52 protein-coding genes and 1 tRNA gene (1 of these 53 running past the window's edge) are annotated in these 57,671 nt (G+C 47.7%); 33 read left to right on the top strand and 20 right to left on the bottom strand.

Annotated features, from left to right (window positions below; all coding sequences use genetic code 11):
- The 3 genes from cdaA to EII32_RS06645 all read left to right on the top strand — a co-directional run.
- A protein-coding gene (gene cdaA / locus EII32_RS06655; protein ID WP_125234660.1) for a diadenylate cyclase CdaA crosses the window boundary here: on the top strand, positions 1 to 272 show its end. It extends 493 nt beyond the left edge of the window; the window shows 272 of its 765 coding nt (coding positions 494-765); its start codon lies beyond the left edge, outside the window; the stop codon is at positions 270 to 272.
- A gap of 164 nt (positions 273 to 436) precedes the next feature.
- Entirely contained in the window at positions 437 to 1,444 is a 1,008-nt protein-coding gene (pta, locus tag EII32_RS06650; RefSeq protein WP_125234659.1) for a phosphate acetyltransferase, read from the top strand.
- An 84-nt stretch (positions 1,445 to 1,528) separates the two neighbouring features.
- The gene (locus EII32_RS06645; RefSeq protein WP_125234658.1) at positions 1,529 to 2,722 is read left to right on the top strand and encodes an acetate/propionate family kinase; all 1,194 of its coding nucleotides are present in this window, start codon (positions 1,529 to 1,531) and stop codon (positions 2,720 to 2,722) included.
- A 40-nt stretch (positions 2,723 to 2,762) separates the two neighbouring features.
- On the opposite strand, the gene EII32_RS06640 is transcribed toward EII32_RS06645, so the two are convergent.
- The 5 genes from EII32_RS06640 to efp form a co-directional block, all read right to left on the bottom strand.
- The gene (locus tag EII32_RS06640; protein WP_125234657.1) at positions 2,763 to 3,530 is read right to left on the bottom strand and encodes a UDP-2,3-diacylglucosamine diphosphatase; all 768 of its coding nucleotides are present in this window, start codon (positions 3,528 to 3,530) and stop codon (positions 2,763 to 2,765) included.
- A gap of 5 nt (positions 3,531 to 3,535) precedes the next feature.
- Positions 3,536 to 3,856 (bottom strand): metal-sulfur cluster assembly factor, encoded by a 321-nt coding sequence (locus tag EII32_RS06635; RefSeq protein ID WP_125234656.1) that lies wholly within the window; start codon positions 3,854 to 3,856, stop codon positions 3,536 to 3,538.
- Between the two features lie 448 nt (positions 3,857 to 4,304).
- Positions 4,305 to 5,009 carry a RadC family protein gene (gene radC / locus EII32_RS06630; RefSeq protein WP_125234655.1) on the bottom strand — a complete coding sequence of 235 codons (705 nt, stop codon included), beginning with the start codon at positions 5,007 to 5,009 and terminating at the stop codon, positions 4,305 to 4,307.
- Between the two features lie 6 nt (positions 5,010 to 5,015).
- Complete coding sequence (locus tag EII32_RS06625) at positions 5,016 to 6,059, bottom strand: glycosyltransferase (protein WP_125234654.1); 1,044 nt, start codon at positions 6,057 to 6,059, stop codon at positions 5,016 to 5,018.
- Between the two features lie 129 nt (positions 6,060 to 6,188).
- Positions 6,189 to 6,755 (bottom strand): elongation factor P, encoded by a 567-nt coding sequence (gene efp, locus EII32_RS06620; RefSeq protein ID WP_125234653.1) that lies wholly within the window; start codon positions 6,753 to 6,755, stop codon positions 6,189 to 6,191.
- Between the two features lie 180 nt (positions 6,756 to 6,935).
- On the opposite strand from efp, the gene rpmH reads away from it, so the two are divergent.
- The 6 genes from rpmH (at position 6,936) to EII32_RS06590 (ending at position 12,053) form a co-directional block, all read left to right on the top strand.
- The gene (rpmH, locus tag EII32_RS06615; protein ID WP_125234652.1) at positions 6,936 to 7,091 is read left to right on the top strand and encodes a 50S ribosomal protein L34; all 156 of its coding nucleotides are present in this window, start codon (positions 6,936 to 6,938) and stop codon (positions 7,089 to 7,091) included.
- A gap of 133 nt (positions 7,092 to 7,224) precedes the next feature.
- Positions 7,225 to 7,950 (top strand): PASTA domain-containing protein, encoded by a 726-nt coding sequence (locus EII32_RS06610; RefSeq protein ID WP_125234651.1) that lies wholly within the window; start codon positions 7,225 to 7,227, stop codon positions 7,948 to 7,950.
- A gap of 28 nt (positions 7,951 to 7,978) precedes the next feature.
- Positions 7,979 to 9,052: an RluA family pseudouridine synthase gene (locus tag EII32_RS06605; protein WP_125234650.1), complete on the top strand. Its 1,074-nt coding sequence runs from the start codon at positions 7,979 to 7,981 to the stop codon at positions 9,050 to 9,052.
- Positions 9,053 to 9,083: 31 nt separating this feature from the next.
- Positions 9,084 to 10,076, top strand: coding sequence for a D-alanine--D-alanine ligase (locus EII32_RS06600; protein WP_125234649.1), 993 nt, complete (start codon positions 9,084 to 9,086; stop codon positions 10,074 to 10,076).
- Positions 10,077 to 10,125: 49 nt separating this feature from the next.
- Positions 10,126 to 11,343: a 1-acyl-sn-glycerol-3-phosphate acyltransferase gene (locus EII32_RS06595; protein ID WP_125234648.1), complete on the top strand. Its 1,218-nt coding sequence runs from the start codon at positions 10,126 to 10,128 to the stop codon at positions 11,341 to 11,343.
- Positions 11,344 to 11,378: 35 nt separating this feature from the next.
- Positions 11,379 to 12,053, top strand: coding sequence for a hypothetical protein (locus EII32_RS06590; protein ID WP_158611142.1), 675 nt, complete (start codon positions 11,379 to 11,381; stop codon positions 12,051 to 12,053).
- Between the two features lie 606 nt (positions 12,054 to 12,659).
- On the opposite strand, the gene EII32_RS06585 is transcribed toward EII32_RS06590, so the two are convergent.
- Positions 12,660 to 13,544: a ComEA family DNA-binding protein gene (locus EII32_RS06585; protein WP_125234646.1), complete on the bottom strand. Its 885-nt coding sequence runs from the start codon at positions 13,542 to 13,544 to the stop codon at positions 12,660 to 12,662.
- Positions 13,545 to 13,759: 215 nt separating this feature from the next.
- Between EII32_RS06585 and EII32_RS06580 the strand changes: the two genes are divergently transcribed.
- The gene (locus EII32_RS06580) at positions 13,760 to 14,158 is read left to right on the top strand and encodes a VanZ family protein (protein WP_233582331.1); all 399 of its coding nucleotides are present in this window, start codon (positions 13,760 to 13,762) and stop codon (positions 14,156 to 14,158) included.
- On the opposite strand, the gene EII32_RS06575 is transcribed toward EII32_RS06580, so the two are convergent.
- The 4 genes from EII32_RS06575 to EII32_RS06565 all read right to left on the bottom strand — a co-directional run bounded on the left by EII32_RS06575 (position 14,088) and on the right by EII32_RS06565 (position 17,827).
- Complete coding sequence (locus EII32_RS06575; protein ID WP_125234644.1) at positions 14,088 to 14,603, bottom strand: CYTH domain-containing protein; 516 nt, start codon at positions 14,601 to 14,603, stop codon at positions 14,088 to 14,090. The genes EII32_RS06580 and EII32_RS06575 overlap by 71 nt on opposite strands.
- An 11-nt stretch (positions 14,604 to 14,614) precedes the next feature.
- Positions 14,615 to 14,752 carry a hypothetical protein gene (locus tag EII32_RS12390; protein ID WP_199741408.1) on the bottom strand — a complete coding sequence of 46 codons (138 nt, stop codon included), beginning with the start codon at positions 14,750 to 14,752 and terminating at the stop codon, positions 14,615 to 14,617.
- Positions 14,753 to 14,821: 69 nt separating this feature from the next.
- Entirely contained in the window at positions 14,822 to 15,943 is a 1,122-nt protein-coding gene (gene prfB, locus EII32_RS06570) for a peptide chain release factor 2 (RefSeq protein WP_125234643.1), read from the bottom strand.
- 75 nt (positions 15,944 to 16,018) lie between these two features.
- Complete coding sequence (locus tag EII32_RS06565) at positions 16,019 to 17,827, bottom strand: AMP-dependent synthetase/ligase (protein WP_125234642.1); 1,809 nt, start codon at positions 17,825 to 17,827, stop codon at positions 16,019 to 16,021.
- Between the two features lie 253 nt (positions 17,828 to 18,080).
- Between EII32_RS06565 and EII32_RS06560 the strand changes: the two genes are divergently transcribed.
- Positions 18,081 to 18,920 (top strand): GLPGLI family protein, encoded by an 840-nt coding sequence (locus tag EII32_RS06560; protein WP_125234641.1) that lies wholly within the window; start codon positions 18,081 to 18,083, stop codon positions 18,918 to 18,920.
- Entirely contained in the window at positions 18,917 to 21,436 is a 2,520-nt protein-coding gene (locus EII32_RS06555) for a hypothetical protein (RefSeq protein WP_125234640.1), read from the top strand. The genes EII32_RS06560 and EII32_RS06555 overlap by 4 nt, the downstream gene beginning before the upstream one ends.
- Before the next feature lie 50 nt (positions 21,437 to 21,486).
- On the opposite strand, the gene EII32_RS06550 is transcribed toward EII32_RS06555, so the two are convergent.
- Genes EII32_RS06550 through dut form a run of 4 tightly spaced genes read right to left on the bottom strand, consistent with a single transcriptional unit; the run spans position 21,487 to position 26,260 of the window.
- Positions 21,487 to 23,136: a murein hydrolase activator EnvC family protein gene (locus tag EII32_RS06550; protein WP_125234639.1), complete on the bottom strand. Its 1,650-nt coding sequence runs from the start codon at positions 23,134 to 23,136 to the stop codon at positions 21,487 to 21,489.
- The gene (locus tag EII32_RS06545) at positions 23,133 to 24,020 is read right to left on the bottom strand and encodes a DUF4292 domain-containing protein (protein ID WP_125234638.1); all 888 of its coding nucleotides are present in this window, start codon (positions 24,018 to 24,020) and stop codon (positions 23,133 to 23,135) included. Before EII32_RS06545 ends, EII32_RS06550 begins: the two co-directional genes overlap by 4 nt.
- Positions 24,017 to 25,789, bottom strand: a complete 1,773-nt coding sequence (locus EII32_RS06540; RefSeq protein ID WP_233582330.1) for a tetratricopeptide repeat protein — start codon at positions 25,787 to 25,789, stop codon at positions 24,017 to 24,019. The genes EII32_RS06545 and EII32_RS06540 overlap by 4 nt, the downstream gene beginning before the upstream one ends.
- A 33-nt stretch (positions 25,790 to 25,822) precedes the next feature.
- Complete coding sequence (dut, locus tag EII32_RS06535) at positions 25,823 to 26,260, bottom strand: dUTP diphosphatase (RefSeq protein WP_125234637.1); 438 nt, start codon at positions 26,258 to 26,260, stop codon at positions 25,823 to 25,825.
- Between the two features lie 239 nt (positions 26,261 to 26,499).
- On the opposite strand from dut, the gene dgt reads away from it, so the two are divergent.
- Positions 26,500 to 27,867 carry a dGTP triphosphohydrolase gene (gene dgt, locus EII32_RS06530; RefSeq protein ID WP_125234636.1) on the top strand — a complete coding sequence of 456 codons (1,368 nt, stop codon included), beginning with the start codon at positions 26,500 to 26,502 and terminating at the stop codon, positions 27,865 to 27,867.
- Between the two features lie 127 nt (positions 27,868 to 27,994).
- On the opposite strand, the gene EII32_RS06525 is transcribed toward dgt, so the two are convergent.
- Together EII32_RS06525 and EII32_RS06520 are read right to left on the bottom strand one after the other, a co-directional pair.
- On the bottom strand, positions 27,995 to 28,990 hold the full coding sequence (locus EII32_RS06525) for a GNAT family N-acetyltransferase (RefSeq protein ID WP_125234635.1): 996 nt from the start codon (positions 28,988 to 28,990) through the stop codon (positions 27,995 to 27,997).
- Between the two features lie 21 nt (positions 28,991 to 29,011).
- A complete protein-coding gene (locus EII32_RS06520) occupies positions 29,012 to 29,839 on the bottom strand; it encodes a 1-acyl-sn-glycerol-3-phosphate acyltransferase (protein WP_125234634.1) in 828 nt (275 codons plus the stop codon).
- A 551-nt stretch (positions 29,840 to 30,390) separates the two neighbouring features.
- Between EII32_RS06520 and EII32_RS06515 the strand changes: the two genes are divergently transcribed.
- The 15 genes from EII32_RS06515 (at position 30,391) to EII32_RS06445 (ending at position 47,584) form a co-directional block, all read left to right on the top strand.
- Positions 30,391 to 30,855, top strand: coding sequence for a division/cell wall cluster transcriptional repressor MraZ (locus EII32_RS06515; RefSeq protein ID WP_125234633.1), 465 nt, complete (start codon positions 30,391 to 30,393; stop codon positions 30,853 to 30,855).
- Between the two features lie 99 nt (positions 30,856 to 30,954).
- On the top strand, positions 30,955 to 31,926 hold the full coding sequence (gene rsmH, locus EII32_RS06510) for a 16S rRNA (cytosine(1402)-N(4))-methyltransferase RsmH (RefSeq protein ID WP_125234632.1): 972 nt from the start codon (positions 30,955 to 30,957) through the stop codon (positions 31,924 to 31,926).
- Positions 31,923 to 32,522, top strand: a complete 600-nt coding sequence (locus tag EII32_RS06505; protein WP_233582329.1) for an FtsL-like putative cell division protein — start codon at positions 31,923 to 31,925, stop codon at positions 32,520 to 32,522. The genes rsmH and EII32_RS06505 overlap by 4 nt, the downstream gene beginning before the upstream one ends.
- Entirely contained in the window at positions 32,519 to 34,666 is a 2,148-nt protein-coding gene (locus EII32_RS06500) for a penicillin-binding protein (protein WP_125234631.1), read from the top strand. The genes EII32_RS06505 and EII32_RS06500 overlap by 4 nt, the downstream gene beginning before the upstream one ends.
- 66 nt (positions 34,667 to 34,732) lie before the next feature.
- On the top strand, positions 34,733 to 36,184 hold the full coding sequence (locus EII32_RS06495; RefSeq protein WP_125234630.1) for a UDP-N-acetylmuramoyl-L-alanyl-D-glutamate--2,6-diaminopimelate ligase: 1,452 nt from the start codon (positions 34,733 to 34,735) through the stop codon (positions 36,182 to 36,184).
- Positions 36,185 to 36,199: 15 nt separating this feature from the next.
- Entirely contained in the window at positions 36,200 to 37,471 is a 1,272-nt protein-coding gene (locus tag EII32_RS06490) for a phospho-N-acetylmuramoyl-pentapeptide-transferase (protein WP_125234629.1), read from the top strand.
- Positions 37,472 to 37,478: 7 nt separating this feature from the next.
- Entirely contained in the window at positions 37,479 to 38,822 is a 1,344-nt protein-coding gene (murD, locus tag EII32_RS06485; RefSeq protein WP_125234628.1) for a UDP-N-acetylmuramoyl-L-alanine--D-glutamate ligase, read from the top strand.
- Positions 38,823 to 38,888: 66 nt separating this feature from the next.
- Positions 38,889 to 40,148 carry an FtsW/RodA/SpoVE family cell cycle protein gene (locus EII32_RS06480; RefSeq protein WP_125234627.1) on the top strand — a complete coding sequence of 420 codons (1,260 nt, stop codon included), beginning with the start codon at positions 38,889 to 38,891 and terminating at the stop codon, positions 40,146 to 40,148.
- A gap of 41 nt (positions 40,149 to 40,189) precedes the next feature.
- Positions 40,190 to 41,305 carry an undecaprenyldiphospho-muramoylpentapeptide beta-N-acetylglucosaminyltransferase gene (gene murG / locus EII32_RS06475; protein WP_125234626.1) on the top strand — a complete coding sequence of 372 codons (1,116 nt, stop codon included), beginning with the start codon at positions 40,190 to 40,192 and terminating at the stop codon, positions 41,303 to 41,305.
- A 3-nt stretch (positions 41,306 to 41,308) separates the two neighbouring features.
- Positions 41,309 to 42,709 carry a UDP-N-acetylmuramate--L-alanine ligase gene (locus EII32_RS06470; protein WP_125234625.1) on the top strand — a complete coding sequence of 467 codons (1,401 nt, stop codon included), beginning with the start codon at positions 41,309 to 41,311 and terminating at the stop codon, positions 42,707 to 42,709.
- Positions 42,710 to 42,769: 60 nt separating this feature from the next.
- Positions 42,770 to 43,741, top strand: coding sequence for a cell division protein FtsQ (locus tag EII32_RS06465; RefSeq protein WP_199741407.1), 972 nt, complete (start codon positions 42,770 to 42,772; stop codon positions 43,739 to 43,741).
- An 85-nt stretch (positions 43,742 to 43,826) separates the two neighbouring features.
- Positions 43,827 to 45,287: a cell division protein FtsA gene (gene ftsA / locus EII32_RS06460; protein ID WP_125234624.1), complete on the top strand. Its 1,461-nt coding sequence runs from the start codon at positions 43,827 to 43,829 to the stop codon at positions 45,285 to 45,287.
- Positions 45,288 to 45,350: 63 nt separating this feature from the next.
- Positions 45,351 to 46,676 (top strand): cell division protein FtsZ, encoded by a 1,326-nt coding sequence (ftsZ, locus tag EII32_RS06455; protein ID WP_125234623.1) that lies wholly within the window; start codon positions 45,351 to 45,353, stop codon positions 46,674 to 46,676.
- Positions 46,676 to 47,131 carry a GatB/YqeY domain-containing protein gene (locus EII32_RS06450; protein ID WP_233582328.1) on the top strand — a complete coding sequence of 152 codons (456 nt, stop codon included), beginning with the start codon at positions 46,676 to 46,678 and terminating at the stop codon, positions 47,129 to 47,131. The genes ftsZ and EII32_RS06450 overlap by 1 nt, the downstream gene beginning before the upstream one ends.
- 162 nt (positions 47,132 to 47,293) lie before the next feature.
- Positions 47,294 to 47,584, top strand: a complete 291-nt coding sequence (locus EII32_RS06445; RefSeq protein WP_125234622.1) for a hypothetical protein — start codon at positions 47,294 to 47,296, stop codon at positions 47,582 to 47,584.
- On the opposite strand, the gene recO is transcribed toward EII32_RS06445, so the two are convergent.
- Positions 47,524 to 48,249, bottom strand: coding sequence for a DNA repair protein RecO (gene recO, locus EII32_RS06440; protein ID WP_125234621.1), 726 nt, complete (start codon positions 48,247 to 48,249; stop codon positions 47,524 to 47,526). The genes EII32_RS06445 and recO overlap by 61 nt on opposite strands.
- 119 nt (positions 48,250 to 48,368) lie before the next feature.
- Between recO and EII32_RS06435 the strand changes: the two genes are divergently transcribed.
- The 4 genes from EII32_RS06435 to EII32_RS06420 all read left to right on the top strand — a co-directional run bounded on the left by EII32_RS06435 (position 48,369) and on the right by EII32_RS06420 (position 51,910).
- Positions 48,369 to 48,443, top strand: a tRNA-Glu gene (locus EII32_RS06435).
- 182 nt (positions 48,444 to 48,625) lie between these two features.
- Entirely contained in the window at positions 48,626 to 48,880 is a 255-nt protein-coding gene (gene rpsT / locus EII32_RS06430; RefSeq protein WP_125234620.1) for a 30S ribosomal protein S20, read from the top strand.
- Positions 48,881 to 49,035: 155 nt separating this feature from the next.
- Positions 49,036 to 51,006 carry a DNA topoisomerase (ATP-hydrolyzing) subunit B gene (gene gyrB, locus EII32_RS06425; RefSeq protein WP_125234619.1) on the top strand — a complete coding sequence of 657 codons (1,971 nt, stop codon included), beginning with the start codon at positions 49,036 to 49,038 and terminating at the stop codon, positions 51,004 to 51,006.
- 31 nt (positions 51,007 to 51,037) lie between these two features.
- Positions 51,038 to 51,910 (top strand): helix-turn-helix domain-containing protein, encoded by an 873-nt coding sequence (locus EII32_RS06420; RefSeq protein ID WP_125234618.1) that lies wholly within the window; start codon positions 51,038 to 51,040, stop codon positions 51,908 to 51,910.
- A gap of 9 nt (positions 51,911 to 51,919) precedes the next feature.
- On the opposite strand, the gene EII32_RS06415 is transcribed toward EII32_RS06420, so the two are convergent.
- The 3 genes from EII32_RS06415 to gpmI form a co-directional block, all read right to left on the bottom strand.
- A complete protein-coding gene (locus tag EII32_RS06415) occupies positions 51,920 to 52,546 on the bottom strand; it encodes a DUF3109 family protein (protein ID WP_125234617.1) in 627 nt (208 codons plus the stop codon).
- 84 nt (positions 52,547 to 52,630) lie between these two features.
- Positions 52,631 to 53,296, bottom strand: coding sequence for a uracil-DNA glycosylase (gene ung, locus EII32_RS06410; protein WP_125234616.1), 666 nt, complete (start codon positions 53,294 to 53,296; stop codon positions 52,631 to 52,633).
- Positions 53,297 to 53,401: 105 nt separating this feature from the next.
- The gene (gpmI, locus tag EII32_RS06405; protein WP_125234615.1) at positions 53,402 to 54,919 is read right to left on the bottom strand and encodes a 2,3-bisphosphoglycerate-independent phosphoglycerate mutase; all 1,518 of its coding nucleotides are present in this window, start codon (positions 54,917 to 54,919) and stop codon (positions 53,402 to 53,404) included.
- A 252-nt stretch (positions 54,920 to 55,171) separates the two neighbouring features.
- On the opposite strand from gpmI, the gene EII32_RS06400 reads away from it, so the two are divergent.
- Positions 55,172 to 57,373: a M6 family metalloprotease domain-containing protein gene (locus EII32_RS06400; RefSeq protein WP_125234614.1), complete on the top strand. Its 2,202-nt coding sequence runs from the start codon at positions 55,172 to 55,174 to the stop codon at positions 57,371 to 57,373.
- Positions 57,374 to 57,671: the final 298 nt, after the last annotated feature.

The following is a 57,671-nucleotide window of genomic DNA, read 5'->3' as shown; positions in this document are numbered from 1 at the left end:
TCAAGAACTCTCCGCTGCACGATGGTGCAATGGTGGTGTCTAAGCACCGCATAAAGGCCGCGGGATGCATTCTTCCCGTAAGCCACAACGACAGCATACCAAAGGAACTTGGACTGCGCCACCGCGCTGCGATGGGAATATCGGAGGAAAGTGACGCACTTGCCGTTGTCGTCTCTGAAGAAACGGGACGCATAAGCATGGCCATGGAAGGAAAATTCAACCTGCGTCTGTCGGCAGAAGATCTCGAAAGCATCCTCACACAGGAAATGTAAGGCAATGCACAAACGGCCTGTGGGGGTAAGGAGGAAAAAACAGAATGGAATGTAAAAACATTAACTCATTATATAAAATGTACCCGGAACAGGCTTCACAACGATGCCCCCCGGAAACGGGAGACCGGAAGGGAAGAAAGCGAAGGGCTTAAAATTTATCTACTATGGATTTAGTACAACAAATCATTGCGCGTGCAAAAAGCAACAAACAGCGCATCGTGCTCCCCGAAGCAGAAGAGGAACGCACACTGACGGCTGCAGACAGGGTTCTGGCAGACGACATCGCAAACCTTATCCTTATCGGCAATCCTGATAAGGTAAACGCACTTGCAAAACGACTCGGACTAAAAAACATCGGCAAGGCAACACTCATCGACCCGGAAAACTGCGAGAAAAGCGAGGAATATGCAAGTTTGCTCGCCGAACTGCGAAAGAAAAAGGGCATGACGATTGAGGAGGCACGCAAACTGATAAAGAACCCACTCTATCTCGGTTGCATGATTATCAAAACAGGAGATGCAGACGGACAGATAAGCGGAGCACTCTCAACAACCGGCGATACGCTGCGCCCGGCACTGCAAATAATCAAAACGCAGCCCGGCATAAGTTGTGTCAGCGGTGCGATGCTGTTGCTGACAAAAGCCGAACAACATGGAGATAACGGCATGTTGATTATCGGTGACGTGGCAGTGACTCCGATGCCGGACGCACATCAACTGGCAGAGATTGCCGTTTGTACGGCACAGACAGCAAAATCGGTTGCAGGCATTGCAGAACCGCGCGTGGCAATGCTCAGTTTCTCGACCAAAGGCTCGGCAAAACACGAAGTGGTTGACAAAGTGGTGGAGGCTACAAAAATAGCAAAGGAAATGGCACCCGAACTGAGGATTGACGGCGAATTGCAGGCAGATGCCGCACTCGTACCCGCCATCGGACGACACAAGGCTCCGGGATCGGACATCGCCGGACATGCCAACGTCCTCGTGACACCATGCCTCGAAGTGGGAAACATTGCATACAAACTCGTCGAACGGCTCGGAGGAGCAGAGGCTCTCGGACCGATTCTGCAAGGTATTGCACGACCGGTGAACGACCTGAGCCGCGGATGCAGCATTGACGACATCTACAAGATGGTTGCCATCACCGCATGTCAGGCAATGGATGCAAAATAGAATTGGTTAACTTATAACAACCGATGTTTTAAAAAAGACAAACAACAATCAAGAGAAATCATTTTGAGATAGGAATAAACTGATATGAAGATTTTAGTATTGAATTGCGGCTCGTCCTCCATAAAATACGCACTTTACAACATGGACGACAAGAGTGTGATGACGAGTGGAGGCGCGGAACGCGTTGGACAAAAAGGTTCTTTCGTGAAAGTAAAACTTTCCAACGGCGAAAAGAGGGAGATAATGCACGACATTCCCGAACACACCGAGGGCGTGAAATTTATATTCTCGCTGCTTACAGACCCCGAAATAGGCGTAATAAAGGATCTGAATGAAATCGATGCCGTGGGACACCGCATGGTGCATGGTGGCGAGAAATTCAACAAGAGCGTGGTTCTAAACGCAGAAGTGATGAAAACTTTCGAAGCATGCATCGACCTCGCACCGCTCCACAACCCGGCAAACCTGAAGGGAGTGAACGCCGTGAGCGAACTGATGCCGGGACTGCCACAGGTCGGCGTGTTCGACACAGCATTCCACCAGACGATGCCCAAAGAGGCCTTCCTATACGCAATACCTTACAAACTCTACGAGCAATACGGCGTTCGCCGATACGGTTTCCACGGAACAAGTCATCGTTATGTAAGCCGGCGCGTTTGCGAGTTCCTCGGCTGCGACCCCGCAGACAAGAAAATCATTACCTGCCACATTGGAAACGGCGCCAGCATAGCCGCCGTGACCGACGGCAAGTGTATAGACACCACAATGGGTCTAACTCCGCTTGAAGGATTGATGATGGGAACACGTTCGGGCGACATTGATGCCGGCGCGATTACTTTCCTCGAAAAGAAACTAAACCTTGATGCCGACGGCATGTCTAAATTGCTGAACAAAGAGAGCGGTGTATTAGGTATAACGGAGAAGAGTTCCGACATGCGCGACATAGAAAAAGCCGCTGAAGAAGGCGACCCGCGTGCACAACTTGCCCTCGACATGTATTTCTACCGCATAAAGAAATATATCGGTGCCTACGCGGCAGCCATGGGAGGCGTTGACATCATAGTATTCACGGCGGGCGTGGGCGAGAATCAGACAGGACTGCGCGAGGAAGTATGCAAAGGACTGGAATTCCTCGGCGTAAAGTTCGATGCATCGAAGAACAACGTTCGCGGCAAAGAGACTGTCGTATCTGCCGATGACTCGCGCGTTAAGGTGTGCATCATTCCAACCGACGAGGAACTTATGATTGCCACCGACACTATGGAACTTCTGAAATAATTATATATATAAAAAATGTAAGGCATGTGAAAGACATGCCTTACATTTTGCTTTCGCCCTCCTCGTATTCTTCAAGGAACAGATGTTCGCCGTCGAACACAACGTATGTGAACTGCCAAACCCAGTCGCCAATAATCATCATTCGCGTCTTGTGGCTAAGCATAAGATCAAGTTCTATGTGACGGTGTCCGTATATAAAATAATCTATGTTCGTGTGTTCCCGCATATACTGCTTGGTGTAGCGAACAAGATACTCCTTGTCCTCGCCCATGTACGGTGGTTCTTTATCTCCTCCACGCTTCATTCTCGAGTGCTTTGCCCATGTCATTCCGAACCACACAGACCACCGCGGGTGCAGCATTGAGAACATTTTCTGGCACATGCGGTTATGAAACAGTCTGCGTATTATCTTGAATTTCTTGTCAGGGTCGCCCAGTCCGTCGCCGTGTGAAAGATAGAAAACCTTGTTATACAGTTCCACCGTCTCGGCTTTTCTATGAAGTACCACTCCGCACTCATCCTCCAAGTATCCGTACATCCATACATCGTGATTTCCCGTAAAGTAATGAACTTCGACCCCCATGTCGGTAAGTTCGGATAATTTACCGAGGAAACGCGTGTAACCTTTCGGCACGCAGTATTTCCACTCGTACCAGAAATCGAACATGTCTCCGAGCAAATAAACGGCTCGCGCTTTCTCCTTTATCTCGTCAAGAAAGCGTATAAGTCGCCTTTCCTGCATTCTTCCGTGGTCTATCGCCCACGAACCGAGGTGTGCATCGCTAAGTATATATATGTTCTGTCTCATTTCCATCAGTCGAGTCCGAGTTCAAGCCTTGCCTCTTCGCTCAACATGCTCTGATCCCATGCCGGCTCGAATACGAGGTTCACGTTAGCCGTTTTAATCCCTTCCACGCTCTCTATCTTCGTCCTCACGTCTTCAAGAATAAAATCTGCCGCAGGACAGTTAGGCGCAGTGAATGTCATGTCAACGTCAAGCGTGCCATCATCCTTAACGTCAATCTTGTAAATCATTCCGAGGTCGTATATGTTTACCGGTATCTCGGGGTCATATACAGTCTTAAGCACATCGACTATGCGTTCCTCCGTCTTTGTTTTTTCTTCCTGTGTCATTCGTCGTATATGTTTGTCTGCAAAGATAATGTAAAACGGTATTATTTCAAAACAAATCCATTGATTTTATCATCAACCGCAATTACAAAACCGCATTTAAGTCTTTTTTTCATGATGTCAAAAACAAGTTGCAGGAAAAAAACAAAAAAGGTTTGGCGATACCGAATATCATTCTTTCACGGTTAAAATAGGGAATATGAGCTATTGACGAAAGACAAATGCCTTGCTTGAAAAACAACTTGAAGTCATCGATGTTGTATTGATTGAAACTCCGAAACGGTATGGTTCGGCTGCCAATCCCGAATCCGGCATATAAATGATTGCAAGTATATAAAGAGACATTTCCATTACAGATACCTCAATTTATGATGACATACAAACATCATTATAAAAAAAGGAAACATTGACAACCGTAAATAACAATCGGATGCCCTGTTTTCGTCGTGGTTCACGCGAGCCTGCCTTCTTCCCTGTAACTATAGTATCCACCATCGGTAACGATTATGTGGTCAAGCAGATATAATCGCATTGTTTCGCATGCCGTTCTCGTACATTCCGTAAGTCTGTCGTCTTCTCCGCTTGGGTGCGTATTGTTGCTCGGGTGGTTGTGAACCAAAACCACTATTGTGGCGTTGTTGAGTATCGCCGTCTTCACCATCAGTCGCACATCTACCGCCGTCTGGGTTATACCTCCGTGAGAAAGTCTCTCTGCCTTGATGAGTTTGTAGTTTTGATTGAGCAGTATTACCCATGCTTCCTCCACATCGAGATCCTCCATTTTGGGTCTCATGAAATTATATATTGCCGTTGCCGAACTCAGGTCTTTACGCTCTGCCACCTCCTCGCTCTGTCTTCTCTTCCCAAGTTCGCAGGCTGCAAGTATAGATATGGCCTTTGCTTCGCCGATACCCTTGTATTCCATCAGTTCGGCGATGCTCATCTTTCCGAGAATGTTAAGTCGGTTGTCACAGTCGGCAAGTATCTTTTTCATCAGGTCAACGGCACTCTCCTCGGTGTTTCCGCTGCCTATGAGTATTGCAAGCAGTTCGGCGTTTGTCAGCGATTGTGCCCCCGTTGCCGCCAGTTTCTCCCTCGGTCTGTCCTCCTCCGACCATCTGTTTATCGACAGTCGTGCGGTTTTATCGTTCCCCATCTCCGTCTATTTGTAGAATGTTTTCTCGAAAGCCCGGAACTCGTCTCGTTTAATCACGCAGCGTTTCCACCACGCCTCAATGAAGCCGAAGCCATAACCCATAAGTTGAGTAAACGCCGCCGGTACGGAAATAAGTCCCACCCTTAGCGAACGGTTTTTAACGGCAGAGTCTGCAAGTATTATGGCACAGTATGCCGAAACAGGCACCCACGGCAGCAATGCCACCCAACACCATGCTTTCCGGTTAGGCACATCGCAGCATGTCATTGCAGAGCCGGCCGCCGACAACAGCACAAGCACAATGACACCCACGGTGAATACCATCGGCAAAAGATGTACCATTTTGAGCGACTCGGGATATTTCTTATATAAGTTGATGCGCGCAATGCCGCTGTTATACACCTGTCGGAAGAATTTCTTCAAGTCGGTGCGCCTCTTGTGCCACACCCATGCCCCGGGAAAGAGCCTGCATCGCAGTCCTGCCTTGAATATCCTTATGGAGAAATCAATATCCTCGCCGAAACGCATATTAGAGAAACCTCCCAGTCGCAGGTATTCTGTACGGCTAACGCCCATGTTGAACGAGCGCGGATAGAACTTGTCCAATTTCTTCTTTCCGCCACGTATTCCTCCCGTGGTGAAGAACGATGTCATGGAGTATGATATTGCTTTCTGTGTCGGTGTGAACGAGTCGTGCGCCGCATCAGGACCTCCGAAAGCATCGGCAGGCTCGCGTCCGAGTTCCCTTTCCACCTCTTCAAGGTATCCTTCCGGTACCACCACGTCGCTGTCCAATATTATGAGATATTCCCCCACGGCACGTTCCGCACCGTAGTTTCTACTCTGCCCGGGACCGCTGTTTGTCTTTTGGAAATAGCGAAGATTGAGACATTTCTCGTACTTCCGACACACATCCTCGCATGTCACGCTGCTCCCGTCCTCGACAATCAGCACTTCAAAATCGGCTGTGTGCAGCCTCGTAAGGCTCTCCAACAGTTCGTCAACCTCGTCCGGACGGTTGAACACGGGTATTATGAATGAATATTTCATGGGTATTGGTAATGAAACACCCTCAATCCTTTCCCGAAATGCGGGGCATGGTCATCGCTTGCGTTCATCACTGACCGGTTCCGTCACTCGGAGAGAGGGTTGAGGGTGTATTGTCGAATTACGTTTCTTCTACTCCTTCACGCGGTTCAGGTAAGAACCGTCGCGTGTATCAATCTGCAGCAGGTCGCCCTCATTGATGAACAGCGGCACGCGTATCTCCACGCCGGTCTCCAACGTTGCAGGCTTTGTGGCATTTGTGGCAGTGTCGCCTTTCACTCCCGGTTCGGAGTGTGTCACTCGCAGATTGGTCTTTATCGGCATCTCAGCGAAGAGTATTGTTTCAGTGTCTGCATCCGAAACCACCTCCACCACATCGCTCTCTTTCATAAAGTCAACTCCCGTAACGAGGTCGCGGGCTATGGGTACTTGCTCATACGTCTCTTGGTTCATGAAAATGTAATCCTCCCCTTCCTTGTAAAGATACTGATAGGGGCGACGCTCTATGCGGACATCCTCAAGTTTGAAACCGACTTGGAACGTGCGGTCGAGTACACGGCCGTCGGTAACATTCTTCAATTTGGTGTTCATTACGGTGTTCCCCTTGCCCGGCTTGCGGTGCTGGAACTCGATACATACCCAGATACCACCGTCCATGCGTATGGCAGTACCTTTTTTAATATCCTGTGAGTTTATCATAACTAAAATATAAATGTATTATTTCTGATTTATGGGTGCAAAGTTACGGAAAAATTAGAAAAAAACATATAAGACAACACTAAATTTCCATTATTTCTTTGGTAATTAAAAAGAAATGAGTAATTTTGCAGCCTCAAATGGGCAATTCGTAAGAAATAACAACAATAAAATACAAACAAGATGAAAAGAACATTCCAGCCTCACAACAGAAGAAGAGTGAACAAACACGGCTTCCGCGAGCGTATGGCAACTAAGAACGGCCGCCGCGTATTGGCTGCCCGTCGCGCCAAAGGTCGCAAAAAATTGTCGGTGTCAGACGAACACCACGGCAAATAAGCAGTTACGACTTACACAAAAAGTCGAAAGCAGGGAGATGCAGGAATTTTGATGCTGCACCTTCCTGTTTTTTTTTGAATAATTTGCTATTCTCATCTTTATTTTTTACCTTTGCTCTCGAAATATATTCAAAATGGAGGCATCAACGTTTTTCAAAAAGATATTCAGTCGATACATTTGGGGAAACCTGTTCGCGATGATTGCCGTGGTGGCACTAATCGCCATCGGAGCGCGCTACGGGCTTGACCTTTACACGCATCACGGAGAGAAAATCACCATCCCCGACGTAAGGCACAAATCGTTTGCAGATGCCGAACACATATTGGAAAATGCCGGATTGCAGGTCATGGTAAGCGATTCGGGATATATCAAAAGCCTTCCGCCGGACTGCATACTCGAACAAACACCGGCACCCGGGAAAATAGTAAAGTCGGGGCATGTGGTATATCTCGTGGTTAACTCCGACACACCGAGACTATCGTTGCCGGATATAATAGACAACAGTTCTTACCGTGCGGCAAAGGCAAAACTTATATCAATGGGATTCAAAGTGGGCGACCCGATGTTCGTACACGGCGAACGCGACTGGGTGTACGGCGTAAAATGTAAAGGCAAAAACCTCACCAACGGACAAAAAGTGTCCGTAGATGACATTCTGATAATACAGGTAGGAGACGGTATGCGTGGCGATAGCGACGACATTCTCGTTGACGACTCGTACTACGAGTACAACGACGACCATTACAACAAGGACTCCTCATACATAAACAACGGCGAGATAAACCATGGCAATGCACAGCCTGTCTCGTCGGGCGGTACGGACGAGTTCAGAGAAATTTCAATACCGGATGAATTGTGAATGCTGCGACACAACAATAAGCGGTGCGATGACAAACGAAGACGACAAGGCCGAACTCCTCATTGCAGACAGTGAGACGGAACCGGCGGACGAGGAATTGGACGAAAGACTTTACGAACATTTCCGATTGGTGGTCGACGCGGGACAGGCAACCGTGCGCATCGACAAATTCCTTACCGAGAGAATGCAGCACAGCAGTCGCAACCGCATACAAAAAGCAACCGAGGCAGGGTTTGTTCACGTCAACGAAAAGCCCGTTAAAAGCAATTACAAGGTAAGACCGGGCGACGTAATAACACTGATGCTGAACCGACCGAGGCATGACGATACCGTTGAGGCAGAGAACATTCCGCTAAATGTGGTTTACGAAGACGAACACCTGATGGTAATCAACAAGCCGGCGGGAATGGTGGTACACCCGGGATGCGGAAATTACCACGGGACACTCGTCAATGCCGTGGCATGGCATCTGCGAAACATTCCCACCTACGACCCCAACGACCCGGAAGTGGGCTTGGTGCACCGCATTGACAAAGACACTAGCGGACTGCTTGTTGTGGCAAAAACACCGGAGGCGAAAAGCAGTCTCGGAGCGCAATTCTTCAACAAAACCACCCGGCGTTCATACAACGCATTAGTATGGGGAAACTTCGTAGAAGACAAGGGAACGATAACAGGAAACATTGGTCGAGATGTAAGAGACAGACTGCGCATGGACGTATTCCACGAAGATTCGGGCATCGGGAAACCGGCCGTGACACACTACCGGGTAATGGAGAGATACGGATACACCACACTCGTGGAATGTATCCTCGAGACGGGACGCACGCACCAAATACGTGCACACATGAAACACACAGGGCATCCGCTGTTCGGAGACGAACGATACGGAGGCTGCGAGATTCTCAGAGGAGAACGGACGGCATCTTACAAAGCCTACATACGCAACTGCATGGCTCTTTGTCCGCGACAAGCACTGCATGCACGCACATTGGGATTCACACACCCGGCTACAGGCAGGCAGATGAATTTCGACAGCACACTGCCGCAAGACATGCAACAACTGATAGAGAAATGGCGGACACGCCTGAAACAGCAATAAACGAAAAAGAAAAAACAACTACACCACAAGTATGAAGAATATAAAAAGAAACATCGCAATCGTATGCGGAGGAGACTCTTCCGAATATGACGTTTCCATGCGCTCGGCACAAGGGCTGTACTCTTTCTTCGACAAAGAGCGGTATAATGTGTGGATAGTCGACATGAAAGGACTCGACTGGTATGTCAACCTGCACGACGGAACACGAACACAGATAGACCGGAACGATTTCTCATTCAAGCAGGACGGAAAACTCGTGATGTTCGACTACGCATACATAACGATACACGGAACACCCGGAGAGAACGGAATTCTGCAAGGATACTTCGAACTGATACACCTGCCATACTCCACGAGCGGAGTGCTCATATCGGCAATGACGTTCGACAAGTTCGTACTAAACCATTATCTGCGCAGTTACGGAGTGAGCGTTGCCGAATCGATGCTGATAAGAAAAGGATACGAGGAACTTGTTTCCGACGACGAGATTGAAGAAAAAATCGGCATGCCGTGCTTCGTCAAACCAGCCGCAGACGGTTCGTCGTTCGGCGTTTCAAAAGTTAAGAATAAAGATCAACTTGCCCCTGCAATACGAAAGGCTCTGATGACGAGCGACGACGTAATGGTGGAGAGTATGCTCGAAGGGACGGAGATTTCCATCGGTTGCTACAAGACAAGGGAGAAAAGCGTGGTGTTACCGGCAACAGAGGTGGTAACATCGAACGAATTTTTCGACTATGATGCGAAATACAACGGACAAGTAGAGGAAATAACACCGGCACGCATACCCGAAGAGACAGCCGAACGGGTGGCAAAACTGACAAGCCACATATACGACATACTGCACTGCAACGGGATAATACGCATAGACTATATCATCAGCAAGGATCAAAAAATATCGATGCTCGAAGTGAATACCACGCCGGGAATGACCGCAACGAGTTTCATTCCGCAACAGATAAAGGCGGCAGGACTGAACATTACCGACGTACTCACAGACATCGTGGAGAACCAGTTCAAATAATAATGTTAACTCATGCGGCAACAATGCCGCACAATAAAACGCAGAAGACATGACACTATCCGACTTTGATGCAATACGCCCGTTTGAACCGGACGAACTGCCGGCAGCCTACGATCGTCTTATTGCAGACCCGCAGTTCCGCACCGTGGCAGGACTTGTTTACCCGCAAGTGCCGTTCGATATGCTCGAAAAGAAAATGAGGGCATGCAAAACCAGCCTTGAATTTCAATACGAGTTCTGCTACAAATTTATCGAAACATTGCTCGAAAAGGCAAGCAGGGGAATAGACTTTGACACGAATGCCGTGGACGTGAACAGGAATTACACTTTCGTGAGCAACCACCGAGACATCGTACTCGACTCGGCATTGCTCGACAAACTGCTCGTGGATGCAGGTTTCAAAACGACATGCGAAATTGCGATAGGAGATAATCTGCTGTCACTGCCGTGGGTAAAGGATCTTGTGCGCATCAACAAGTCGTTCATCGTGGAACGCTCGCTACAACCGCGCGAAATGCTGGCTGCCAGCAAACGCATTGCAGAGTACATGCACTACGTAATACAGGAGAAGAATGACAATGTGTGGATTGCGCAACGCGAAGGAAGAGCCAAGGACAGCAACGACCGCACACAACCGGCCATACTCAAAATGATGGCAATGGGAGGAACGGGAACAACGGTAGAACGACTGCAACAGTTGCACATAGTGCCGCTGACGATAAGTTACGAGTTCGACCCGTGCGATTTCCTCAAAGCAAGAGAGTTTCAACTGCGACGCGACAATCCGGAATGGAAAAAGGGAAAGGGCGACGACATTGAGAGCATGCGCACAGGAATAACGGGCTTTAAGGGACGGATACACTACCACTGCGCACCATGTATAGACGGTTTTCTAAAACAGTTGCCGAAGGAAACGCCGAAAACAGAATTCTTCGACATCGTGGCTGCACACATAGACAGTGAGATACATCGCAACTATCGCATGTACCCCTCAAACTTCATCGCTGCCGACATGCTCGCCGAGACATCGCAAAATCAAGGAGACAACACGCATGCCGCTTTTGCGACAGACTCGTCATTCGCCGACGAAGGCAGATACACCGCCGACGAACGCGCCTTTTTCGAGAATTATTTAAAAGGACAACTTGCAAAGATAGACCTGCCAAACCGGAATACACAGTATCTGCGCACCTGCATACTGACAATGTATGCCAACCCCTTGCGCAACCACATGGCTGCCCTGTCCGCTCGTCCGAAAGAGTCTTGATAAATCTTCCACCACTCCTTTCCCAACAAAAAATGATGGCAAAGAAAATACTCCTACCGGCTCTCCTTTTCCTTCTATCGGCTTGCACCTACGAAACTTACACCCCGGGCGAAGGAAAATACAGCAACCTGCGTGCCGATTTCGTGGAAACTCGCACAAACGCCGCGGGCGAATTATTCTGTGCCGTTACCGACAATGGCGACTCGCTCGTGCTCTCTCCGAAGCGGACGGCAAAATGGGCAACAACTCCCGACTCGATATACAGGGCACTGCTGTACTACAACGTCCCGGAAAAAGGAAACGAGGTAATGCCGGTATTCATTACAAGCATAATTGTACCGAAGTTGTATAAAAAGGAAAACGTGAAAGAGCCCAAAACAGACCCTCTGAAATTCCGCAGCGCATGGATGAGCCGCGGAGGACGATACCTGAACCTCCGCCTCGCCGTGAAGATAGGCATTAAAGACGGTCTCGACGCCAAACAGATGATAGGAGTGATGTACGATGATGTGACGACCGATGCCAAAGGGCACAAACACTACAAACTCACACTGCTGCACAACCAGAACGGAGTACCGGAATACTACAGCACCGAAGTTTTTCTGAGCATAGCCGGGTACCGACTGCCGGCAGCACCCAAAGCGGGCGATGAAATAACAATAAGCATCAACACATACGAAGGCACGACGACAAGAGCATTCATATATTAACCCTGTTACGGGATAACGTATCGAACAATAAAGCAATTCCGCCGATATTACACTGCAATATCGGCGGAATTGCTTTACAAAATCGGCTATATTGCGACATAAAAGGATAGCAAATGCCGAAAAGTTAGAACTTAAACGGGTTTCGAAAAAAGATTAATCGGTGTTGGTGCCCGTAAAAAACATTTTGATGCGTGCCAAAATATTATTGCAGTGCTTTATTCATCGTCAAAATGTCAGGGTACAATATAAAAAATACCCGCTGTCCTCACGGATTGCGGGTTGTTTGTCATTTCATGTTTTTAAGTCTCTTTTCGAATAAAAAACGAGTGTCTTCGATGTTGCTCTCTCGAGATATTCCTTAAGACAGAAACTTAAAAAGGAACAATGTTTTTAAAAAAACTATTAACTATTATCAATGATATCTAATATTGCTAAAAACTGATTTAACCTACGGACTATTAACTAAGATTCTTAAAAGATTAAGTTTTATATCTGCAAAGATAATAAAATTTTTCTTATTCAAGAATATTTTTGCAAAAAAATTGCACCAAAATGCTCTTGTTTTTATATTTTACGTAAAAACAGATGTAAAATAACTATAAATTTTTAAAAATCGACATAAGGAACAATCCTTTTTATGTCATCTTCCGAAAAATCGGGAAGCATCTTAAGGTCGGCGACAGACCGCAACGGTCCGTGCAGGCGGCGATGATTGATGATGGCACGGGAATGATAAAAATTAAGGTAAGGATGTTTTTTCAGTTGGTCGAGTGTCAGGCGGTTTATGTTAATCTTGCGCAAGTCGGCAGCACCCAGTTCTACATATTTCAAAGCATCTTCCGGCACTCCGTCTATCTCAAGCAACTGTCTGACATCTGCATAACCGCCGAGGCGGTTGCGATAGTTCACTATTGCGCGGGCGTATCTGCTGCCTATTCCGGGAATGCGTTTCAGTGCCGAAGTGTCGGCTGTATTCAACATAACATGCTCTCCCAACGAAAGTTTTACGGGATAGCGCAGCGAATCTCTCACATGATTTTGCTCTCCCCGCGGTGCGACAAGTGCAGACGCCGGACCATAATCGGGCGAAATCCTTATGTAAGGCTTCATGCTCTTATACTCTCCCACGGTAAGCCCATATATGCGGGCAAAATCTTCCGGAGTACGGAACACCCCTCCGCGCGAGCGGTACTTATATATGTTACGCACCATCCACGGCCGCAGTCCGAGCCTCAACAACTGTGTACTGTCTGCCGTGTTCGGGTCGAAGAAGAAGCGTTCGGCTTTTTGTCCTCCGACATTGTAATATCCGCCAGACCGCATACTGCCGCGCTCGTGTCCATGATACCGTATTCCGGCAACGGCAACCGAATCGCCTGCCGACAATGGTACGACATCTCCCGTGTCACGCAGTCCCCTGCCAACGAGGAATGCTATGACGGCAATCGCTATTGTCAGCAATATCAAATTATCGTTTCTCGATGGTTTCATCGCATCATTGTTTTTTACGAACGACACACGGAAAAATCGTGTTTCCCCTTTTATATATAAGATATTGAGAATAAGGTTACGACCACAAAATTACGAAAATAATCCGAAGTTCAAAATAAAACGCGGGATAAAAATACCGTGATTTCAATTTGTTTTCGTATTTTTGCAGGGTAAAAGAAAATTATACAATCTGAAAAAACAATATTATTTTGACTTTGAAAACATACTTAAAAAAATATCCCATATCGTTGCTGTTCATCACTGCGATATGGGTTTTCAGTTTCATTGATGTTCCGGAGACTCCGCTCGACGATGTGTCGCTCATAGACAAATGGGCTCACACCGCGATGTATGGCGTCACATGCGGCATGGTATGGTTAGAGTATCTGTTAAAGCACAAGAAAATCTTACCATGGCGATTGTTTGTGTTTGCTTTCATTGCACCGATATTTATGGGTGGTGTCATAGAACTCCTTCAAGAATACTGCACCGGCGGTAGGCGCACCGGCGACTTGCTCGACTTTGCCGCCAACACACTCGGTATCACTCTTGCGGCGGGTGCCGGTACTCTTTCGGCATGGTATCGCGCCAAACATTATAAGGCATGCGCCTGAGATTGGAGTTGTAAAAATGGCGGTCGCCGGTAACTTCCGGTCCGATGAAACCGGGTTTCTCAAAGACCTCGTCCTCACTGTCCAATTCCACCTCGGCAAACACCAGTCCCTCATTGTCTCCGTAGAACTCATCTACCTCGAAGACATGTCCCCGGAACGGTACTATATACCTACGTTTTTCCACCATTCCCGGTTCGCACATCTGCATGAGGTTCTCTGCCTCGTCTATGGTTATCTCTTTTTCAAACTCGTAGCGCGAGAAAGTTCCACTCTTCGAAGGCCCTTTTATGGTAAGAAATCCTTGTCCGTTGCGTATCCTTACCCTCACGGTGCGTCCTCCTCCGCTAAGTATATAACCCTGCTTTATATAACTGCTGGACTCTGCCTGCCGTTTAAAATCTCCGCCTCTTACAAGAAACTTGCGCTCAATCTCGATTCCGCTCATTGTATTCCAACCTACATGCAAGCTATATATATCAGCATTATTACGGCAACAAACACAAAGGCTCCGAATATCCATTTCACTATATTCTGTGCTTGTTTTTCTTCCTTTGCAGAATGTGCGGCACGCTGCATTTTTCTTTTTCGGCTCATAATTATTTGTTTTAAGGTTTCATTTCTTCATGTAATGTATCTTCTTCATGGCAGTCGTGCCATTGGTTTTCAGTCTTCGTCGCACACGGGAAACTCCATGAGATATGCCTTGATGAAGCCGTCTATCTTTCCGTCCATAACTCCGTCCACGTCTGATGTTTGGTAGTTTGTGCGGTGATCCTTTACTCGGCGGTCGTCGAACACATAACTGCGTATCTGCGATCCCCACTCTATTTTCTTCTTTCCCGCTTCAATCTTTGCCTGCGCCTCCAATCTTTTCTTCATTGCGCGGTCGTATAGTTGCGACTTTAGCAATACCATTGCTTTCTCCTTGTTTTTCGGCTGATCCCGTGTCTCGGTGTTCTCGATGAGTATTTCCTCCTCCTCTCCCGTGTCCGGGTCGCTATACCAATAGCGCAATCGCACTCCCGACTCCACTTTGTTGACGTTCTGTCCTCCCGCTCCGCTGCTCCTGAACGTGTCCCACGACAACTTTGCCGGATCGACATACACTTCGATTGTGTCATCTACGAGCGGCGACACGAACACCGATGCGAACGATGTCATACGCTTGCCTTGTGCATTGAAAGGCGACACCCTTACCAAACGGTGCACCCCGTTTTCGCTTTTAAGGTATCCGTAGGCATATTCGCCGCCTTCTATTTCCATAGTCACGCTCTTTATTCCTGCCTCGTCGCCGTCCTGTATGTTCGATATTCCCACTTTGTATCCGTTTGCCTCTGCCCAGCGCATATACATACGCATTAGCATCGCCGCCCAGTCCTGACTCTCGGTGCCTCCTGCTCCCGAGTTGATTTTCAGCACACAGTCCATTGGGTCTTCCTTCTGACGCAGCATATTCTTTAGTTCGAGACTCTCGATGGCTTCTATCGCTTTCCTGTAATCTTCGTCAACCTCTTCTTCCGTGACCATTTCCTCGTGGTAAAAATCGAACGCCAGTTGCAATTCGTCCGCCATACGGCGCACTTTCTCGTAGCCGTCTATCCATCGTTTGATGTCTTTCACCTTTTTCATCTGCACCTGTGCGCGCTTCGGGTCTTCCCAGAAGTCGGGTGCCTGTGTGCGCAGTTCCTCCTCCGAATATTCCATCTTCTTACGGTCTATGTCCAGATAACGGTTCAGGTCATCTGCTCTGCCCAACACATCTTTCAGTTGTTCTGCTGTTATCATACTGTCTATCTGCCCTTCACTGCATATATGAAATGCTTTCTGCGGGCAACGTTACGTTTAATCAATTACAAAAAATTACTCCTCGTACATCTTCTCTATCTCCGCCGCATAGTTCTTTGCGAGAACCCTCCGCTTTATTTTCAGCGTATTTGTGAGTTCTCCCGCCTCTATCGTGAAGTTGTGCGGTATGAGCGTGAAGCACTTTATCTGCTCGTATCCCGCAAGTTGCTGCTGAAGTGTGTCTATCCGCTCTTTCAGCATCTTTATTATCTTCGGGTTGTTGCATAAATCCGCACGTTTACTGAACGGTATGTCATTTTCTCGTGCATACTCCTCGAGCAACGCGAAATCGGGTACAATCAGAGCCGACACATACTTGCGCTGGTCGGCAATCACGGCAATCTGATCGACAAATTTATCCACAAGCAGTTTCGACTCTATCATCTGCGGTGCTATATATTTGCCGTTCGATGTCTTATAGAGTTCTTTTATACGCTCTTTGAGGAATAGTTCGCCATCCTTGAAATACCCTGCATCACCCGTTTTGAAGAAGCCGTCTTCGGTAAATGCCTCGCGGTTCAGTTCGTCGCGTTTGTAGTAACCATTGGTTATTGTGGGGCCTTTGAGCAATATCTCGTCGTTCTCTCCGATTTTTATCTCAAGTCCTCCGATGGGTCTTCCCACACTGCCTATCGTGTATGGCATTCCTTTGCGGTCGTTCGAAACCGTGGCAAGACTTTCCGTAAGACCGTATCCCACCATCATGCCTATTCCTATTGAGTGTACGAACTCTTCTACGTCGGTGCTCACATACGAGCCTGCCGTGGGGAAGAAATTCGCATTCTCAAGACCAAGTTGTTTCCGAACGAGGGAGAACAAGGTTTTGTCGAACATTTTGTACTGTGCCGAGAGCATAATTGGCGGTCTTTTCCCGCGACTGAGATATTCTATGTTGTGCTTTCTTCCTACCGCAAGTGCTTTTTTGAAAAGGCTGCGCTTAACGGTTCCCGCAGACTCTATTTTCTCTTTCACGCCGCTATACACTTTCTCCCAAAAGCGCGGAACGGCGGACATGCAGGTGGGGTGCGTCTCTTTCATTGATTGCTGCACCTCCTTGGGATATGTGTTGACAATGATTGTCGCGCCCTGGCTTAAACTGTAGAAATCCCACGCCCGCTCGAAGATATGCGTAACGGGGAGGAACATCATTATGCGGTCTTTCTCTCCCACCGGTACCACCTTCGCGTTTTCTTCCATGGCTGCGGCATACTGTCCGTGCGAGAGCATTACTCCTTTCGAGTCTCCCGTAGTGCCGCTGGTGTACAGAATGTTTGCGAGGTCATCGTTGTTGGCCTGCTTGTACAGGTTTTCCAATTCCGACTGCCGCGGATAGTTCTCGCCCAGTTTCATAAAGTCGTCGAAATATATTGCACTTGCATCGTGCTGCTTTATCCTGACCGAACGGTCGAATATGACAAGTTTCTCGAGCGAAGGGCAAAGCGGCAACACGCGCTGTGCCTTGTCATACTGCTCTTGTTCGCCAACAAACAGCACGCGTATCTGTGCATCGCTGACCACATATTGTATCTGCTGCTCGCTGCTGGTGGCATAAAATGGCACCGTAACGGCACGAATTCCGAACGCCCCGAATTCGGTATATAGGTAGTGTACGCAGTTTTGGGCAAACACACCTACATTCTCCTGCACACCGATACCAAGGTTCAGCATGGCATTTGACACTTGTCTCACACGCTGCGAGAAACTGTTCCACGACATCGATTTCCAATTCAGACTGCCGAAATCGCGGTATATCAGCACCTGACGGTTGCCGTATTTCTCGGCCTGACGGTGTACGAGTGCCGAAAGATGACATTTTGTCTGCATAAGATTACTCCTTTATTTATTATATACTCCTCCCGTTCTGCAAAATTAAAAAGAATTTATGGAAAATGCAAAACATTATCCGTCAAAAACCGAATTTTAATAAACACGACACTCGGTAAGTCCGTGAAAGACAACATCATCTCACCCGTCATGACCGAAATTGACATTTTTTAATTCTATTTATACAGCCCGACTGCAAGTTTTTAATTTTAATCATTAACTTTGTGGCATCAACTTCTAATATACGATACTTATGAAAAGCATTTTATCCATCATGACATTGTTCGTCGCGGGAGCGCTTACCGCCAATGCACAGATTACGATTATCAGTTCCGAAGATTTTCTCAAACGAGATACCTGCGATGACATAAAGTTTGTAATAAACTACGACATGAAGTCTGTTCAGGACATAAAAAAGACTCCTTACGAATACAAGACAGACCGGATGCTGCTCGAAATTGGCAGCAAAGTTTCTTCTTTTTACAGTCACGACAAATATTTGGCAGACTCGACAAACCTCGAAATACTGAAACGCAACGGCACGGAGTTCGTCAACAGCGATGCTCCTTCGTGGCGATTATACAAGAATTACCCCGAAGCAGGGCATTATTCATACTTGGATAAGATAATGCGAGACAGGTATTTATACCAAGAGGCGGTGGAAGAACCCGCTTGGATGTTGCTGCCTGACAGCATGGCGACCATAATGGGGCACTCTTGCACTATGGCGGAATCGGATTTCCTCGGACGAAAATGGCGGGCATGGTATGCCGAAGACATTCCGATAAGCGAGGGACCATGGAAACTTTGCGGACTGCCGGGACTGATTCTCCGTGCCTGCGACTCGGAAAACCAATATCAATTCGAACTTACAGGTATAAGAAAAGGAAGACAGGGAGAACACATTATTTATACCGGAAGCACACACGAGAAAATAGACAAGAAATCACTAAACAAACTTTACGAGCGGTTTTTCGATGACCCGATAGCCTTTATTGCCAATGCACCGAACGTGAAAGTTTCCGTTTATGACGACAAAGGGAACAAAATGAGCAAGATGCCTGCAATACCATATAACCCGATTGAGAGATGACGACAAGACGGCTGTTTGCATTTTGTGCATGTCTCGCATGTTTCATAGCCACCAATGCACAGATCATGGTAAACGGAACGGTAATAGATTCCGTGACAAAGACCGGTCTGAAAATGGCAAGCGTGACACTGATGCGCCGCGGAAAACCGGTAACATTTACCAAGACCGATGTCCGGGGACGCTTCTGCCTGAAAGCAAAAAGCATGGAAAATAACGACAGTCTGTCGGTCACTTACATCGGATACGGAAAGCGCACCATGCCGATAGGAGGCGCGAAAGAAATAACGGTGGAAATGACGACGGAGGAATTCAAACTTAAAGAAATACTCGTGAGCGGAAAGCCGATAACGAACAAGGCGGACACTGTAATCTACGACCTGACAAGATTTGCCGACCAACGCGACAATTCGCTTAAAGACGTGCTGAAGAAACTGCCCGGCGTATCGGTTGACAAAGGTGGAACAATCAGTGTCAACGGAAAGAAAATAAACCGCTTCACAGTGGAAGGACTCGACCTTACCGGCGGAAAATACGACAAGATGAACGAAACTCTTAAAGCGAAGGACGTGAAGAGTGCCGAGGTTATCGAACACGACCAGCCCGTAAAGGCTTTGCAGGGAAAGATGTATTCGGACAACGTGGCAATGAACATAAACTTGAAAGACGAAGCAAAGGACAAGTTCTTGTTCAACATCTCACCGACGGCACTCGTACACTTCCCAATAAAGGAGGTTACCGCAGGCGGAAAAGCCGACATTATGCAGATAGGCAGAAAACGACAGCAAATGTATGACATTGAATATGACCGTTCGGGGAAGGATATCAGCATGTCGCACCACCGCCTTGCAACATTCTCGCTGTCTTCGCAACAAGCCGAGGCAGAACTCCCGCATTGGTTCGACATCCCTTTGCCAAATGCACCTATCGACAACGAAAGACTGAGATTCAACAACTCGCACGACTGGAATTTCAGAACAGTGAAAAAGAACAAGAGGGACGGAGAGACAAGACTGTCTGCCGGATACATGCACACTACGGAATATCGGAAAACTTCGAACATGACGACTTATTACATAGACGAAGCACAACCCACCACCACAAGCGAGGAAAGGAATACGCACATTAGCAACGACAGGGTGCAGATTGACTACGACCGCAGCATAAACGAAGAGAAGGTTTACGGAAACCACTACATAACGGCACGCATGTCGAAGACCGACGGACAGTCTATACTAAACGCATCGGAGGGGGATTCCGTCCGACAGAGGGTAAAGTCGCCGGAAATGAACATACAAAACACCTTTTCACGAATGTTTGTTTACAACCGCCATTCGTTCGAAATATATTCCGATGCGGAGTTTTTCTTCTCACCTTCAAGGCTCACCGTAAACGACATGCAGGAGAGTATGAACACTTCTCTTTTCTATACGAACAACAAAATGAAATGGATAAGGAACCGATCGTTCAACACCACGGCGGCAGAAGTGGGAGCCACGGTGGAACATCTATATGTTAACGGCGGGAAAACACACTTCTCGATATATGCCAATCCTTACCATGAAATACGCAGAGGAAGAACAACGTTGAGACTGTCGATGCCTACGGCGTGGGAATGCTATGCCGACTACAAACGGTCTTTCGTAAACACCTCACCGAATATAAGTTTCAACCTTAATAATAGAAACCGTTCCGACCTTTACATATACGCCGCAATGTCGCAGAACACGGGCAATCTCGGGGATTTCGCCGTAAAGGAATACCGCAGCGACTACCGTACAACGATATTCAATGAAGGCATCATACCGCGTACAACATCAATGACATCGGGCATAAAATACACATACAAACGAACGGTAAAGGAGTTTTTCTTCAATTTAAAAGCAAACTATACGCGTTCTTGGTTCAATATAATGAGCGATCTGCAAATTACGGAGGGGAAATATGTATATAAGACTGTGGAACGCAAACATCACAACAGCATGTTCGGCATGCACGGCGAGTTGTCGAAAGGCTGGTTCGACTTGCGACTGAATACACTGCTGGCAATAGAATACAATAACACGAGAGGACAACATTTGTCCGGCGGAAAGATTACTGGATACGAGAGCAACAAGGTGAGCATGAAACCGAGTCTCGTTTTCTCTCCGTCTTGGTGCGAGGTTCATTACTCGGCATCATTCGCCGCATCGCGCACAAAGACGGATGCCGTGAGCCTGCAAACGTTGTGGAATTGGAGACAGAGCCTTTCGCTGACAAAGACCATCGGCAACACCGACCTGTCCGTATCGGCAGTCCACTATCACAACGAACTGCAACATTCGCCCACCGTCAACACTCTGCTTGCCAATGCTTCGATTGTTTGGAGAACAAGAAAAGTGCGTCTGTCGGCAGAGTTGCGCAACTTGTTCGACAGTCGTCAATACACAATTACATCATACGGCGGCGTGGCGTCTTCAACCGGTTCTTACCATCTTCGCCCACGCGAGATATTCGTCATGGCACAGATTTCATTGTGAGAGATTGCCATACGAACGAAACAATACGACCATAAAGAATGTATCAAATGCTATCTGCCGAGCCATGATTCGGGGTTCAGTTTCGCTGTTTCCTTGCGCAACTGGAACTGCAGAATGTTATCCGTGCCCACGGTGCCGAGCGTCTGTCCCGTCTTCACTTGCTGACCGCGGTGTACGCTGACCGACCTAAGGTTGCAATAAACCGATATATAATTTCCGTGGCGTACCATTACGACACTCGTCCCGCTGAAACTGAACACGGCACTTACCTCTCCGTTGAATACGCTGCGTACCGCGGCACCCGGCTGTCCCTGTATGTTTATGCCCTTGTTGTCGAGCGTGACATTGCGTAGTCCTTCCACATTGTACTGCCCGAAATGGCTCACTATGCGGCATCTTCCGGACAACGGCATCGGCAGCCGTCCTCTGTTCTGCTCGAAATTGTTGCTCAGTCGGCGGTCGGCAGTGGCCATCGTTGCCGCAGCCTTGTTATCGCGGTCGGCGCAAGCCACCTCTCTTGCCGAGCGTTCCTCGTCTGCCCGTGCCTTGCGCTCAATTGCAAGACGGTTCTCCTCGGCTGCCTTTGCCGCACGTTCGGCACGCGCTTTCTCTTGGGCACTCTTCCTTTCGGCTGCTTTTCGTTCGGCTTTTGCTTTCTCTTCTGCCGCTTTTGCCTCTGCCAGTCTGCGTGCATTCTCGCGTGCGGCGGCTTCTGCGGCGGCTTTCTTTCGTGCCAGTTCTTCCGCCCTTCTTTTCTTCTCGGCAGCCGCGGCGGCAGCTTTTCTGCGAGCTTCTTCCTCGGCTCTGGCTTTCGCCTTTGCCACCTCTATTGCCACGAGTTTGTCAATCATGGCATTCAGTTGTGCGTCCTTCTGTCTTTGTTCGGTCAGTACCGACTGTATTGTTTTCTGCTGTTGTTGCAGCGATGCCACCACTTGTTGTTGTTCCTTCTGTCGTCCTTCGAGTGCCGCATGTTCCTGCTTTCCTTTATACAATAGTATGTCCTTGTCTTTTTTTTGTTTTGTAAGTTCCTGCTGCTTGCCCGTTATCTGTTCCTGTTTTTCCCTTATCATTTCGCCTTGAGCACGCTGGTATGCGGCATATTCGCGCACGAATCGCAGACGACGGTACATCTGTGGCAGACTCTTTGCACTGAATATGAACATCAACCGCTCCTGCACCCCGCGATGACGTGACACATACCTCATCAACTCGATGTATTTCTGCTTACGCTCCTCCAATTGTCGGTTAAGCGTATTGAGTTGAGACCGCAACAGTTCCATGTTGCCTTCGATATTCGTAATTTCCCCTTGTATGTCGTCTATGTTGCGCTTCCGTGTCTCTATCTCGCTGTTTATCTGCACGAGATTATTCAGTCTGTTCTGCACGTCGGCTTTGTTGGCTTGCAGTTTTTTCTCTTGTTCCTTTATGTTTTTCTGCACTTGCGAGCGTTGTTTCTGCAATCCGCGTATCTCCGCCGTGCTGTAATTTTGCTTCTTTCCCTGTCCTTTCCGTTTCTTCTGTTTGGTAGTTTTTTTCTTTCCCGACTGTTTCTTACTGTTCTGTCGCTGTCGTTGCTGCGTCGTTACGCGCTTTGTCTGCTGCGTATGCGCCTTTCCTCTCTGCCCGTTTTTTCTCTGCTGTGCGTATGGGGCGAGTGCGAACGCCGCCATCATGACAATCAGTATCAGTCTTTTCATTTTATACTCATTATTTTGCTCAACACTTCTTCCGCCGTCACTGCCGAATATTTGCTCGAAAGTCGCGTACGTGCCTCCCAGTCTTCGTTGTTCCTAAGTTTGTCGAGTGCGAGTTCGATTGTTATGCTTTGCCCACCTTTCAGTTCGGAAGAAGTTCCTGTTATGGTTATCTGCGATGGAAATCTGCGTCCTCCGAAATTCTGAAATCCCCCGTATTTCCATTGTAACGAGGCCTTGCTCCGGCTTCCGTCGGAATATGCCACGTCGGCTTGTGTTATCTCAAACGATTTGTTGTCAGCCTGCCATTTATAGTTCATTTTGTCTCTTCCGAGTTCTATTATGCTGCAAATGGCTTGCGGCAGGAGTTTTACGTCAAACGTTTTGAGTTCCGAATCGCGCATGTGGTCGCTTCCCGGAATAAATAGTTGGTTCCAAAAGAGAGCCTGCAACGAATAGAAATTAAGTCCGTTGCGTCTCAAAAACTCCACCTCGTTGTAGTCGGCTTTCAAGTATTGCTTGTTTATCCTGTCCACTATCATCACATAGTCCTTGGTAAGTTCTATGCGTCCTGCCTCGAACAATCCCATCGGAGTTAGTTGTATGCGTATCACATCATCGCGCCTCATGTGCAACGAACCGCCCACCGATATATCCTTTGAGCCTTTCTTCACTCTGAATTTCAGTTTCGCAGTAATATTTTTCTGAACCATTGCACGGTCAGACACGTTCCGTACGAATTTCAGTCGTGCCGCCTCGGTGTCCGCAAATGCTGTCTTTTCGGGTTTTCTTGCCGTTTCCGTCACCGTTTTAGTGGTTCCGCATGCAGCAATGATCATCACCACTGCTGCAACGACAACGTTTATCGCAAATCCTTTTATCTTCATTTCTCAAAATATTTTCTCTGTTTCAATTTCTTTTTCAGCACTTTTCCGTTACCTCCGGCATCTACTGCCTTTTGCCAATATTCAACGGCAGAGATTCGTTCTCCGCATTTCCAGAAAATGTCTCCGGCATGTTCTATCACGTCTGCGCTCGGCGAATCATAATTTTTAAGTGCCTGCTCGATGTATGTCTTTGCCTCTTCGTATCGTCCCTGCATGAACAGTATCCATGCGTAAGTGTCGAGATATATTCCGTTGTTAGGCTCGGCCTTTACGGTTTTATAACTCATCTGCTCCGCCTTCTGCAGTCCGTTGCCGGTAAGACTGAGGTAGTATGCATAGTTGTTCAGGCATCCGATGTTCTCGCTGTTCCACATAAGACAGTTGTCATACGCCTCGAATGTTTCCTTCTCCATCCCTTTCTCGTGGTACATCTCCCCCATCAATCCGTAAATGTCGGACACGAGTTCCTTGTTGCTTTGGTCGTTTACCACAGCCACTCCGCGCCGCGTTGCCTCGAGAGCCTCGTCAATCTTGTCCTGTTGGTTGTATGCCAGTGCCATGAAATAATAGAATGCCGGTTCGTCGGGATTGTACTGCTGTGCTCTCCGGCATAATTTTAGAATCCGGTCGAAATCTTTTTTCTCCCATGCCGATTGTATAAGTTGTAGTAGTGTACCTACCTCATCGGGTGCTATTTCGAGTGCTTGTTCCAGCACCGCATCTATCGAGTCTCGCGGATATTCTTTCAGTTTCAGATAACCGGCATAAAGTATCGTCATTTCGGGTGTTTCCTGCGGCTCGGCAAGTATGCGCTTGAACAAATTTATCACCTCCATGCTTCCCGCCCCAACGCGCTCATTCTCATCAACCACCTGTCTCAACAGATGTATCTTGCTTGCCGTCGGCGTCTTCTCGCTCACGAGTATTCTCTCCATCGTTGCCTGTGCGAGCGAATCCTCGCCCTCTTTTTTGTAATAGTCAAGCATTGACATCTGTGCCGACACATTGTCCGGCTCCTGTTCCAGCACCGCATCATATTCGTTGAGAGCCTCGTCTTCGCGGCCGTTCTTGAGTAACCAGTTGCCCATCATCACACGATAATTAAGGTCGTTGGGATACTTGTCCGCAAGTTGTTTCAGCGCGTTGAATTCAGACTTTTTATCCCCTTTCATCGAGAATGCGAACATCTTAGACAGTGTTATCTGCTCGTTGCAGCCCTCCGCCTGTTCCAGTCTTTTGAGCGCACTAATCATCTTGTCGTATTTTTTCTGCCGGTCATATAATTGTACCAGTATTCCGAGTACGTCGGTACGATCGAGGTTGTTGGCATAGAGTCGCTCGTAGGTGTCTGTCGCCTTGTCAAAATTTCCGGTGTTGACGTACGACACCGCGAGTCGTTCAATATATACATCGTTCTTCGGGTTAAGCACCGCAGCACGCTCCATTGCCTGCATTGCCATGCTGTCCCGTCCCAATCCGGAATAATAGGAGGCAATGGTAAAATACACCTCCGGGGCATTTGGATTTATCACAAGACAATGTTTCAGCAGGTCGAAAGCAGCATCGAAATTGCCTTTGTTCTGTTGAGACACTGCCTCGAAAAAGAAATACTTCAGTCGTTGTTCGTCGTTATGACTAATATCGGCTGTCACGATGTTTTTCTCTCCGCCTATCGCCTGTTTTACGGATATTGTTTGCGGAAATCCGCAGGATACGACAAGCACGACAACCGCTACGGCGGATACAACCATTGTTGCCCGTCGTAACATTCGCATTTTTTCAACAATGAGGTTTCTCATCATTCATTTCACTCCCGTATGACCATATCCGCCCTCGCCCCGCTCTGTCTCATCAAGCACTTCCACGGCGATGAAATCGGCATTTTCGTGCCTTGCAATAACCATTTGTGCTATACGCTCGCCGGCATTTATCACAAAATCGCGGTCACCGAGATTTATAAGCAACACCATAAGTTCGCCACGATAGTCGGCATCTACCGTGCCCGGAGTGTTGAGTACCGTCAGACCGTGCTTCAGGGCAAGCCCGCTGCGCGGACGAATCTGCGCCTCGAAACCTGCCGGAAGGGCAATGTGCAACCCCGTGGGTATGAGTCGCCGTTCCATCGGTTTGAGAGTTATTGGTTCGTCAATGTCTGCTCGCAAATCCATACCCGCACTTTGGGGTGTGGCGTAGGCGGGAAGAGGCTGACGACCCTTGTTCAAAACTTTTACCTGTATCATCTTTCGTATTTTAGTTCTTTTTATTTCCGAAATGGCATTTCAATCATAAATACAACGTGCAAAAATACGAAATAAAGATTGCATGGTGAAATTTTAAGTGCTATTTTATTCGAAATTACTGCATTTTATATTACTTTTGCATCGGTATGAGGTATTTGCACGGAATGCCACGACAATCCGCCGGTGTCGGGTTGACTCATAAAAACCGACCGCCATGCCTCATTACGCCCTAAGAAAGTATGGACTGGATAAAACTTATAACAAACAAAAGACTCGGACAGGAATGTCGTCACTGCGAGAGACACGACGACAGGACGGAGTTCAAACGCGACTACGACCGACTGATTTTCTCGGCTCCTTTCCGACGTTTGCAGAACAAGACGCAGGTGTTCCCGCTGCCGGGCAGCATCTTTGTACACAACCGTCTCACACACTCGCTCGAGGTGGCAAGTGTGGGAATGTCGCTCGGCAATGACGTGGCAAGCAGGATAATCGCAGAAAATCCCCATTTCAACGACACCATGCTGCCCGAAATCGGTACTATTGTGAGCACGGCATGCCTTGCACACGACATGGGAAATCCGCCGTTCGGGCATTCCGGAGAAAAGGCAATACAGGCTTTCTTCACCGAAGGAGGGGGAAGAAAACTGCGAAACATGGTGTCACCGGAGATTTGGGCGGACATAACCCATTTCGAGGGAAACGCAAATGCCTTCCGACTGCTTGCGCACAGATACAAGGGACGGCGCGATGGAGGCTTCGTCATGACATATACCACATTGGCATCAATAGTGAAATACCCCGTTTCATCGACATGTGCGGGGAAAAAAGGCAAGTTCGGTTTTTTCCATGAAGAACTGCCTGTATATCAAAAAATCGCCTCCGAACTCGGCATACCGCAAATGCCGGCAGACAAAGAATCCGGAAACGGAGAGAAAGAAAATGTTTCGGGGGTGGCATACGCACGCCATCCATTGGTATATCTCGTGGAGGCTGCCGATGACATCTGCTACGAAGTGATGGACATAGAAGATGCTCACAAACTGAAAATACTAAGTTTCGAGGAGACAAGCGAATTGCTCTTGGGATTTTTCAACGACAAAACACGCGAAAAGATAAAGCGGAGAATAAAAGACGAGGGCATAACAGACGACAACGAAAAGGTGGTCTACATGCGTGCAAGGGTGATAGGACTGCTCGAGAAATGCTGTGTTGACACTTTCCTCAACAACAAGGAGAAGATAATGGAGGGTACATTCAAAGGCTCTCTAATCGATGAAATCGATGAAAAACAGCGATTGGCATACAAGATATGCACCGAAACATCACGACGGAAGATATACAACAGCAAGCCTGTTCTCGACGTTGAATTGAGCGGTTTCAAGATAATGGAGACATTAATGGAAACGTTCACCGAGGCGGCGGTATATCCCGACCGTTTTTACTCGCGACAACTTATAAACCGCGTAGGCAGTCAGTATGACATCAACTCACCCGACCTCGAAATGCGCATCATGGCGGTAATCGACTATATCAGCGGAATGACCGATGTGTATGCGCTCGAAATATACCAGAAAATAAAAGGTATCTCCCTGCCCATAGTATGATGCAAGAATGCAATCTCGCCTAAATCGCACGGTAAAACCGCCGAAATAAGAGAACAAAACCGCCGAAATTGCTTTTCAATTTCGGCGGTTTTGTTTCCATGGTTTTAATCAACATCTATCCGTATAATCATTGAGAGTCGCTCTTGTATATTATTTTGTTGGCTCCGCTGGTTATCTTCAGAGCCTCTGGGTGTTCCTTTATGAATGAGTCTATGTGACGGACACGCTTTTGTTCGAGTATCTCATCTACGGCTATCAATATGCCGGTTTCCTCGACATCGCCGAACCCGTTGTTTATCGCCGTGCCGAAAAGTTTCATCGTCGGACTGAGATTCATGTATGCGTTGACGAGCGGCGGTATGTTATAGCCCATCTTCCGCACCTCTCTGTTAAGTATCTTGTAGTCTGCCCTGAAATCTTTCTCGCAGAAAAGTGTTGCCAGTTCCGACTCTTCTGTCTCTATAACGAGCGGTTTCATCGGTGTTATGAGATTGTCCTTGTCGCTGAAATGCTTTTTCAAGAAATATAGAATCATGTCTCTTCCCCGTCGTATGTATGAAGGGTACATGGTCATCTTCCCGAAGAAATACCTCACATCGGGCATTATCACGGTAAGCGCACCAAGTCCGTCCCACAGATTGTCGAGTGCGAAAATGCTCTTGCTGTTCTGCTGCACATTCTGATATTCGAGCGAAACGAACGAGCGTCCCAGTTCGATTGTGTAAGGCATGTATTCCTTTAAGAAACGGTCGGAGAAACGGAACATGTGACTCGTGGCCAGCAACGGCTGTCCGTTTTCGTCAAATTCCCAATCGGTTCCGCACAGGTATCGGTATCCTCCTATTATCTCTTCAGCCTCGGGATTCCACACTATCAACTGTTTATAGCAGTTTCTGCAAGTGTCGAAATCATCGATGTCCATGCTCTTGCCCGTACCTCCGCCCGCCTGCCGGAAAGCAATCTCTCTCAACCGTCCTATCTCCTTCATGGTGTTAGGGGCATTGTGAGCCGTAATGATGTATATTTCATTATGGCTCTTGTTTGTCATTCTGAGTTGCCTGTCCTGCGTAAGTTCCGCCTTTAGCAGTTCACGGCTTACAGGGTTGATAATGTCTTGCTCCATCTTCTATCGTTGAAAATTATCTCATAACTTATATACACGTTCGTAAACAAATTCTGCCCATTCCATCGGCGTTTTCGATTTGTCGAAAGTCTGCCACGGTATTGGTTTCCCGAACTTAACCTTGAATTTCCCATGCACGTTTTTATACATCTCATCGACAAGGAAAATCATTGCCACATTTACTTTCTTTATGTATTTGTCGCTGAAATTCGCGAGTTTGTAGAAGAAATCGGAGTTCTGCCCTCCGAAATGTATCGGCACCACATCTCGTTTATATTCGATGCTTTTCGATATGAAAGTTTTTTTCCACGGCAAGTCTCTTATCTGCCCATCCTTTCGGCGCGAACAAAGTCCGGCGGGGAACATCAGCATGTGGTTGTCGCTCTTGAAGCCCGCCTCCACCATTGCGGGGAAATTGCGGCTCTGACTTCCGGTTTTGTTTATGGGTATGCATAAAGGCGCGAGTCCCGGCAGGTTCATCAGCAGATCGTTGACAAGATAGCGAAAACGCCCGTCGTATTTCCGCCCTATTATTGAGCCGAGCGCTACGCCGTCTATCCCTCCGAGAGGGTGGTTGCTAACGAAAGTGTATAGCTTTCCGTCGTCGTTGGGTGGAAGGTTTTCCTCTCCTTCCGTTTCGAGCGTCATGTCAAGGTAACGCACACATTCCTCAAGCCACGGCGTACCGGTAAGTTCGCGGTTGTCCCACAAAAACTTGTTTACCTCGTCTTGATGTATTGTTTTCTTTAACCACGACACCAGCGGACGGGGAACGAACTTTGCTTTCGTCCCCATCTTTCCTTCAAGGATTTCGCCTACGTCTATGGTTTTCCGGGTTATCTCTCTCATTTTAAGAAAAAGTATTTGCAAAAATACACTTATTTTTTTGAACGAGCAGTGTTTTTTATGAAAAAAAACGAAAAAAGATTTTCACGGACTGATTGTTACACACAGACAGCATAGTACTTACCATCTCCACAAGTGTTGAATTTTGCGAACAATGGTTTTTGTTTTTTTCTTCCGCATTATTGCAAAATTCTCACAAAACCACATTTTTCCCACAGCAACATCGTTCTCCGTAATTACTTGACAGGTTTCATTATCCCTAATTTCATTCATCACGTCACAACATTCCGTTACCAAATCTTTACAGCCGTTTTCCATAAAAATACATAAAAAAAACAACCATTCGCCATGACTTTTATTCCAACTTACTGCCCAAAAACGAATTTAACACCCCTCATTTCGTGGAAAAACGCCTTTAAGCCACACATCAACGGTGATCCGAAATATTAATAAATGCTAAAATAAAAATATTTTTTCACTTTTGTGGTGGAAAGTGGTGAAAAGTGGAGTAAAATGTGTATCTTTGCCAAAAAGTATTTATTAAATAAGAACGCATGAGGTTTTTAGGCAACATAGAGGCAAAGGTTGACGCAAAGGGAAGGTCCTTTCTGCCGGCCGCTTTCCGCAAGGTGCTGCAGGCATCCGGCGAAGAGAGTCTCGTGATGCGCATGGATCCTCACCAAAAGTGCATAGTGTTGTACCCCGAGAGCGTTTGGAATGCCGAAATGGACGCCATGGAGAGCCGGCTCGGAAGATGGGACAGAACCGAACAGCAGATTTACCGCCAGTTTGTATCCATGGTGGAGTTGGTCACGCTCGACGGCAATGGTCGCTTCCTCGTACCGCGCCGTTACCTGCAAATGGCAGGTATCGGTCAGAACGTAAGATTTATAGGCGTTCGCAACACCATCGAAATGTGGGACGTGGCCGAACTTGAAAATCAGTTTGTTGAGCCGGCCGAGTTTTCCGAATTGTTCGGAAAGATGATGTCCGAAAAGGAAAAAAACATTTCAGAATGACATATTGCCAACCGTATCGGTAAAAAGACATTTGGAATTAAGTACTCTCATAGTGAAGAGAATCAAAATACGCGAACAACAATACAAACAGTAACGTCAATGCGGAAAGACCGGGAAAACATAAATGAGACATTTGCCGAGAACAACAAGGCAGACGTACAAGGAGCGGAATACCACACTCCCGTACTGCTTACAAAGAGCATTGACGGACTGAACATACACCGCGGGGGCATCTATGTGGATGTAACCTTCGGCGGCGGAGGACATAGTAAAGAGATACTTTCTCGTTTCAAAGGCGGCGAACATCTGTATAGTTTCGATCAAGATGCCGATGCCGAGAATAACGCCGGCGACATTGATTCGGAACAATTCACGTTCGTGAGGAGCAATTTCAGGTATCTGAAAAATTGGATGAGATACCACGGAGTTGATGCCATAGACGGTCTGATAGCCGATCTCGGCGTTTCGAGCCACCATTTCGATGACGAGACACGCGGTTTCTCGTTCCGATTCGACTCTCCGCTCGACATGAGAATGAACAAGAGAGCCGGAAAAACCGCTGCCGAGATACTTAACAACGCAAGCGAGGAGGAACTTGCCGACATCTTCTACATCTACGGCGAGATGAAAAACTCGAGACGCATAGCCGCGGCAATAGTAAAGAGCCGCGGGCAGAAGAACATAGAGAGCACACACGACTTGCTCTCGGCAGTGGAACCGATGTTCAGGAAAGAGCGCGAAAAGAAAGATATGGCACGGTTGTTCCAAGCCTTGCGAATAGAGGTAAACCACGAGATGGACGCACTGAGGGATATGCTGAAAAATGCGACAGAACTTCTCGTGCCGGGCGGGCGATTGTCGATTATAACGTATCATTCGCTGGAAGACCGCATAGTGAAGAATGTTATGAAAACAGGAAATGCAGAAGGTAAGATGACGCAGGATTTCTTCGGGCGCATCAACACCCCTTTCGCACTAATAAACAACAAGGTGATAACACCACAGGCAGACGAGATTGAGCGTAACCCACGCAGCAGAAGCGCGAAACTGAGAATTGCGGAAAAGATATGACGAACAAAGACGAAGAGAACAAAATCCTCGCAGAAGCAGAAGAGATTATAAAAAATGCCGAGGCGGAGGAAATTGACATGACAGAACAAGGCACGCCGGACAACGAGCCACTACTCATTATGGACAACGAAGAAACACAAGAGGAAAAAGACGAGAAAGAAAAGGATAAAGAAGAAAAGGAAAGGAAGAAGAAAGAAAAAGAGAACAAAGAAATGGAAACGCTTGCACTGACAATAAGCAATCAGGCACGCGAAGACGAGGAACCGCTGTCGAAAGTCCTCTCGCTAAGGAAAATCCTCGGAGGCGATTTCTTCACGGCGGAGTTCATGAAAAAGAACGTCGGAGTGATTATACTCATCGTCTTATTCACATTGTTGTATGTAGCCAACAGGTATAGTTGCCAAAATAACCTGCTGGAAATAGACAAACTGAACAAGGAATTGCAAGACTCGAAATACAAAGCACTGTCTTCGGCAAGCGAACTGACGGAAAAATGCCGGGAAACACATGTGCTGGAAATGTTGAAAAACAACAATAACGACCTGCTCAAACAAGCCGAGCAGCCACCTTATATAATTAATGTAGAGGGGAAATGAGTAAATTCAACAATAAAAAAATACTACCGCGCTATAAGCTCATAGCTTATTTCATAGTGCTGGTAAGCATTGCCGTAATAGGCAAGGCGGCATACATCGGAACGGTAAAGCGCGACTATTGGATGGCTGTGGCAGACCGACTTAAAAAAGACAGCGTGGAGGTAAAGCCCATAAGGGGGAATATACTGAGCAGCGACGGACAGTTGATGGCAAGTTCGTTGCCGGAATTCAAATTGTATATGGATTTCCAAGCCGGCGGAGAACACAAGGACTCGCTGCTCGTGGAAAAGATGGACAGCATCTGCAAAGGACTGCACGAGATTTTCCCGAAACGCTCTGCCGAACAATTCCGCAAAGACATAGAAGAAGGAAGAGCAAAAAAATCGCGCCACTGGCCAATATGGAAATACAGGGTAGATTACAACACATACACACGGGTGGCAAGTTTGCCGGTATTCTGTCTGCCGCCTAACAAGGGCGGGTTCCACAAAGAGGAGTTCAATGCACGTCAACACCCTTTCACATCGCTCGCATCACGAACCGTGGGCGACCTATACGGTGCAAAGGATTCGGCACGATTCGGGCTGGAATTGTCGTTCGACTCGGTGCTGCGCGGCGAATCGGGAAAGATGCAAAAGCAGAAAGTGAAACGCCGCTTCATCGGACTGATGCAGAAAGAGGCAGTAGATGGCTCGGACATAGTTACCACAATAGACGTGCAAATGCAGGATATTGCCGAACGAGCCATAATAGAAGAGTTGAAAGAAATTAACGGACAGGTGGGCGTGGCAATAGTAATGGACGTGCCGACGGGCGACATAAAAGCCATCGTAAACATGACACGCTGTGCAGACGGACAGTTCCGCGAGATAAAGAACAACGCCGTGAGCGACCTGCTCGAACCTGGTTCGGTGTTCAAAACAGCATCGGTGATGGTGGCACTCGACGACGGAAAAGTTGACACGACAAAACTGATAAACACCGGAGGAGGCATCGTTGACATGCACGGGGCGAAGATGAAAGACCACAACTGGCACAGGGGTGGTTACGGAACAATATCACTCGCCAAGGCACTCGAGGTAAGTTCGAACATTGGCATCAGTCGCGTCATAGACGAATTTTACGGCAAGTCTCCCGAGAAATACATCGAAGGACTGCATAGAATAGGAATAGCAAGCGACCTTGAAATTCCGCTCTTCGGAGCGACTCCGCCACGAATACGGATGCCAAAGAAAAACGACAAAGGGCAGTATGTCAACTGGAGCAAGACGGCACTGCCGTGGATGAGTATCGGATATGAGACACAGATTCCGCCAATATCCGTCCTTACGTTCTACAATGCCATTGCCAACGGCGGCAAGATGATGCGCCCACGGTTCGTGAAACAAGTGATTAAGGACGGAGAAGTGGTGAAAAATTACGACCCGGTAGTACTGAAACCGCAGATATGCAACAGCACCACCTTGTCGAAAGTGATAACGATGCTCGAACATGTAGTAAGCCGGGGAACGGGAAAAGCAGCCCGTTCGCAGTTGTTCAGCGTTGCAGGCAAGACCGGTACGGCGCAGATTTCGCACGGCAAGGCCGGCTACAAAAGTGGGGGAATGAAATATCTGCTCAGTTTCGTGGGATTCTTTCCTTCGAACCAACCGCGATATAGTTGCATCGTGTGCATACAAAAGAACGGGCACCCCGCATCGGGAGGCATGAGCGCGAAGGTGTTCCACAACATATCGGAAGGCATTATGGCAAAGGATTTGTGGCTCGATGTGAGCGACTCCAAGGACTCTCTGTCTGTTTTAATGCCCGATGTTAAAAACGGTAATATGCTTTCCGCGTGGTTCGTGTTGAATCATTTTGGCATAGAGACAAAGACATCGTGGGACGGCAGTTATGCTAACGGCAACCCCATTTGGGGAAGGGCCGAGCACAAGAACAACCGCATTGACATGGTCGAAACACCGAAATATGGCGACGAGTTGGTACCCAACGTTACCGGAATGGGGGCACGCGATGCCGTTTTCCTGCTCGAAAAACGCGGTTTGAATGTCACACTTGTCGGCAGGGGAAAAGTAAACTCGCAGAGTCTTCCCGCCGGACATAAAATAAAGAGAGGCGAGGTCTGCATACTGAGAATGGGCTGAATCGGCACACTCGGAAACGCATCTGCCGGGAAGATTTATTACAACTAAGAAAAAAAGAATTGAAACATGATACTCAAAGAGTTGCTAAGAAACATCAATAATGCCGTAATCAAGGGCAACGATGATGTGGAGATTACGGGAGTGAACATAGACTCGCGCCGCATAGCCAAAGGACATTTGTTCGTGGCAATGAAAGGAACGCAGGTAGACGGACACACGTTCATGGCAAAAGCCGTGGAACAAGGAGCGGCGGCAGTACTGTGCGAGGAACTGCCCGACACTCTCGCCGATGGCGTTACATACATAAAAGTGGCATCTACCGAAGATGCCGTGGGACATGCGGCAACCGCTTTCTACGGCAATCCTTCCGAAAATCTGAAACTGATTGGCGTAACGGGAACCAACGGTAAAACCACCATTGCCACCTTATTATATAATATGTTCCGCAAACTGGGATATAAATGCGGTCTTATTTCAACCGTATGCAACTATATCGAAGACGAAACGATTCCGACGGATCACACCACCCCGGATCCTGTCGAACTGAACATGTTGCTGGCACGCATGGCAGATGCCGGTTGCCGGTATGTCTTCATGGAATGCTCGAGCCACGCCATAGCACAGAAACGCATTGGCGGACTTAAGTTCTCTGTGGGCATTTTCACCAATCTTACACGCGATCATCTTGATTATCACAAAACTTTCGAGAACTATCGCGATGCCAAGAAGGCATTCTTCGACATGCTGCCAAAGGGCAGTTACGCCATTGTCAATGCCGACGACAAGAACGGCAGGATAATGGTTCAGAACACCAAAGCCACGGTGAAGACATATTCAACAAGACAGACTGCCGATTTCCACGCACGCCTAATAGAGTGTCATTTCGAAGGTATGTACCTCGAGATTGACGGACGCGAGGTGGGTGTGCAGTTCATTGGTAAATTCAACGTCAGCAATCTGCTTGCCGTATATGGCACGGCAAGGGTTCTCGGTGAAGAGCCGGAGGACATTCTCGTAGCCATGAGCACCTTGGGCAGTGTCAACGGAAGACTGGAACCGGTGCGTTCTGCCGAAGGTTTCACCGCCATCATTGACTATGCACACACTCCCGATGCTCTTGCAAATGTTCTCAATGCAATACACGAGGTGCTAAACGGGCGCGGCAAGGTAATAACCGTGTGCGGTGCGGGCGGCAATCGTGACAAAGGCAAGCGACCGCTGATGGCAAAAGAGGCGGCAAGACAAAGCGACCGCATCATCATAACGAGCGACAACCCGCGCTTTGAGGAACCGCAGGAAATAATAAACGACATGCTCGCCGGACTTGACCGCCAACAGATGAAAAAGGTGGTAAGCATCGTTGACCGACGCGAAGCCATTCGCACGGCCTGCATGATGGCACAAAAAGGCGACGTGATACTCATTGCCGGAAAAGGACATGAGGACTATCAGGAGATAAAAGGAGAAAAACACCACTTCGATGACAAAGAGGTGGTTCGCGAGTTTGTCACAAAATAATAAAAAACTCAAGATATGTTATACTATATATTCAGGTTTTTAGAACAGTTCAACATACCCGGAGCACACCTTTGGTCGTATATATCGTTCCGCGCATTGCTCACACTGATACTCTCGTTAATCATATCGGCATGGTTCGGCGAGAAGTTTATAAAGTGGATGAAGCGCAAAAAGATAGCGGAAACACAGCGCGATGCCGACATCGACCCGTTCGGAACAAATAAGAAAGGTGTACCCACGATGGGCGGCATCATAATAATAGTTGCCATAATGCTGCCCGTTATATTGCTTGGGCGCATGCGTAACATTTACATGATACTGATGATGATAACCACCGTATGGCTCGGTTTCCTCGGTTTCCTCGACGATTACATCAAGATTTTCCGTAAAAACAAGGAGGGGCTCAAGGGCAAATACAAGATTGTGGGACAGGTAAGCATCGGACTGATTGTAGGCTTGGTTCTATGGGCAAGTCCCGATGCAAAGATACGCGAGAACGTGGAGACGCAGAAACAGGGGCAGGAACTTGTGATAACTCACAAGTCGGAGTTGGAAAAATCGCTTAAAACCACAATCCCGTTTGTCAAAAACCACAATCTCGACTACTCTAAAATAGTAGGTTTCATGGGAGAATACTCCACCGCTGCCGGATGGATATTGTTCGTAATAATGACAATATTGGTTGTTACGGCCGTGAGCAACGGCGCAAATCTTAACGACGGCATGGACGGCATGTGTGCGGGAAACGCCGCCATAATAGGCGTTGCATTGGGTATCTTCGCGTATGTAAGTTCGCACCTCGAGTTTGCCTCCTATCTCAACATAATGTACATACCCGGGTCTCAGGAGTTGGTGGTTTTCCTTTGTGCGTTCATCGGTGCGATGATAGGTTTCCTGTGGTACAATGCCTTTCCGGCACAGATTTTCATGGGCGACACCGGCTCGCTCACCATCGGTGGCATCATAGGTGTCTGCGCTGTGATAATACACAAAGAGTTGCTCGTGCCGATACTATGCGGTATTTTCCTTGTCGAGAGTCTCAGCGTGATGATTCAGACGTTTTGGTTCAAGAGGATGAAACGCAAGGGACAGCGCGTTCGCGTGTTCCGTTCAACGCCGATACACGATAATTTCAGAAAACTGGACGAGCATCTCGACACAACCAGTCGGTATATATTCAAAAACTGGCCGAGACGACAATTCCATGAATCAAAGATAACGTTCCGCTTCTGGATAATAACCATAATCCTTGCGGCAATAACAATAATAACACTGAAGATAAGATAAACATAAGATGAAAGACGAGACGAGACGCATCGTTGTACTCGGTGCCGCCGAGAGTGGAACCGGGGCAGCCATACTGGCAAAGAAAGAAGGGTTCGATGTGTTCGTATCTGACATGGGCATGATAAAGGAACGCTACAAAAAGATGCTCGACGACCACAACATCGAATGGGAGGAAGGACGGCATTCGGAGGGGAAAATTCTCTCTGCCGACGAGGTAATAAAAAGCCCTGGCATTCCCGATGAGGCTCCCATGATACGGAAAATCATGGCAAAAGGAATTCGTATAATAAGCGAGATAGAGTTTGCCGGACGATACACAGACTCGAAAATGATATGTGTAACAGGCTCGAACGGAAAAACAACAACAACATCTTTGATATATCATATCTTCAAAGCGGCAGGCTACGATGCAGGACTCGCCGGCAACATAGGCAACTCGTTGGCACTGCAAGTGGCAGAAGACCCGCACGAGTATTATATAATAGAATTGAGTTCGTTCCAACTCGACAACATGTACGACTTCCGAGCCAATGTAGCAGTGTTGCTGAACATTACGCCCGACCATCTCGACCGCTATCGGAACTACATGCAGAACTATGTTGACGCAAAGATGAGGATAGTGCAGAACCAGACGGAAGAAGATGCTTTCATATATTGGAACGACGATCCCGTGATAAAACGCGAACTCGACAAGTACGACATAAAGGCAGTGTGCCTGCCGTTCTCCGAACTAAAAGGGAACAAATCAATAGGTTATATCGAAGAAGGCAAATATAAATTAGAAGAGCCTATACCGTTCAACATGGAACAAGAGGCTCTATCGCTCACCGGAAAGCACAACATATACAACTCGCTCGCGGCAGGATTGGCATCGGCCGTTGCAGGCATCAAGAAAGACGTGATACGCAAGAGCCTCGGCGATTTCCCCGGCGTGGAACACCGTTTGGAGAAAGTTACGCGCGTGGCGGGAGTGGAATATATCAACGACTCGAAAGCAACAAACGTCGATGCCTGCTGGTATGCCCTTGAAAGCATGAAGAACCCGACCATTCTCATCATAGGAGGAAAGGACAAGGGAAACGACTACGAACCGATAAAGGAACTCGTGAAGAAGAAATGTGCGGGACTTGTATATCTCGGTGCGGACAACACCAAGTTACACGAGAATTTCGACTCGTTGGGGGTTCCGGTGCGCGACACACATTCAATGAAGGAATGCGTGGCTGCATGTTACGAGATGGCAGAGCCGGGAATGACAGTACTACTGTCGCCATGCTGTGCAAGTTTCGATTTGTTCAAGAACATGGAAGACCGCGGCGAGCAGTTCAAGCAACTCGTGCGCGCACTCTGAACGGTAGCCGATAACAACCAAATGTAACGAAACATACCACGTCAAACGAAAAAAGGAGAAAAGAACATGGAAGAAGAGGTAAAGAAAACAAAAGGCAAAATGAAAGGAGACACCATTATATGGGCCGTCTTTTTCTTCCTGTGCATTATAAGCATCATCGAGGTGTTCAGCGCAACGAGCGAACTGACCAACAACACCAGTTATCTCGCCCCGCTTCTCAAACACTCCATGTTGCTTGCCGTGGGAGTGCTGTTCCTCATCATAACGATGAACATCGACTGCCGCTACTTCAAAATAATAACTCCGTTTGCACTGCTCGTCTCGTTCATCATGTTGCTCATAACAAGTATGACGGGAAACGAAATCAATGGAGCATCACGATGGTTCGACATCGGCGGAGTGCAGTTTCAACCGTCCGAAATTGCAAAAGGGGCAGTAATCCTTGCCGAAGTGATGATACTAAGCGCGTTGCAGGACGGCGACACAGTCGATAAACGGGCGTTCAAATATATTCTGTGGGTGTCGGTTCCGTTCATATTACTCATCTTCCGCGAGAACTTTTCCACCGCGGCACTGCTCGGGTTGGTGGTCATACTTATGATGTTCATAGGCAGAGTACCCATGAAACAGATAGGAAAACTGCTCGGCGTGATAATGCTCACGGGCATGCTCGGCTTTGCAGCGATATGGGCATTGGGAGAGAACACCGACGAGGAAGCACTTGCCAAGAACGACCCTCGCGTGAGAACGGAGACCGTTGACAAGCAGGACAAAAAGAAAACCAACGGTATTCTGCACCGATTCGGGACATGGAAAAACCGCATAAAGAAATTTGCAAACGATGAAGAAGTGCCACCGGCAAAGTTCGATCTTGACAAAGACGGACAAGTGGCGCACGCAAACATAGCCATAGCATCAAGCAACCTCGTGGGCAAAGGACCGGGAAACTCGGTTCAACGCGACTGGCTTCCGCAGGCATTCAGCGATTTTATCTATGCCATAATCATTGAGGAGACAGGACTGTGGGGGGCATTTATCGTATGCCTGCTGTACCTCATACTGCTCTTCCGCACCGCAAAAATAGCAAGCCGGTGCGCATACTCATTCCCTGCACTGCTCATAATGGGGCTTGCATTGCTGATGGTTACGCAGGCAATATTCAACATGATGGTGGCAGTGGGACTCGCACCGGTAACGGGACAACCGCTGCCGTTGATAAGCAAGGGAGGAACATCTACCATAATCAACTGCATTTACATCGGCGTGATTATGAGTGTGAGTTGCAAAGCAAAGAAAAGAGAAGAGTGCTGCAAGGTCGAACAATAAGCGACAAGCGGTAATTCTTACTTTATAATAAAAGAAAATATATGGACGAAGAACTTAGAATAATAATAAGCGGAGGCGGAACGGGGGGACACATTTTTCCCGCCGTGTCTATCGCCAATGCAATACGATGCAAGCGTCCCGATGCCAAAATACTATTTGTTGGCGCGGAAGGACGCATGGAAATGCAGAAAGTACCGGCGGCGGGTTACGAGATAAAAGGACTGCCGATATGCGGCTTCGACCGCAAAAATATGCTGAGAAACATAAAAGTGTTGTATAAGATATGGAAGAGCCAGCGGATGGCAAAGCAGATAATAATGCAATTCAAACCCATGGCAGCCGTGGGAGTGGGTGGTTATGCAAGCGGGCCCACACTCAACAAATGTGCATCGATGGGCATTCCCTGCCTTATTCAAGAGCAGAACTCATACGCCGGCGTAACAAACAAGTTGCTCGCAAAGAAAGCCGAGAAGATTTGTGTGGCATACGAGGGTATGGAACGCTTCTTCCCTGCCGAAAAAATAATGATGACGGGAAACCCCGTAAGGCAGCAACTGCTTGATTGCGACTTGTCGAAAGAGGAGGCACGAATAAAGATGGGACTCGACCCGAAACGCCCGGTGGTACTGATAACGGGGGGAAGTCTCGGAGCGCGGACAATCAACGAGAGCGTACTCGACAACCTCGGCATGATTGCAGAAAACGAAATACAATTCGTGTGGCAGACAGGAGGTTTCTACCATGACGCAATAAAGAGAACACTTGCAGAGAAAGGATGTCCCGACAACTTGAAACCGACAGACTTCATAAGCAACATGGACGAGGCTTACCGTGCGGCCGACATGGTAATCAGCCGAGCCGGGGCAAGCAGCATAAGCGAACTTTGCCTGCTTGGCAAGCCCGCAATCCTCGTGCCGTCGCCTAACGTTGCCGAAGACCACCAGACGCACAACGCAATGGCTCTCGTCAACAAACAGGCGGCACTCATGGTAAAAGACGGAGAGGCACGACAGAAACTCATAACATTGGCCATAGAGACACTGACAGAAAAGGAACACAAATATATGAAACTCGGGGAGAATGCCGGAAAAATGGCACTGCCCCACTCCGCCGACATCATTGCCGACGAGGTGATAAAACTTGCATCAAGGAAATAGGACATGACAATAAAAGACATAAAATCGGTATATTTCATAGGGGCGGGAGGCATCGGAATGAGTGCCATGGCACGTTACTTTGTCAGCCTCGGAGTCGTGGTGGCAGGCTACGACAAAACCCCTTCCGCACTTACAAGACAACTGGAAAAGGAGGGCTTGCTGCTCCACTACGAGGAAGACGTGGAACAGATACCGCATGCCTGCCGCAATCGGGAAACAACCCTCGTGGTATTTACGCCGGCAATACCGGAGACACACCGCGAACTCGTGTTCTTCAAAGAAAACGGATTCACCACGATGAAACGCGCACAAGTACTCGGTATATTGACAGAAGCAAGCCGAGGACTGTGCTTCGCAGGCACACATGGCAAGACCACAACGTCGGCAATGTGTGCGCACATAATGCATCAAAGTCACATAGACTGCAACGCTTTCCTCGGAGGAATATCAAAGAACTATGCAACGAACCACATACTTAGCAAACAGAGCGAATATGTAGTCATCGAGGCCGATGAGTTCGACCGCTCTTTCCATTGGCTGCGACCGTGGATGACAGTAATAACGAGTACCGATTCCGACCATCTTGACATATACGGCACGAAAGAGGCTTACCTCGACAGTTTCAGACACTACACCACACTGATACGGCAGGGAGGCGCACTGATAATAAGGCGAGGATTAGAGATGAGACACGAGACTGCCGAAGGGGTGAGAATATTCGACTACGGTCTCGATGAAGGCGATTTCCATGCAGCGAACATACGCATAGACGACGGAGAGATAACATTCGACTTCATATCGCCGACAGAGTGTGTAAAGAACGTCTCCCTCGGACAGCCGGTGCCGATAAACATCGAGAATGGAGTGGCAGCAATGGCAATGGCACAACTGTGCGGTTGCACTGCCGAAGAACTGCGTTACGGAATGAGTACTTACAAGGGTGTCGACCGCCGCTTCGATTTCAAATTGAAGACAGACAAGATTGTCTTTCTCAGCGACTACGCACACCACCCGAAAGAGATTTTCCACAGCGCACACAGCATACGCCAACTGTATCGCAACCGGCGTATCACAGCAATATTCCAGCCACATCTATACACTCGCACACGAGATTTTTACAAGGAGTTTGCCAATGCGCTGAACCAACTCGACGAAGTTGTATTAACAGAGATTTATCCCGCAAGGGAAATGCCCATCGAAGGGGTTACGTCGAAATTGATATACGACAACCTTGACGACAGGGTGGAGAAACATCTCGTATGTAAAGACAACGTGCAGGAGTTCGTGAAAGAACACGATTTCGAGGTTTTGGTGGTACTCGGAGCAGGCGATCTCGACAATCAGGTACCCGAAATTGAGAAAATTCTAAGACAGAAATACGACATCGTCGGGAAAAACAAATAGGGGAAAAACGGCAAAGGAGGCACAATGTCTCTGCCCATAATAATATAAGGAGAAAAGAAGATGATTCACATCAACCGGAAAAAAGCCGTCATTGCGACACTCGACGTGTTGCTCGCGGTATATCTCGTATTTGCCATCACATCATTCAATGAGGCGGCAAAAGCAGGCGTGATGTGCCGCAGATGCAACATCACGATTGCAGACGAGAACACCAACGGTTTTCTCAAAGCAGATGATGTGACTCGGATTCTGAAGTCTTCGGGACTAATGCCGACAAACAAAAGCACCGACAAAATAAGCACACGAGCCATAGAGGAAAGACTTAAAACAATGGCATTCGTGAAAACGGCACAGTGTTTCAAAGCAAAAAACGGAGACGTAACGATAAACATAACGCAGAGACTGCCGCTCCTGCGGATAAAAAGCGACAACGGGGAGGATTACTACATCGACGAGCGAGGCGGTGTGATGCCTAACTCTAAATACGTATCCGACCTCATCATTGCCACCGGAAAGATAGACAAGCATTATGCCGCACGATACCTGATGCCGATGGCGGATGCCCTGATGGACAATGAACTGTGGCGCAATCTCTTCGTACAGATAAACGTCACCGAGAAAAAAGACATAGAATTGGTGCCGAGGGTGGGAGACCACATTGTATTCATAGGCAAACTGCCGACAGGCAGGACTGCGACAATGCGCAGACAGGAAATAGGAAAGATGCTCGAAACGAAACTTACACGCCTTGAGAAATTCTACCGATACGGACTTAGCAAGGCGGGGTGGAACAGATACGACTACATCAGTCTCGAATTCGACAACCAAATAATATGCCACAACCGCAACTCTGCACGCTGCATAACACCGGAAACAGACAACATGGTGAAAAACGACGTGGCGAGAAACGATACCACGGCAAAAGAAAAGAAAGAAACAACACCGAAAGAAACGGCTGACAGAAAAAAGGAAATAAAGAGAAAGGAGACAAAAGAAGCCGGAGAAGTGGTGAAACGTAAGAAGATAAAATAAAAAGACACAAAGCCCGTAAAGAGAAAAACAGGGCGGGACAAAGATAACAGAGTGAAAGAAAAAAACAAAAAAAATTGATATTGGTATGCCAGCAAGAGAATTTATCGTAGCAATCGAATTGGGGTCGTACAAGATGACCGGTATCGCGGGAAAGAAAAATCTCGACGGTAGCATCACTGTACTTGCCTTGGTGAAAGAAGACTCTTCGTCGTTCATTCACAAGGGGGTGGTTTACAACATGGACAAAACGGCACAATGTATCGCAAACATTGTGAAGAAACTCACTGCCACGCTGAAACAGGAAATAACCCACGTATATGTGGGAGTGGGAGGACAGTCCATCAGAAGCGTAAAAAACAACATCATAAAGACACTTCCCTCAGACACCATCGTCACACAGGCAATGGTAAACGAACTGATGGATGCCAACCGCAACATGAGTTATCAAGATCAGGAAATACTCGATGCCGCAACACAGGAATACAAGGTCGACAACCAACTGCAACTCGACCCGGTGGGCATACAGTGCAGCCGGCTCGAAGGAAATTTCCTGAACATCTTGTGGAGGTACGACTTCTACCGCCGATTGAACAAATGCTTCGAAATGGCGGGGGTGGCCATAGCCGAGATGTATCTCGCACCGCTGGCACTCGCGGACGCCGTGCTTACCGACGCAGAGAAACGCTCCGGATGCGTACTCGTGGATCTCGGCGCAGACACCACCACCGTATCGGTTTACTACAAGAATATTTTGAGACACCTTGCCGTCATACCGCTCGGAAGCAACAACATAACAAAGGACATCACGTCACTTCAAGTGGAAGAGAACGTGGCAGAGAAACTCAAACTCGAACACGCCGTGGCATTCACAGAGAACGGAGACATTGACGCACAAGTAAGTTACGCACTCGACGCCGACAGAAGGGTCGACCAACGCAGGTTTGTAGAAATTGTGGAAGGAAGACTCGAAGAAATAATAGAAAACGCATGGTATCAGGTGCCGTCAGAATATGCCGAACGACTGCTCGGTGGACTTATCATTACGGGAGGAGGCTCTAACATGCCGAACATAGAGACGGCATTCGCCAACCACACACGCATCGAAAAAATACGCATAGCGAAATTCGTCAACCTGTCGATAAATGCAAAGGATACACTCATCACGGCACACAATGCAATGATGAATACGACGCTCGGCATTTTGGTAAAGGGAGACATGAACTGTGCGGGAAACGATGTAGATCCGGCAAAAGATCTCTTCGAGGCGACGAAAGCAACGACAACTGCAACCACATCCGAACTGCACCGAGACCCGCGACAACCCAACGAACTCGCCGAAGGGGTGGTACTGACCGAGGCAGAGAAACGAAAGGCACAGGAAATACGCGAGCAACAAGAGTTGGAAGAGAGAATACTACGGGAAGCGGAGGAACGCCAGAGACAAGAAGAAGAGGAAAAGAACAGAGAAGACGGAGGTATAAAGAAATTCGGAAAACGCATAAAGTCGCTCGTAAAGAAACTCTTGTCCGAGGATGACGAACAATAGTTTTTCAAAAAACGTGACAAGCAAGAAATTCGGTTAACAAAAATCTTTTAAACATTGAACGATATGCCAAACAACATGATATTGGATTTCGGAGAGCCCGAAAAAGATAACAGCATAATAAAAGTGATAGGCGTTGGCGGAGGTGGAGGCAACGCAGTAAACCACATGTATCGCGAGGGCATTCACGACGTGTCCTTCGTATTGTGCAACACAGACAGTCAGGCACTCAACGATTCGCCCGTGCCGGTGCATCTGCAACTCGGAAAGGAGGGACTGGGAGCCGGCAACATACCCGACAAGGCAAGAGATGCCGCCGAGGAGAGTCTTGCCGACGTGAAGAACATGCTGAACGACGGCACAAAAATGACATTCATAACGGCAGGAATGGGAGGAGGAACGGGAACGGGAGCAGCACCCGTGATTGCACGAACCAGCAAGGAGATGGGAATTCTTACCGTGGGCATCGTGACAATACCATTCCGTTTCGAGGGCGACAAGAAGATAGACCAAGCACTCGACGGCGTTGAGGAAATGGCAAAACACGTTGATGCGCTGCTCGTCATAAACAACGAGAGACTGCGGGAGATATATCCGGAACTGACAGTACTCGACGCGTTTGCCAAAGCCGACGACACCCTGAGCGTCGCGGCAAAGTCGATAGCCGAGATTATTACGGTACACGGACTGATAAACCTCGACTTCAACGATGTGAAAACGGTACTCAAAGACGGAGGAGTGGCAATAATGTCAACCGGATACGGCGAGGGAGAAGGACGCGTGAAGAAAGCCATAGAAGACGCTCTCAACTCGCCGCTGCTCAACGACAACGACGTGTTCAACTCGAAGAAGATTTTGCTGTCAATATCTTTCTCATCCGACAACCAGAACAATGCAAGCCTGACAATGGAGGAAATGAACGACGTCAACGAATTCATGGCTCGCTTCGGGACGGGCTTCGAACTGAAATGGGGACTCGCCACCGACTCGGAACTGGGGGGTAAAGTGAAAGTGACAATTCTCGCAACGGGATTCGGAATAGAGAACGTGGACGGAATGGACGGGCATTTCAGAAAAAGAACCATGGAGGAACAGAACCGCATTGCCGAGGAGGAGGAGAAGGCTGCCGAACGACAGGACAGACGCAACCGATACTACGGCAAAGACGGCAAAACGTCGCAGTACAAACGGCGACCGCACATATTCATATTCCGACACGAGGACCTCGACAACGACAATGTCATATCTGCCGTGGAACAAACACCGACCTACAAGCGCACGCGACAGATTCTCGAAAACATTCGCTCGCAGGCAACGGGAACAGAAAGCGAACGGGACGAAAACGACGAACAGCAGATAGACATGACAAGTAAAATAGTTTTCCAAAAATAATGAACAATATGTTATTCGACCAAATTAGTGAAGACATCAAAGCGGCAATGAAGGCACGCGACAAAGTGCGATTGGAGACTCTCCGCAACATTAAAAAAGTGTTCCTTGAAGCAAAAACGGCACCGGGAACCAACGATACCCTTGCCGATGCCGACGCACTGAAGATAATTGCGAAACTCGCCAAGCAGGGAAAAGAAACCGCGGCGACATACAACGACGCGGGACGAAAAGACCTTGCCGAGGCGGAATTGGCACAAGTGGAGGTGCTCGAGGGCTATCTCCCGAAACAAATCTCCGATGCCGAGATAGAGGAAGAGGTAAAGGCAATCATCGCACAGACCGGCGCATCGTCAATGAAAGACATGGGAAAGGTAATGGGTGTTGCAAGCAAACAAATGGCAGGACGTGCCGAAGGCGGCAGAATTTCTGCCGCAGTACGCAAACTGCTGACCTGACAACACATCCAAAATCACGGACGACAATAATACAAAACCGCCGAAATTGGAAAGCAATTTCGGCGGTTTTGGTTTGCAAATTGGGCGAATTTACTTTCCAAAACAGGCAAAATCACTTTCAACCCCAATCGGTCATTAGACCGCATTTGCTTAGATTTACTATTGCCGTTACGCTTCCCTACTGCTTTAGCCCGCTTGCTGACAGATGCGCAGCCGTTTCATCTTGACGTAGCCCGCTACGCCTTCGATGAAACGGCTGCGCATCTGTCAACAATCGAACAAAATCGGTTGAGGGTTCTAATGACCGATTGGGGTTCAAAAGAATTTGCCATTTACAGACGGTTGACAGGGGAAACCTCTGGAGACGGACAAAAAAAGACATGTGACAAGCGTCAGTGCCACAGTTCTTTTAGTACCGAAAGCGAGCGCATTTCGGGGAAACCCTCAACATGAAGGCGGTAATACCTTATAATGCCGTCGACAATCCGGTCGCGCTCGGCATGCGACATACGGAACAGGCGCATCGTGGCATAGTCCATGCGAACCAACCGGTGGAGACGACCGGCATCGGCAGCAGAGAGATAATCGGAGTGCCAAGGAATCTCGGTCACGAACATCGCATCGCGCAGGTCGAACAAATCGCCGTCGCGATAATCATCAACATTGGGATAGAAACCGATGAACCGCGCCATGCGCATCATAAAAACGAGGTGGAAATTGGAAAACGGAGGCTCGCAACCATCGAGCCATGATATGCTGTTCTCAACATAATCGAACAGAGACTCGTTGCGCTGTTCTCCGCGAGTGGCATGATATAAAAACTCGGAAAGAAACAAGGCTATCGACATTTTTCCTGCCGAGAAAGGTATCGAGGCAAAAGGTTGAGATATGCGCATGTCGCGAAGACGGTGCAACTGCACGTTTGGACGCACGTCCATTTCCACGTCGAGCAACGTAAGCGGCTGCAAAGCCTGCATCTGCACCCTGCCCCGCTGTGTCTTTGGCACGTTGACTATACATGCCGTGCGACCCGTCTCGCGGCACAACAGTTCCACTATAACCTTGCACTCCCCATATTTCAGCGTGTGCAGCACAATCGCCCTCGTCTTTTCTATCATATATATACGAGGCACAAAAGTACTAAAAAAAAACAAAAACACAACCAAAACAAAAAAATATTGCGTAAAATTTGCAGGAAACAAATAAAATAACTACCTTTGCACCCGCTAATAATAACGGTCCCTTCGTCTATCGGTTAGGACGAGAGATTTTCATTCTCTAAAGAGGAGTTCGACTCTCCTAGGGACTACCAAGAATATTCTGTCATCAGCGCAGCGATGCGACAACGATGCTTCCACGCTTACGGTGAGGTGCAGAGCGAAACGGTGACAGAGGATTTTCAACAGCGGGATACCGCAAAAAAATCCGCTCAGGGCGGTCGTAGTGACGTAAGACCCAGGGGCTATCGAAAAACTTTAAAAAACAAAAAAAGAAATGGCAAACCACAAGTCGGCAGAGAAAAGAATTCGTCAGACAAAGACACACACTCTGCACAACAGGTACTACGCTAAGACTATGCGTAACGCAGTGCGCAAATTACGCGCGATGACGGACAAGGAAGAGGCTCTGAAACAGTTCCCGACTGTACAGAAGATGATTGACAAACTCGCCATCAAGCACATTATTCACAAGAATAAGGCCGCAAATCTGAAATCGGGTCTTATCAAACATATCAATGAATTGGATTAAAAGGCAAAATAATAAATACAATTTTTCATAGGATTAGACCGAGACCGCTGCCCGTGAGGGTTGCGGTCTTTTTATTTTATTATTTTTAGCAATTCGCATTTCGTAATTCGGACATAATTCACTAACTTTGCAACCTATAATATACAAAACACATAATGGCAGAAAATCAGAACAACCGGAATAACTATTCCGCCAGTAACATACAAGTACTGGAAGGACTTGAGGCGGTGCGCAAGCGTCCGGCAATGTATATCGGAGACATATCGGAGAAAGGATTGCACCATTTGGTGAACGAGACTGTGGACAACTCCATCGATGAAGCGATGGCAGGTTTCTGCACACACATAGAGGTAACGATAAACGAAGACAACTCGATAACGGTGCAAGACAACGGACGAGGAATACCGGTAGACGAACACGAGAAACTGCACAAATCGGCTCTCGAAGTAGTGATGACCGTACTTCACGCCGGAGGAAAATTCGACAAAGGCTCGTACAAGGTGAGCGGAGGTCTGCACGGAGTGGGCGTTAGTTGCGTTAATGCACTGTCAAGCCACATGATGTCGCAGGTGTACCGTGACGGAAAGATATACCAGCAGGAATACGAACAAGGCAAACCGCTATATCCGGTTAAAGTGGTGGGCGAGACCGACAAAACCGGCACACGGCAACAGTTCTGGCCGGACACCACGGTATTTACAGTTACGGAATACAGGTATGACGTGATTGCAAAACGCATGCGAGAACTGGCATACCTCAACGCCGGAATAACTATCACTCTTACGGACATGCGTCCGGACGAAGACGGCAATACGAAACAGGAGACATTCCACGCAAAAGACGGACTGAAAGAGTTCGTGAGATTCGTAGATCGACACCGCACACATTTGTTCGACGATGTCATCTACCTGAAAACAGAGAAACAAGGAATACCGATAGAGGTGGCGGTGATGTATAACACCGACTACACCGAGAACATACACTCGTACGTAAACAACATTAACACCATCGAGGGCGGAACACATCTCACCGGCTTCAGAATGGCACTGACAAGAACCCTGAAGACATACGCCGACGCAGAACCGCAAATATCGAAGCAGATTGAGAAAGCAAAGATAGAGATTGCGGGCGAAGATTTCCGCGAAGGACTGACCGCCGTAATATCCATAAAGGTGGCAGAACCGCAGTTTGAAGGACAGACTAAGACAAAACTCGGAAACTCGGAGGTGTCGGGAGCAGTGCAACAAGCCGTGGGAGAAGCACTGGCAAACTATCTCGAAGAGCACCCGAAAGAGGCAAAACTGATTTGCGACAAGGTGGTACTCGCGGCAACGGCACGCATCGCGGCACGCAAAGCAAGAGAGAGCGTGCAACGCAAAAACCCCATGACGGGAGGAGGACTGCCCGGAAAACTTGCCGACTGCTCTAACAAAGACCCCAAGACAAGCGAGATTTTCCTCGTCGAGGGAGACTCCGCAGGAGGTTCGGCAAAACAGGGAAGAGACAGATATACACAGGCTATCCTGCCATTGCGAGGAAAAATTCTCAATGTGGAGAAAGTGCAATGGCACAAAGTGTTCGAGGCAGAATCGGTAATGAACATAATACAGAGCATCGGAGTGCGCTTCGGCGTGGAAGGCGAAGGCGACAAGGAAGCCAACATCGACAAACTGCGCTACGACAAAATAATAATTATGACCGACGCCGATGTCGATGGCTCGCACATCGACACGCTGATAATGACACTCTTCTACCGCTTCATGCCGCGCGTGGTGCAAGAGGGACACTTGTATATCGCCACACCGCCGCTATATAAATGCACGTTTAAAAAAGTGAGTGAATATTGCTACACAGAACAACAACGGCAACAGTTCATAGACAAGTATGTTGCAGGCGACGAGAACAGCAACCAAATTCATACGCAGAGGTATAAGGGTTTGGGAGAAATGAACCCGGAACAACTGTGGGAAACGACAATGGATCCCAAGACACGATTGCTGAAACAGGTAACGATAGAAGACGCGGCAGCAGCAGACGAGGTGTTCTCGATGCTGATGGGAGACGACGTTGAGCCGCGACGACTTTTCATAGAGAAGAACGCCACCTACGCAAATATCGATGCGTAAACATCATTGTCATGACGCGAGACCGATGGAAATGAATAACATAAACAACATAACAATCGAGAGCGCGCGGACATTGTACGACGGAAGTCACATTGGAAACGAATTGTTGCTTATCGACGACATTGAGAATCTGCCGCTGCCAAACGGACCACGGCGAATGAAGTGCATGCTGCTGGGCATCTTTCTGAAAGGCAATGCACGGTATAGTGTTGATACCGAAGAGCATGTTGTAAAGGCCGGCGACATGATAATAATAAACGAGGGCAACGTCATCGGAAACTATACGCTCTCGACCGACTGCGAGGGTATAGGCATACTTATGTCATACGATTTCTTTCGCGAGACGATAAAGGGCATGCACGAGTTGTCGCAATTGTTCTTATTCAGTCGCACTCATCCGGTGTTTACTCTCATGCAGAAAGAGATAACGGCGATTAAGGCATATTTCAGAGCCATAAAATATAAGGTTGACGACAAAGAACACCATTTCCGCACGGAGGTGGTACGGTCGTTTATGATGACAATGATATACGACATAAGCAACGCGATATACCGCCGACAGTCGGCAAACGACAAGCGACAGACACGTGCCGAAGCCATATTCGCATCGTTCATAAAACTCGTCGAGAAAAATTTCAGACACGAGAGACGTGTGGGCTGGTATGGAGAACAGTTGTGCATAACGCCGAAATACTTGTCGGAAACCGTTAAGACCGTGAGCAAGCGTACTCCGATGGAGTGGATAGACAACTATGTCACGCTTGAAATGCGGGTTATGTTGAGAAACACCAACATGAGCATAAAGGAGATTGCACAGGTCTTGCATTTCCCGAATCAATCGTTCCTCGGCAAATTTTTCAAGGAACATGTGGGAATGTCGCCTACGGAATACAGAAAATCATAACACGGTTTTTTATTTCTCGGAAAGCAGTTGTGCCGCCACATTCTCCAATTCCCGATACCACTCTTCACCGAACCGTTTTATAAGTGGCTCGCGCAAGAAACGATATACGGGAATGTTGAGTTGCCTACCCTTCTCTCGCGCGCAGTCACAAATGTTCCAACGGTTGTAGTTTAGTCCCACGAGTCCGCCGTTGAATGTCTTCACGCGGATTGGATATAAAGCGCAACTGGCAGGCTTGCAGAACGACGACAGACCATCTCGGTAGGCCTTCTCAAGGCGACAAAGACAACAGCCTTTTACTTTAACGCCGTTCATTTCGATGTCATCGTAACAGGTAAACACACAATCTCTGCCACCAACGATACTCGTAACGAGTTCGCCATCTTTGTCGGTATATGCCACTCCTTGGCTTACGATTACCTCCTGCGCCTGCTCCGAGAGGTCGTTGAATACAACATCGAGTACATTTTCAATCTCCATAATCTCGTCCGGCGTTACCGGTGCTCCGGCATCTCCTTCCACGCAACACTGCCCCTTGCATTTCTCAAGGTCGCAACAGAACCGCTCGTAGATTATGTCGCTTGATATCAATACACCCGAAATATCAATTATGCCTATGCCTTTCTTGCCATTCATAATGTTACACTCATTTGTAACAACATCTGTCTTTTTATCCGTTGGTCATTTGTTTCCAGAATTTATTTACGGATAAAGAGGGTTTCACCAAATTATTTCTTTATCTCCTTTTTCTCGCAGATAATCGTTGCATCGCGAGAAATGATGGTTTCCGAACCACCCGCCACGGTTGGCACTTAGCGGCGATGGGTGTACGCTCTGCAATACGAGATTGTTCCGGGCATCGATGAGTTGAGCCTTGCCGCGGGCAAATCCGCCCCACAACATATATACCACGTGTTGACGGTCGCGCGACAGGGCACGGATACAGGCATCCGTGAACTCTTCCCAGCCATGCCTTTGGTGTGACGCAGCCTGATGTGCCCTTACAGTAAGGGTGGCATTGAGCAGCAACACACCTTGCTCTGCCCATCGTCGCAGACTGCCGTTCGCCGGCATCGGTGTACCCAGGTCATCCTCTATCTCCTTAAAGATATTGACAAGCGAGGGCGGTGGATTCACTCCTTCCTTTACCGAGAAGCACAAGCCTTCTGCCTGTCCCGGCTCATGATAAGGATCTTGTCCTATTATCACCACTTTCACCTTGTCGAAAGGACACAGGTTGAAAGCATTGAATATCTCATGCCCGGGAGGATAACATGTCGTGGCGGAATATTCCATGCGAACGAATTTCACGAGTTCGGCAAAATACGGTTTGTCGAACTCTTCTCCTATATGTGCAGCCCACGACGGCTCGATCTTCACTTTCATTTCATATTTATAAAGCAGTATTTGGAGAATTGGGGAGTAGAGGAATTGTCTCGCAATGAATATCGAAATATTCCTTACTCCCTACAAAGCCCCAAATACAAAAAACTAATCCTCAATAAGGCACTCTCCGGTCATCTCTTCCGGCTGTTCCAACCCCATGATATGCAGAATGGAGGGTGCAACGTCTGCAAGTCGCCCGTTTTTTACAGTTGCCGAGTTATTGTCGGTGACATATATGAACGGTACCGGATTCAGCGAGTGTGCCGTATTCGGAGTGCCGTCGGCATTTATTGCATTGTCTGCATTGCCGTGGTCGGCAATTATGATTGCCTCGTAACCATTTGCCTTGGCGGCCTCGATAACCTCGCGCACGCAGTTGTCAACAGCCCACACCGCTTTGGCAATGGCGTTATACACACCGGTGTGTCCCACCATGTCACCGTTTGCAAAGTTCACCACAATGAAATCATAGTCTTGTGTGTTTATCGCATCTACGAGTTTGTCTTTTACCTCGAATGCCGACATCTCCGGCTGCAAGTCATAAGTGGCAACCTTCGGCGACGGTACAAGGATACGGTCTTCTCCTTCGTAAGGTGCCTCTCGCCCGCCGTTGAAGAAGAACGTGACATGTGCGTATTTCTCTGTCTCTGCGGTGTGAAGTTGCCGTTTGCCCAACTTTGACAGGTATTCGCCGAGGGTGTTCTCCACGTTCTCTTTCGGGAACAATATGTGAACGCCGGTAAACGAAGCATCGTACGGTGTCATACAATAGTATTGCAAGTCTTTTATGGTGTGCATACCCTCGTCCGGCATATCCTGCTGTGTTAGCACGGTGGTAAGTTCTTTAGCTCGGTCGTTGCGGTAATTGAAGAAAATAACCACATCGCCCTCTTGTATCGTTCCGTCTATGTTGGAATTAACTATCGGTTTTACAAACTCATCGGTAACACCGTCGGCATAACTATCTTCCATGGCTTTCACCATGTCGTCTGCCGACTTTCCCTTACCCTCGACGAGCAGGTCGTATGCCTCCTTCACCCTATTCCATCGCTTGTCGCGGTCCATTGCATAGAATCGCCCTATCACGCTTGCTATTGCCGCTCCGTTTGCATCGCAGTGTTCTTGAAGTTTCTTTACGAAGCCGGCACCACTCTTAGGGTCGGTGTCGCGACCGTCCATGAAGCAATGCACGAACACATTCTCCAATCCGTATTCCCTGCCAATCTCTATCAATTTGAACAGATGGTCGAGCGAAGAGTGTACTCCGCCATCGCTCGTCAGCCCCATAAGATGCAGACGCTTTCCCGTATTCCGTGCGTAAGTGTATGCCGATACTATTTCTTCGTTCTTCATTATCGAACCATCTTTGCATGCACGGTTTATCTTAACCAAGTCTTGATATACAATTCTGCCGGCTCCGATATTGAGATGTCCCACTTCCGAGTTTCCCATCTGTCCGTCGGGCAAACCGACGTCTTCGCCCGATGCCGACAACTGCGAGTGAGCCGATACTGCGTTAAGATAGTCGAGATAAGGAGTTGGAGTGTTATGGATAACATCGCCTTTGCCATGCTTGCCTATTCCCCACCCGTCGAGAATCATTAGTAATGCTTTCTTTGCCATACTTATTTTATATAATGTGTAATTTAATATTCGACTGCAAAATTACAAATAAAACCTGCAACAACAAAGTTTCATATTGCATAAATAACTGAAACAGAGAAAAAATTGATACACAACAATTAACAACCATAAGTCTCCAAAATCTTCGGAACAATAAGAGCATTCAGTTTTTTCCCAAAAAACAAGGATAATAAAGAAACATTTCGTAAATTTGCAAAATGAAGTAAATTAAACCTCTAAACAAATTTATAAATGAAAAAAATCTTACTATTGGCATTGGCCATGCTTTCGATGGCATGGAATGCACAGGCTATCCGACCGCTCAGGAAAGCCGAGACAATCAAACAGAGCGACGGTACAACAATACAGGTGTATAAGCACGGAGACCAGTTCTGCGCATATTTCACAACACTTGACGGGAAGGTACTGTATTCTAACATTGCAGGCGACTTGTGCTATGCAAGATTGGATAACGGAGAACTCGTGGCAACAGAGATGATTGCACACGACCCGCAAATGCGCTCGAAAGAAGAGATTGACTTTATTGCATCGATAGACATAGACAGCAATACCCCCGCAGTGACAAAACTGGCAATGCGCAAAGAACCGCATAAGATTATCGGTACATCGACTAACGACGGACTCGGTAAGAAAGGAGTTAGTGCATCGGGCTCTGTCAACAGCATCGGAAAGGTAAATGTACCGGTAATATTGGTATCGTATGCCGATGTAGATTTTATGCCGTCATCGACAATAGAGAAATACAACGACTATTTCAACAAAACGGGGTACAACGACGAACCACATACCGTAGGATCGGTAAGAGATTACTACATCGCACAGAGCAACGGAATATTCACACCCACATTCGACATTGTGGCAAAAGTGAAACTCTCCCAGAAAAGAGCATTCTACGGAGCAAACAGCGGTGGAAGCACGGGACATGACATCAGAGTAAAGGAAATGATACGCGAAGCGATAAAGTTGGCTAAGAAAGAAAAAGCACCAAACTATTTCGACAAATTCGTAGTAAACGGTTCGATACAGAACGTTACAGTGTTATATGCAGGAGTTGGAGAGGCTTACCAAGGAGCACCGTCAGAAGCAGTATGGCCGCACGAATACGACATCAACGAGACAATTGAGGGATACCACTTCAAGTCATATTTCGTGGGGAACGAGACAGGACCGGACGGAAATACCATCGCAGGAATAGGAGTGTTCTGCCACGAGTTCGGACATGCACTCGGACTGCCCGACTTCTACCCGACAGATTATAGCTACAACGAAGACTACGCATTCGGAGACTGGTCGCTAATGGAGGCCGGATGCTATGCCAACAATGGAAACGCACCGGTTGGAATGATGGCATACGAACGCAGCTATCTCGGCTGGCTCGACATTCCGGTACTCAACACAGAAGGAAATGTACAACTCGACGACATCAACAACCCCGAAGGAACACCGGCAAGGGTGATAAGGAACCCGAACAACCCGATGGAATATTACATCGTGGAAAACAGACAGATGGGAACATGGTATCCGAAATCCTACGGAAGCGGACTAATGCTCACACACTTCTGCTTCAACAAGACTTCGTGGGCATGGAACAGACCGAACAACATAAAGAACAGCAAGCGGGCACACATTATAGCGGCAGACGGCAAAATAATAACCAACTACACCAACGCTTCACAAGAGCAACTGTTCGGCAACGGACTAAACGACATCAAGCAGGACAAATACAAGATGTATTTCGGAGGTACCCTCGCAAACAGCGAGATATACAGAATAATTGAACACGGCGACAAATCGATAACGTTCAATTTCAGAAATAAAGACCTGCAAGACAACTACGAAATTGTCGGAACAGACAAGTTTGAAAAAGTTACAGACGTGAACAAACTTGAAGAAGGCGACCGTATAATATTCGTGAACGAAGAGACAAAGATGGTTATGACGACAAAGGCACTCATCGGAAAAAGAAGTGCGACAAACTTCAGGACAAACAGCGACAACACCATCACACCGGACACGAATGCCGAGGTTTTCACACTGAAGATAAAGAACAACATGTTCTCGTTCAAGACGGCAGAAAATGTATATCTCGGAATGACAAGAAACGGACTGGGAACAATCGCCACCATCAACGTCAACAGCAAAGCCGGCATAACAATAAACAACGGTGATGCCAATGTAAAATTCAGTGGGAAATATCAAAGTTATGTTACCTACGACATAACAAACCTGTATTTCCATGCAGTTAAAGAAAACCCGGCAAAGATACAGATATATAGACTTCCCGGCGGCACCAACGGCATAGAAAATATTGAGCACGAAAACGCCGACAACAAGGTAGAAACGATATACAACCTTAACGGTCAGCGAGTGTCAAAAGAAAATATGCAGAAAGGCATATATATCATCAACGGCAATAAAGTGATGGTGAAATAAAAAACTTGCAAACAGAAAATATCATGCAAAATCTCCTCATGTCATGGGGAGATTTTTTTATTTATGCACGATAAAAAACAAATTGAAACATCGCGAAAGACATTAATCCCAAATCGGTCATTAGAACCCTCAACCGATTTTGTTCGATTGTTGAGAAGATGTGCAGCCGTTTAATCGAAGGCGTAGCGGGCTGCATCGAAATGTAATGGCTGCGCAGATGGCAGCAAGCGGGCTAAAGCAGTTGGGAAGCGTAACGGCAATGGCAAATCTAAGCAAATGCGGTCTAATGACCGATTTG

The sequence above is a fragment of the Prevotella sp. OH937_COT-195 genome (genome assembly GCF_003932845.1).
In the GTDB taxonomy this organism is placed as follows: Bacteria; Bacteroidota; Bacteroidia; order Bacteroidales; family Bacteroidaceae; genus Prevotella.
This window is presented reverse-complemented; position numbering and strand designations above follow the sequence as displayed.

Excerpts from the sequence above, each read along its gene's own strand:
- EII32_RS06525 (WP_125234635.1), bottom strand. The coding sequence starts at position 28,990 with ATGGAGCAAGACATTATCAACCCTGTAAGCCGTGAACTGCTAAAGGCG.
- EII32_RS06595 (WP_125234648.1), top strand. The coding sequence starts at position 10,126 with ATGACACTATCCGACTTTGATGCAATACGCCCGTTTGAACCGGACGAA.
- EII32_RS06540 (WP_233582330.1), bottom strand. The coding sequence starts at position 25,789 with ATGTTACGACGGGCAACAATGGTTGTATCCGCCGTAGCGGTTGTCGTG.
- EII32_RS06545 (WP_125234638.1), bottom strand. The coding sequence starts at position 24,020 with ATGAAGATAAAAGGATTTGCGATAAACGTTGTCGTTGCAGCAGTGGTG.
- EII32_RS06555 (WP_125234640.1), top strand. The coding sequence starts at position 18,917 with ATGACGACAAGACGGCTGTTTGCATTTTGTGCATGTCTCGCATGTTTC.
- EII32_RS06640 (WP_125234657.1), bottom strand. The coding sequence starts at position 3,530 with ATGAGACAGAACATATATATACTTAGCGATGCACACCTCGGTTCGTGG.
- EII32_RS06605 (WP_125234650.1), top strand. The coding sequence starts at position 7,979 with ATGACAAACGAAGACGACAAGGCCGAACTCCTCATTGCAGACAGTGAG.
- murG (WP_125234626.1), top strand. The coding sequence starts at position 40,190 with ATGGACGAAGAACTTAGAATAATAATAAGCGGAGGCGGAACGGGGGGA.
- EII32_RS06470 (WP_125234625.1), top strand. The coding sequence starts at position 41,309 with ATGACAATAAAAGACATAAAATCGGTATATTTCATAGGGGCGGGAGGC.
- EII32_RS06550 (WP_125234639.1), bottom strand. The coding sequence starts at position 23,136 with ATGAAAAGACTGATACTGATTGTCATGATGGCGGCGTTCGCACTCGCC.
- recO (WP_125234621.1), bottom strand. The coding sequence starts at position 48,249 with ATGATAGAAAAGACGAGGGCGATTGTGCTGCACACGCTGAAATATGGG.
- EII32_RS06565 (WP_125234642.1), bottom strand. The coding sequence starts at position 17,827 with ATGCAGACAAAATGTCATCTTTCGGCACTCGTACACCGTCAGGCCGAG.
- dut (WP_125234637.1), bottom strand. The coding sequence starts at position 26,260 with ATGATACAGGTAAAAGTTTTGAACAAGGGTCGTCAGCCTCTTCCCGCC.
- murD (WP_125234628.1), top strand. The coding sequence starts at position 37,479 with ATGAAAGACGAGACGAGACGCATCGTTGTACTCGGTGCCGCCGAGAGT.
- EII32_RS12390 (WP_199741408.1), bottom strand. The coding sequence starts at position 14,752 with ATGAGCCGAAAAAGAAAAATGCAGCGTGCCGCACATTCTGCAAAGGAA.
- EII32_RS06505 (WP_233582329.1), top strand. The coding sequence starts at position 31,923 with ATGACGAACAAAGACGAAGAGAACAAAATCCTCGCAGAAGCAGAAGAG.
- EII32_RS06490 (WP_125234629.1), top strand. The coding sequence starts at position 36,200 with ATGTTATACTATATATTCAGGTTTTTAGAACAGTTCAACATACCCGGA.
- gyrB (WP_125234619.1), top strand. The coding sequence starts at position 49,036 with ATGGCAGAAAATCAGAACAACCGGAATAACTATTCCGCCAGTAACATA.
- EII32_RS06625 (WP_125234654.1), bottom strand. The coding sequence starts at position 6,059 with ATGAAATATTCATTCATAATACCCGTGTTCAACCGTCCGGACGAGGTT.
- EII32_RS06500 (WP_125234631.1), top strand. The coding sequence starts at position 32,519 with ATGAGTAAATTCAACAATAAAAAAATACTACCGCGCTATAAGCTCATA.
- EII32_RS06610 (WP_125234651.1), top strand. The coding sequence starts at position 7,225 with ATGGAGGCATCAACGTTTTTCAAAAAGATATTCAGTCGATACATTTGG.
- prfB (WP_125234643.1), bottom strand. The coding sequence starts at position 15,943 with ATGATAACAGCAGAACAACTGAAAGATGTGTTGGGCAGAGCAGATGAC.
- efp (WP_125234653.1), bottom strand. The coding sequence starts at position 6,755 with ATGATAAACTCACAGGATATTAAAAAAGGTACTGCCATACGCATGGAC.
- EII32_RS06520 (WP_125234634.1), bottom strand. The coding sequence starts at position 29,839 with ATGAGAGAGATAACCCGGAAAACCATAGACGTAGGCGAAATCCTTGAA.
- ftsZ (WP_125234623.1), top strand. The coding sequence starts at position 45,351 with ATGCCAAACAACATGATATTGGATTTCGGAGAGCCCGAAAAAGATAAC.
- EII32_RS06400 (WP_125234614.1), top strand. The coding sequence starts at position 55,172 with ATGAAAAAAATCTTACTATTGGCATTGGCCATGCTTTCGATGGCATGG.
- EII32_RS06645 (WP_125234658.1), top strand. The coding sequence starts at position 1,529 with ATGAAGATTTTAGTATTGAATTGCGGCTCGTCCTCCATAAAATACGCA.
- EII32_RS06515 (WP_125234633.1), top strand. The coding sequence starts at position 30,391 with ATGAGGTTTTTAGGCAACATAGAGGCAAAGGTTGACGCAAAGGGAAGG.
- rpsT (WP_125234620.1), top strand. The coding sequence starts at position 48,626 with ATGGCAAACCACAAGTCGGCAGAGAAAAGAATTCGTCAGACAAAGACA.
- EII32_RS06480 (WP_125234627.1), top strand. The coding sequence starts at position 38,889 with ATGGAAGAAGAGGTAAAGAAAACAAAAGGCAAAATGAAAGGAGACACC.
- EII32_RS06420 (WP_125234618.1), top strand. The coding sequence starts at position 51,038 with ATGAATAACATAAACAACATAACAATCGAGAGCGCGCGGACATTGTAC.
- EII32_RS06495 (WP_125234630.1), top strand. The coding sequence starts at position 34,733 with ATGATACTCAAAGAGTTGCTAAGAAACATCAATAATGCCGTAATCAAG.
- rpmH (WP_125234652.1), top strand. The coding sequence starts at position 6,936 with ATGAAAAGAACATTCCAGCCTCACAACAGAAGAAGAGTGAACAAACAC.
- EII32_RS06450 (WP_233582328.1), top strand. The coding sequence starts at position 46,676 with ATGAACAATATGTTATTCGACCAAATTAGTGAAGACATCAAAGCGGCA.
- EII32_RS06560 (WP_125234641.1), top strand. The coding sequence starts at position 18,081 with ATGAAAAGCATTTTATCCATCATGACATTGTTCGTCGCGGGAGCGCTT.
- gpmI (WP_125234615.1), bottom strand. The coding sequence starts at position 54,919 with ATGGCAAAGAAAGCATTACTAATGATTCTCGACGGGTGGGGAATAGGC.
- EII32_RS06575 (WP_125234644.1), bottom strand. The coding sequence starts at position 14,603 with ATGAGCGGAATCGAGATTGAGCGCAAGTTTCTTGTAAGAGGCGGAGAT.
- EII32_RS06635 (WP_125234656.1), bottom strand. The coding sequence starts at position 3,856 with ATGACACAGGAAGAAAAAACAAAGACGGAGGAACGCATAGTCGATGTG.
- EII32_RS06465 (WP_199741407.1), top strand. The coding sequence starts at position 42,770 with ATGATTCACATCAACCGGAAAAAAGCCGTCATTGCGACACTCGACGTG.
- radC (WP_125234655.1), bottom strand. The coding sequence starts at position 5,009 with ATGGGGAACGATAAAACCGCACGACTGTCGATAAACAGATGGTCGGAG.
- pta (WP_125234659.1), top strand. The coding sequence starts at position 437 with ATGGATTTAGTACAACAAATCATTGCGCGTGCAAAAAGCAACAAACAG.
- ftsA (WP_125234624.1), top strand. The coding sequence starts at position 43,827 with ATGCCAGCAAGAGAATTTATCGTAGCAATCGAATTGGGGTCGTACAAG.
- ung (WP_125234616.1), bottom strand. The coding sequence starts at position 53,296 with ATGAAAGTGAAGATCGAGCCGTCGTGGGCTGCACATATAGGAGAAGAG.
- rsmH (WP_125234632.1), top strand. The coding sequence starts at position 30,955 with ATGCGGAAAGACCGGGAAAACATAAATGAGACATTTGCCGAGAACAAC.
- EII32_RS06590 (WP_158611142.1), top strand. The coding sequence starts at position 11,379 with ATGGCAAAGAAAATACTCCTACCGGCTCTCCTTTTCCTTCTATCGGCT.
- dgt (WP_125234636.1), top strand. The coding sequence starts at position 26,500 with ATGGACTGGATAAAACTTATAACAAACAAAAGACTCGGACAGGAATGT.
- EII32_RS06600 (WP_125234649.1), top strand. The coding sequence starts at position 9,084 with ATGAAGAATATAAAAAGAAACATCGCAATCGTATGCGGAGGAGACTCT.
- EII32_RS06415 (WP_125234617.1), bottom strand. The coding sequence starts at position 52,546 with ATGAATGGCAAGAAAGGCATAGGCATAATTGATATTTCGGGTGTATTG.
- EII32_RS06585 (WP_125234646.1), bottom strand. The coding sequence starts at position 13,544 with ATGAAACCATCGAGAAACGATAATTTGATATTGCTGACAATAGCGATT.